This window comes from Acinetobacter sp. ACIN00229 (genome assembly GCF_016106645.1).
GTDB lineage: Bacteria > Pseudomonadota > Gammaproteobacteria > Pseudomonadales > Moraxellaceae > Acinetobacter > Acinetobacter oleivorans.
Map to the genome: position 1 here is coordinate 1 of NZ_JADWOM010000025.1, position 47,669 is coordinate 47,669.

Annotated in this window: 36 protein-coding genes and 1 pseudogene; 24 read left to right on the forward strand and 13 right to left on the reverse strand. The window is 39.0% G+C overall.

The genetic code is table 11. The features are described from left to right. Positions 1-61: 61 nt before the first annotated feature. From pgaA to pgaD, 4 genes are read left to right on the forward strand one after another with little or no spacing between them, the layout of a single operon-like run. Positions 62-2,500, forward strand: a complete 2,439-nt coding sequence (gene pgaA / locus I7H67_RS17715; RefSeq protein WP_198308457.1) for a poly-beta-1,6 N-acetyl-D-glucosamine export porin PgaA — start codon at positions 62-64, stop codon at positions 2,498-2,500. Beyond that, complete coding sequence (gene pgaB, locus I7H67_RS17720; RefSeq protein WP_198308458.1) at positions 2,500-4,326, forward strand: poly-beta-1,6-N-acetyl-D-glucosamine N-deacetylase PgaB; 1,827 nt, start codon at positions 2,500-2,502, stop codon at positions 4,324-4,326. The genes pgaA and pgaB overlap by 1 nt, the downstream gene beginning before the upstream one ends. Beyond that, positions 4,326-5,573 (forward strand): poly-beta-1,6-N-acetyl-D-glucosamine synthase, encoded by a 1,248-nt coding sequence (pgaC, locus tag I7H67_RS17725; RefSeq protein WP_004791476.1) that lies wholly within the window; start codon positions 4,326-4,328, stop codon positions 5,571-5,573. Before pgaB ends, pgaC begins: the two co-directional genes overlap by 1 nt. Then, entirely contained in the window at positions 5,570-6,028 is a 459-nt protein-coding gene (gene pgaD / locus I7H67_RS17730; protein WP_198308459.1) for a poly-beta-1,6-N-acetyl-D-glucosamine biosynthesis protein PgaD, read from the forward strand. The genes pgaC and pgaD overlap by 4 nt, the downstream gene beginning before the upstream one ends. 40 nt (positions 6,029-6,068) lie before the next feature. On the opposite strand, the gene I7H67_RS17735 is transcribed toward pgaD, so the two are convergent. From I7H67_RS17735 to I7H67_RS17755, 5 genes and pseudogenes are all read right to left on the reverse strand, one after another. Next, positions 6,069-6,632 (reverse strand): flavoprotein, encoded by a 564-nt coding sequence (locus I7H67_RS17735; protein WP_198308460.1) that lies wholly within the window; start codon positions 6,630-6,632, stop codon positions 6,069-6,071. Positions 6,633-6,780: 148 nt separating this feature from the next. Continuing rightward, on the reverse strand, positions 6,781-7,785 hold the full coding sequence (locus tag I7H67_RS17740) for an LLM class flavin-dependent oxidoreductase (RefSeq protein ID WP_198308461.1): 1,005 nt from the start codon (positions 7,783-7,785) through the stop codon (positions 6,781-6,783). Between the two features lie 133 nt (positions 7,786-7,918). After that, positions 7,919-8,434 carry a hypothetical protein gene (locus I7H67_RS17745; RefSeq protein ID WP_198308462.1) on the reverse strand — a complete coding sequence of 172 codons (516 nt, stop codon included), beginning with the start codon at positions 8,432-8,434 and terminating at the stop codon, positions 7,919-7,921. Between the two features lie 237 nt (positions 8,435-8,671). Then, positions 8,672-9,091, reverse strand: coding sequence for a glycine zipper domain-containing protein (locus I7H67_RS17750; protein WP_005306721.1), 420 nt, complete (start codon positions 9,089-9,091; stop codon positions 8,672-8,674). A gap of 196 nt (positions 9,092-9,287) precedes the next feature. After that, positions 9,288-9,392, reverse strand: a pseudogene (locus tag I7H67_RS17755) (LysR family transcriptional regulator); the annotation flags it as partial. 181 nt (positions 9,393-9,573) lie between these two features. Between I7H67_RS17755 and prfA the strand changes: the two are divergent. Together prfA and prmC are read left to right on the forward strand one after the other, a co-directional pair. Further along, complete coding sequence (gene prfA, locus I7H67_RS17760; protein ID WP_005306718.1) at positions 9,574-10,662, forward strand: peptide chain release factor 1; 1,089 nt, start codon at positions 9,574-9,576, stop codon at positions 10,660-10,662. Next, a complete protein-coding gene (gene prmC / locus I7H67_RS17765; protein WP_198308463.1) occupies positions 10,662-11,477 on the forward strand; it encodes a peptide chain release factor N(5)-glutamine methyltransferase in 816 nt (271 codons plus the stop codon). Before prfA ends, prmC begins: the two co-directional genes overlap by 1 nt. A gap of 2 nt (positions 11,478-11,479) precedes the next feature. On the opposite strand, the gene I7H67_RS17770 is transcribed toward prmC, so the two are convergent. The 3 genes from I7H67_RS17770 to I7H67_RS17780 all read right to left on the reverse strand — a co-directional run bounded on the left by I7H67_RS17770 (position 11,480) and on the right by I7H67_RS17780 (position 14,568). After that, complete coding sequence (locus tag I7H67_RS17770; protein WP_198308464.1) at positions 11,480-12,319, reverse strand: ABC transporter permease; 840 nt, start codon at positions 12,317-12,319, stop codon at positions 11,480-11,482. Positions 12,320-12,322: 3 nt separating this feature from the next. Then, positions 12,323-13,297 (reverse strand): aliphatic sulfonate ABC transporter substrate-binding protein, encoded by a 975-nt coding sequence (locus I7H67_RS17775; protein ID WP_198308465.1) that lies wholly within the window; start codon positions 13,295-13,297, stop codon positions 12,323-12,325. Between the two features lie 242 nt (positions 13,298-13,539). Beyond that, positions 13,540-14,568 (reverse strand): AraC family transcriptional regulator, encoded by a 1,029-nt coding sequence (locus tag I7H67_RS17780; protein ID WP_198308466.1) that lies wholly within the window; start codon positions 14,566-14,568, stop codon positions 13,540-13,542. Between the two features lie 169 nt (positions 14,569-14,737). On the opposite strand from I7H67_RS17780, the gene I7H67_RS17785 reads away from it, so the two are divergent. Together I7H67_RS17785 and I7H67_RS17790 are read left to right on the forward strand one after the other, a co-directional pair. Beyond that, complete coding sequence (locus tag I7H67_RS17785; protein ID WP_198308467.1) at positions 14,738-15,508, forward strand: 3-hydroxyacyl-CoA dehydrogenase; 771 nt, start codon at positions 14,738-14,740, stop codon at positions 15,506-15,508. A gap of 19 nt (positions 15,509-15,527) precedes the next feature. Beyond that, positions 15,528-16,664 (forward strand): acyl-CoA dehydrogenase family protein, encoded by a 1,137-nt coding sequence (locus tag I7H67_RS17790; protein WP_198308468.1) that lies wholly within the window; start codon positions 15,528-15,530, stop codon positions 16,662-16,664. Positions 16,665-16,797: 133 nt separating this feature from the next. Here I7H67_RS17790 and I7H67_RS17795 read toward each other — a convergent pair whose 3' ends face one another. Further along, positions 16,798-17,376 carry a flavin reductase family protein gene (locus I7H67_RS17795; RefSeq protein WP_191900061.1) on the reverse strand — a complete coding sequence of 193 codons (579 nt, stop codon included), beginning with the start codon at positions 17,374-17,376 and terminating at the stop codon, positions 16,798-16,800. Between the two features lie 173 nt (positions 17,377-17,549). Here I7H67_RS17795 and I7H67_RS17800 point away from each other — a divergent pair, with 173 nt between their 5' ends. From I7H67_RS17800 to I7H67_RS17840, 9 genes are all read left to right on the forward strand, one after another. Next, positions 17,550-18,326, forward strand: a complete 777-nt coding sequence (locus I7H67_RS17800; protein ID WP_198308469.1) for a HesA/MoeB/ThiF family protein — start codon at positions 17,550-17,552, stop codon at positions 18,324-18,326. A gap of 58 nt (positions 18,327-18,384) precedes the next feature. Continuing rightward, entirely contained in the window at positions 18,385-19,683 is a 1,299-nt protein-coding gene (locus I7H67_RS17805) for an ABC1 kinase family protein (protein ID WP_198308470.1), read from the forward strand. Positions 19,684-19,698: 15 nt separating this feature from the next. Beyond that, complete coding sequence (gene folB, locus I7H67_RS17810; RefSeq protein WP_198308471.1) at positions 19,699-20,079, forward strand: dihydroneopterin aldolase; 381 nt, start codon at positions 19,699-19,701, stop codon at positions 20,077-20,079. After that, positions 20,036-20,473: a 2-amino-4-hydroxy-6-hydroxymethyldihydropteridine diphosphokinase gene (locus tag I7H67_RS17815; RefSeq protein ID WP_198308472.1), complete on the forward strand. Its 438-nt coding sequence runs from the start codon at positions 20,036-20,038 to the stop codon at positions 20,471-20,473. Before folB ends, I7H67_RS17815 begins: the two co-directional genes overlap by 44 nt. Positions 20,474-20,731: 258 nt before the next feature. Then, positions 20,732-22,441 (forward strand): potassium-transporting ATPase subunit KdpA, encoded by a 1,710-nt coding sequence (gene kdpA / locus I7H67_RS17820; RefSeq protein ID WP_198308473.1) that lies wholly within the window; start codon positions 20,732-20,734, stop codon positions 22,439-22,441. Between the two features lie 8 nt (positions 22,442-22,449). Continuing rightward, the gene (kdpB, locus tag I7H67_RS17825) at positions 22,450-24,489 is read left to right on the forward strand and encodes a potassium-transporting ATPase subunit KdpB (protein ID WP_198308474.1); all 2,040 of its coding nucleotides are present in this window, start codon (positions 22,450-22,452) and stop codon (positions 24,487-24,489) included. Positions 24,490-24,502: 13 nt separating this feature from the next. Then, complete coding sequence (gene kdpC / locus I7H67_RS17830) at positions 24,503-25,108, forward strand: potassium-transporting ATPase subunit KdpC (RefSeq protein WP_198308475.1); 606 nt, start codon at positions 24,503-24,505, stop codon at positions 25,106-25,108. A 38-nt stretch (positions 25,109-25,146) separates the two neighbouring features. After that, positions 25,147-27,801, forward strand: a complete 2,655-nt coding sequence (locus tag I7H67_RS17835; protein WP_198308476.1) for an ATP-binding protein — start codon at positions 25,147-25,149, stop codon at positions 27,799-27,801. Positions 27,802-27,812: 11 nt separating this feature from the next. Further along, positions 27,813-28,529, forward strand: coding sequence for a response regulator (locus I7H67_RS17840; RefSeq protein ID WP_198308477.1), 717 nt, complete (start codon positions 27,813-27,815; stop codon positions 28,527-28,529). A gap of 72 nt (positions 28,530-28,601) precedes the next feature. Here I7H67_RS17840 and I7H67_RS17845 read toward each other — a convergent pair whose 3' ends face one another. Continuing rightward, positions 28,602-30,026, reverse strand: a complete 1,425-nt coding sequence (locus tag I7H67_RS17845) for a glutamine synthetase family protein (protein ID WP_198308478.1) — start codon at positions 30,024-30,026, stop codon at positions 28,602-28,604. A 407-nt stretch (positions 30,027-30,433) separates the two neighbouring features. Between I7H67_RS17845 and I7H67_RS17850 the strand changes: the two genes are divergently transcribed. Continuing rightward, positions 30,434-30,982, forward strand: a complete 549-nt coding sequence (locus tag I7H67_RS17850) for a DUF2799 domain-containing protein (RefSeq protein ID WP_004791516.1) — start codon at positions 30,434-30,436, stop codon at positions 30,980-30,982. Between the two features lie 44 nt (positions 30,983-31,026). Here I7H67_RS17850 and coq7 read toward each other — a convergent pair whose 3' ends face one another. Beyond that, positions 31,027-31,662: a 2-polyprenyl-3-methyl-6-methoxy-1,4-benzoquinone monooxygenase gene (gene coq7, locus I7H67_RS17855; protein WP_004791519.1), complete on the reverse strand. Its 636-nt coding sequence runs from the start codon at positions 31,660-31,662 to the stop codon at positions 31,027-31,029. A gap of 3 nt (positions 31,663-31,665) precedes the next feature. After that, complete coding sequence (locus I7H67_RS17860; protein WP_081402187.1) at positions 31,666-32,988, reverse strand: MFS transporter; 1,323 nt, start codon at positions 32,986-32,988, stop codon at positions 31,666-31,668. A 166-nt stretch (positions 32,989-33,154) separates the two neighbouring features. Here I7H67_RS17860 and I7H67_RS17865 point away from each other — a divergent pair, with 166 nt between their 5' ends. The 6 genes from I7H67_RS17865 to I7H67_RS17890 all read left to right on the forward strand — a co-directional run bounded on the left by I7H67_RS17865 (position 33,155) and on the right by I7H67_RS17890 (position 45,871). Next, positions 33,155-35,887 (forward strand): autotransporter assembly complex protein TamA, encoded by a 2,733-nt coding sequence (locus I7H67_RS17865; RefSeq protein WP_198308479.1) that lies wholly within the window; start codon positions 33,155-33,157, stop codon positions 35,885-35,887. Between the two features lie 26 nt (positions 35,888-35,913). Beyond that, a complete protein-coding gene (locus I7H67_RS17870; RefSeq protein ID WP_151988550.1) occupies positions 35,914-40,419 on the forward strand; it encodes a translocation/assembly module TamB domain-containing protein in 4,506 nt (1,501 codons plus the stop codon). Positions 40,420-40,738: 319 nt separating this feature from the next. After that, positions 40,739-41,974: a lactonase family protein gene (locus I7H67_RS17875; RefSeq protein ID WP_198308480.1), complete on the forward strand. Its 1,236-nt coding sequence runs from the start codon at positions 40,739-40,741 to the stop codon at positions 41,972-41,974. Between the two features lie 127 nt (positions 41,975-42,101). Continuing rightward, positions 42,102-42,464 (forward strand): hypothetical protein, encoded by a 363-nt coding sequence (locus I7H67_RS17880; protein ID WP_004791531.1) that lies wholly within the window; start codon positions 42,102-42,104, stop codon positions 42,462-42,464. 251 nt (positions 42,465-42,715) lie between these two features. Then, positions 42,716-45,355 carry a bifunctional aconitate hydratase 2/2-methylisocitrate dehydratase gene (locus I7H67_RS17885; protein ID WP_005306651.1) on the forward strand — a complete coding sequence of 880 codons (2,640 nt, stop codon included), beginning with the start codon at positions 42,716-42,718 and terminating at the stop codon, positions 45,353-45,355. A gap of 294 nt (positions 45,356-45,649) precedes the next feature. Next, a complete protein-coding gene (locus I7H67_RS17890) occupies positions 45,650-45,871 on the forward strand; it encodes a hypothetical protein (protein ID WP_198308481.1) in 222 nt (73 codons plus the stop codon). An 86-nt stretch (positions 45,872-45,957) separates the two neighbouring features. Here the strand turns inward: I7H67_RS17890 and I7H67_RS17895 are convergent, their stop codons facing one another. After that, positions 45,958-47,415, reverse strand: coding sequence for a DASS family sodium-coupled anion symporter (locus tag I7H67_RS17895; RefSeq protein WP_198308482.1), 1,458 nt, complete (start codon positions 47,413-47,415; stop codon positions 45,958-45,960). Positions 47,416-47,669 lie beyond the last annotated feature (254 nt).

The window sequence follows — 47,669 nt, forward strand, 5'->3', positions numbered from 1 at the left end:
GATTGATTTTTGATTTTAATTATACTTTCCCACCTCGATATGGGACTATCCGATTATCAAAATGCTAAAAAAATGTGTTTTTTCATTGGTATACATCTTGCCTCTCAATTTATATGCTGCTCAAGTGGATGAATTGAGAGAGCAGGCTATTCACACCTACAAAACTGGACAAACTCACCAAGCAATATTTCAACTGGATCAATTGCTAAAAACCTATCCGCATGATCAAAAATTGCTAGCTGATTATTTAGTTGTAATGTCAAATGAAAAAAAAGATCTAGTAACTTTTTCTCAGCATTTAGCGAATATTAATTTAGTTACTTTTCCAGAATATGGACAGCTACCTTTAATACGTAATTTTCGTGATTTTAAACACTTTAAAGATGCGATTGCTTGGTCAAATAAATTTAATATTCAAAAGACGCCTGATGGACAGATTTTGTTAGCAGTTTTATATGCTGAAGCTAAAGATGTTTTAAATGGCAAAGCACAGTTAGCCAAGATTAATACTAAAAATCTGAAGACTGATCAACTTGTACAAATCGCCTATGCATATCGACTCATCAATTCGCCTGTAGATGCTTTATCTGTAATCGAACAAGCACATAAGCAGCAGCCGAAGTCTTTTGCCGTTTTACAAGAATACAGTTATGACTTAGCGGCTGTAGGGGCGTATAACAAGGCTCAGCAGTTATTGCTTGCTAGCGATAAAAATGCACAAACAGAATCGTTACAACACTGGCTACAAGTGAGTGAATTTTCTCAACGTGTAAATAACGCAATTACTCGTTATAAATATTTGAATCGGGAAGGCATGGCGGATAGTGATGCTTTTGCTGAGCTTGATGCTGTGTTGAAGCAAGGCGAGCAAATGCAGTCTTTGATTCAACCGTCAGATCCTAATTATTTAAGATTCCATTATGACTATATATATGCGTTAGATTTCCGCGGGCGTAGCCGTACGGTATTAGATCAATTTACTAAATTAAATGTGCCTTTAGAAAAACTACCAGCCTATATTCGTCATGCGATCGCTGATAGTTATTTGACTGAAAGACAGCCGCAACAAGCTGAGCTTGCTTTTAAAAGCTTGCTTACTGAAAAAAACTATTCAGATATGACGGTATATACTGGACTGTATTACTCATATATTGAACAAGAAAAATATAAACAAGCTGAACAACTTTTAAGTGATGTTGATCGTCTAATTCCTACGTATAAATATAGTCAAGCGAAAGGAGTAGATAAATCAAGCCATCCTGATCGTGATGATTATATTGCTTTACAAGGTATGCATTTAGCCTATGCAAATCATTTGGATCAATCAGAAAAACACTTCCATAAACAAGTAGATCTTGCACCTGCCAACGAAGGTTTAATTAATAATTTGGCTCGTGTTGAGCGCTGGAGAGATAAACCTTTACAGTCCAAACAAACAATTGCTCGTTTAAATGGCTTAACACCAGTTGCTAAAGATACTCGAATTAACCAGATGCAAAATGCTCAGGCTTTAGGCGATATTCCGGAATGGCGCAAAAGCACAGAAAGTCTTTTGCAATATTATCCTGAAGATAGCGGCGTAGTTAAAAGTCGAAAAGAATTGGATGATCGTGATAGAGCAACCATCTCGCACTCAACGACTTGGGGGCAGAGTAAAGCAGAGAATAGCGATTCTGTGAGTGGGCAAAATGGTTTAAAAGACCGCGAAATGGAAACTCGTCTTAATAGCCCGTGGATTAAAGATAATTATCGTCTATTTGCTTGGCATCAAGACCGTTTCGGAGAATATCGTTTTGGTGATGTGCATGACCAACGTTATGGCGTAGGTGCTGAGTGGCAAGCGAACCGTAAGGCATTGTCGGCAATTTTGTCGCAAAGTACGGATGGTGGACAAGCAGGAGTTCGTCTTGATTGGTCGCAATGGTTAAATGACCACTGGCAATATCAATTGCAATATGACAGTCAAGCTAATATTCCATTGCAGGCAATTGACGCTGGTGAGGATGGGCAAGCTTACCGTGCCGCTTTGACCTGGCAAAAAGATGAGTCACGCCAAATTGGGGCGAGTTACGGTTTAACTGATATAAGCGACGGGAATAAACAACAAGAATTTTCTACTTTTTGGCGCGAGCGATTATTTGATGCGCCTCACCATGTTACCTACGGAACCGTTCGTGGATTTTATGGCAGCAATAGCCAAGATCAGACAGCTTACTTTAGCCCAAGCAATCACTACAGTGCTGAGTTGAATTTAAGCCATGATTGGGTCTCTTGGCGAGAATACGAACGCTCATTTAAACAGCATTTTGAAGCTGGAGTCGGGCTTTATAAACAAGCAGATTACTCAGCTCGACCAACATATTCTTTGCAATATCAACATCAATGGCAGCTCTCACGGACTTGGCAACTTAATTATGGAATTGGTTGGCAATACCATCCATACGATGGTCATGATGAACAACATACCTATGGTATTTTCGGATTTGAAGGGCGTTTTTAATGAATAATATGAAGTTAAAAATGTTGAGCTGTGTGTTTGCTTCAACATTATTACCCCTACAGTTTTCTCATGCCCGCATTGAAACTGAACTACCAAAAAATCATACGGTTTCTTTAACTTTTCATGATGTGCGAGATGACGTACTAAAGGAAGGCGACCGTGATGTTTATGCGATTCAGACCAATAATCTGGCGCAATTTCTTGATTGGCTCAGTCAGTCTGATTGGAAACCGATTCGTCTGAAAGATATTGAAGAGGCTCGTAAGCAAGGTAAAGAATTACCTCATAACTCTATTCTACTTACCTTCGATGATGGTGCTTTGAGTAGTTATAGCCGAGTATTTCCTTTACTTAAGCAATATAAAATTCCAGCAGTTTTTGCTCTTCCAACCAGTTGGTTAAATGGCAATACTCAGGCAGGTTATGAAGCTTATGGGCAGGGTAACTTGGTGAACTGGGCTCAAGTTCGTGAAATGCAAGTATCGGGCTTAGCCGAGTTTGCAAGCCATAGTGATGATTTACATCATGGTGTATTGGCAAATCCTCAAGGTAATGAGCAACCGGCTGCAACTTCTTATGCTTATTTAAAATCGCAATCACGTTATGAAACAGATGCAGAATATCAACAACGTATTTTGCAGGATTTGAAAAAATCTTACGCTGTTTTGAAAAAAGAAGTCGGTGTTAATCCGAAAGCAATTATTTGGCCTTATGGCGCTGTGAATGAGCAACTGGAAAAACTAGCGCAGCAAGCAGGCTTTGAGTTTTCTTTCAGTTTGGGTCGTGATGGTATGAATCGTGTGAATGATTCAACTTTCAAGCGTAGCTTGGTTATAGGTAATCCTACAGCTGAACAGCTCACCGAAGGCATGTTAAATATTTTGAACTTTGAAGAGTCAGATTTATTTAAGCAACCTCGTCATTTTGTGAGTATGGATTTAAAGCAGTTAGCAGCTCCACAAAATGCTCAGACCGATGAAAAACTAGGGCAGTTGTTATCAAAACTATATAGCCTAAAAAACAATGCTCTAATCTTAAAGCCTTTGGAAGATAAAAACGGAGATAGGCAATATGATGTTGCTTATTTCCCTACAAATAAAATGCCTGTTCGACAAGATATTTTAAACCGTAGTTTATGGCAGGCTCAAACTCGGGCAGGTCAATCGGTAATATTAGAGTTGCCAGCTTATCCTCAAAAAGATAAGCCATTTTTAACAGTAGATTTGGCTAAAGATATCGCACGCTTTAACAGTAATTTAAGCGGTGTTCAGCTCAATGTAGGAACAGCTTTAAACTGCGCAATGCAAAAAATAACAGTCCAAGAAAATAGTTGTATTGAGCAATCAAAACAGATCGCACAACTGAGTCAAATGACTAAAAAAGCGGTCAAACCTTATTTAAATATGAGTAATCAGGCGCAGTTTAGTTTATTACTTACACCTGATTTAGATCATGTGGAAAAGCTACCTGAGTTTATCAAAACGCTTTTATTACAACATGATTTAGTCAATTTGAAGTTCGATGTGATTGGCAAGAAAAAGCAATTTAATGAGTTGTTAATGCTTTTAAATACACTTGATGAAAATGATAAGCAAAGAATAATGCTGACTTTAGAATTACCAAAAAACTCGCAAAAAACTGCTTGGGAAGAAGTACAGCAAGGACTTTTTTCGATTCAGCGAGTAGGAATCCAGAAATTTGGTATCGATGGCTATGACTTTGAAAAATCAAAAGATGTTCATCAATATTTATATAATCCAATTAGTCTGAATGCTAGTCCTGTGATGTATCAGCCTTTTGCTGAATTGGTAGAGGGGAAAAAGTAATGAGAGTATTACTCGATATTCTATTTGCTTTTGCCTTTTTATATCCCTTACTGATGGCTTGGACATGGATGGTAGGAGGACTTTGGTTCTTCTTTAAAAGAGAATACCGTGAACAAGCACTTCCTGAACCGACCAGCGAAGGATGCAGTATCATCATTCCGTGTTTTAACGAAGAAGCCCAAGTACGCCAAACAATTCGTTATGCACTGCAAACCAAATATCCTAATTTTGAAGTGATCGCCGTTAATGATGGAAGTAGTGACAGGACAGCTGAAATTCTCGATGAATTGTCAGCGCAAGATTCACGACTTCGGGTTGTGCACTTAGCAGAGAATCAGGGTAAGGCCGTAGCTTTAAGATCGGGCGTATTAGTTAGTAAATACGAATATCTTGTTTGTATCGATGGTGATGCATTGTTACACCCACACGCCGTACTTTGGTTAATGCAGCCATTTATTAACTTCCCGCGAATTGGTGCTGTAACGGGGAACCCACGAATTTTAAACCGATCTAGTATTTTAGGAAAATTACAGGTTGGTGAGTTTTCTTCAATTATTGGTTTGATTAAACGTGCGCAGCGTACATATGGCCGTATTTTTACAGTGTCGGGTGTGATTGCGGCATTCCGTAAAACAGCTCTCGTTCGAGTCGGTTTTTGGTCAGACGATAAAATTACCGAAGATATTGATATTTCATGGAAGTTACAGCTCGACCACTGGGATATTCAGTATATTCCACAAGCGCTTTGTTATATCTATATGCCTGAGACATTTAAAGGGTTATGGAAGCAACGCCTTCGTTGGGCTCAAGGTGGGGTAGAGGTTCTTATAGAATATATTCCACAAATGTTCAAACTGCGTGTCCGCAGAATGTGGCCTGTCATGATCGAGGCGCTAGTCAGTATTATCTGGTCTTATGTGATGATTCTGATTTTTACGCTATTTTTTGTCGGATTGTTTATTGAGTTGCCTCAGCAATGGCAGATCAAAACGCTTATGCCACAGTGGTATGGTGTAATACTCGGCGGAACATGTTTAATCCAGTTTTTAGTGAGTTTATGGATTGATCAGCGCTATGACCGTAGTCGCTTTTTTAGAAATTATTTTTGGGTCATTTGGTATCCGTTATTTTTCTGGCTGCTGACTTTGTTCACAAGTGTCGTTGCGGTACCCAAGACTTTATTTAACACTAAAAAACGTGCCCGCTGGGTAAGCCCAGACCGAGGCTTCCGTGGAGATAACCCATGAAACCTGAGGAAAATAAAGATATCGAAACGTTAGATATCCCTGAATATATTGACCAGCCAGAATACGTCAAAAATAAAACGGCAAACTACACATTACAAACCATCGGTTGGTTTTGTTTGATGTGGTTGCTATTTCCCTTGGTTTCTCTGTTTTTATGGGTTTTTGAAGGACACTTAATTTATGATTATGTCTGGGTTGACCATATATCAGAAGTTAAGACCTTATTACACTTAGCATTACTCATCGGAATTAGCGCGCTCATTTTAATTTTATGGGCGAGTTATAACTGGATCAGGTTTAGTGGCGAGGACCGAAGAGCTAAGGCGCCTAATAGTTCTGTTGAACTGTTAGCAGCCCAATTTTCAGTTAGTTCCGAGATGTTAAGTGAGCTGCAAAAGAAACAACGTATCATTTTGCATTACGATGATCATGGGAATTTGCAAAAGTATGAGTAAATAAAAAAAAGCATGGCTTAAAAACCATGCTTTTTTATTTTTATGCGGTTGCTCTAATAATGATATCAACAGGTTGTTCTATGCCGTCCATACTATGAATTGACTTATGGTTGACTTTAACAATGGGCCAAGTTTGTAATTTACAGTTGGATTTTTGGAGTGCCGCATAATAACTATCAGATTTAAAAAATACCTTTTTAGCCGTTGCCATATTGGGGGTTAAAAGGCGCTTAAGCCATGTTTCACTCACCTGAGTATCAAGAAAACGTAAGGCCAAAAGACTTTTTACTCGATTGTTAAATAATCTCCGGTTTTTGATAATGAGAGGATGGGTAATTAACTTATTTGTGCCCATTTGAGTATGAGGCAAAATAAAGTGAGGTGTGATTTGAAATACGGTCACAAATTTTGCTTGTTGACAGATTTTTTCAAGATGGGTCACGGTATCTTGATTTGTACCAATAATCGCGACAGATGAATGTGTAAAATCAAATTCTTTAATTGAGGTTGACGGAATCACTTGACCAGTAAAGTCTTCAAAATCTTGAGAGGTATTTTGAAAAATTGCTGATTTTGAAGTGTTATTTTTAATATTAATACTCATTTTTCCAAAAGTCCTTTTGGTTTTTAAATCATGATGTTTTTATCGTTTTAATATAAATAACCAAGCAGGAAGTCGGGGTAAAGTCTTTTCAGATAGATGGTCATCCCATACTCGAAATTAATTCAAGTATGGGAATGCAAAGCGGAGTTTAAAGTTTTGTTTTTACGTTCATTAGTTGTGTAAAGCTTTCTAAACGTTTAGCTGTATCGTATATATCACATGTGAAAATAAATTCATCAACATCGTATGTCGCTAAAAGCTTTTGTAAACCCGAGCGAACTGTATCTACAGAACCAATTTGCGCCATTGCATAGAAGTTTTCAACAGAAAGCTGTTCTGCCGTATTCCATAATCCCTGCATTGATTCAACCGGTGGTTTAAGCTTTAAACTTTCGCCACGAATTAAACCTAATACACGTTGGTACGCACTCGTTGCTAAGAACTGAGCTTCCTCATCTGTATCTGCCACAACAACAGGCACACCCATAGAAACATAAGGTTTATCTAAATATTCAGAAGGCTCAAAGTTCTCTCGATAGAGCTGAATCGCTTGACCTAACATACGCGGTGCAAAATGAGAGGCAAATGAGTAGGGAAGTCCAAGTTTTGCCGCCAGTTGCGCACTAAAAAGACTAGACCCAAGTAACCAAACAGGAACATGCGTATTTTGGCCTGGCGTTGCAATAATCTTTTGTCCTGCCTGAGGGGCATCAAAATATTTTAGGATTTCGACAACATCTCTTGGAAACTGATCTTCTGTTTCTTGATGACCACGACGTAAAGCTCGCATAGTAAGTTGATCTGTACCAGGAGCACGTCCTAACCCAAGTTCAATACGATTTGGATATAACGTAGCAAGTGTTCCAAATTGTTCTGCGACAACTAAAGGAGCATGGTTAGGAAGCATAATGCCGCCGGAACCTAAACGAATATGCTGTGTATGTGCTGCAATAAAACCGAGTAAGACCGCTGTAGCAGAGCTCGCAATTCCATCCATGTTGTGATGTTCTGCTAGCCAGAAACGTTCAAAACCTAGTTTCTCTGCATGTTGTGCTAACTCTAATGCATGACGTAACGAAAATTCGATGGTTTTATCATTACGAATGGGAGCAAGTTCCAAAATTGAAAACTTGGTATCTTGAAGTGATCGCATGCGATATTCTCGAATAGGGGTATATCGAAATACTACGATATATGAGGGGTAATGTATATCGTTTTTTTTCGATATTAACTTTTACCATTCAATAAAAAAGCACCCGAAGGTGCTCTTTTGATTCATATGTGTATTAGCGATTTTTATACCAGCCGCGGTGTAAACCATTGTCATGACGGCGATGATGGCCACCTTTACTATAGTAACGACGGTCACCATCGTCATATCTACGATCATCTCGATCATAACGGCTACCACGATCATAGCGATCATCGTAGTTACGATCTTCAGAAACTTTACGACCTAGTGCTGAACCACCCGCAGCACCTACCGCAGCACCGATGTAACCACCGTTGGTACCGCCCATATTTTTACCGACGGTATAACCAGCACCACCACCTAAAGCACCACCAATAGCAGCTTCGGTACGGTTGCGACGGTCACTCGCTGCGGCTGCACCACCAGCACCACCTAAAGCAGCACCAATTGTTGCGCCTGTTGTGCCACCCATGCTTTTACCAATTGCTGTACCAACAACACTACCTAACGCAGATGTTGCAGCAACACGAGTACCATTATCTGCATGTGCACCTGTCACCATAGACGATGTTGCAATTAATGCGCTAGCTAACCAAATATTCATTTTCATCTTGCAGCTCCATGTCCTTTTTACTGAGAAGGACAGTATTTTTATCTTGAGATAAATGTAATAAAAAATTTCGTGATAATTATGGAGAACCCCAAAGGAGATACGTTAGTTTTGTGTCTGTTTGTATTGTTTCTATTAATTTGTGGATAAATCCTGAGCAAGTAAGAGGTTATGAATATTTGTTGATTCTAATAAAAAAGCACCCGAAGGTGCTTAGAGTCGTTTCATCAAATTTGATTAGTGATGACGACGGTGTTTTTTCTTCCAGTGTTTAGAAGATCGATCATAATCGCGGTCTTTAGAAATTTTATTACCTAAAGCAGAACCACCCGCAGCACCTAAAGCAGCACCGATGTATCCACCGTTTGTACCACCCATGCTTTTACCAACAGTATAGCCAGCACCACCACCTAAACCACCGCCAATTGCAGATTCTGTACGGTGACGACGGTCACTTGCAACTGCTGCACCACCAGCACCACCTAAAGCAGCACCAATTGTTGCGCCAGATGTACCACCCATGCTTTTACCAATTGCAGTACCAGCAACACTACCTAAAGCAGAAGCAGCTGCTACATGTGTTGTGTTGTCAGCATGCGCTACGGTAACCATAGAAGTTGCTAAAACAGCACTACATAACCAAGCATTTAATTTCATTTTCTACTCCGTGTCCTTAGCAGCAGGACGCTATATCTTTTGTTACGGCAAATGTAACAAAACACGTTTCTCAAAATATGGAGAACCATCAATTCATTATTGTAGTTTAGTGTCTGGTTTGTATGTTTTCTATTAAAATAGAATATTTAATACCCATATAAATAAATATGAGTCTCATTTAATTTTAATGAGTTAATTACTCGCGATATGAACAGAGAAAATTGATCAAAGCTCTTGTCGCAGAAGACATCTGTTTATGTTGTGCATACAGTAAAGAGAGGGGACGTGAGTGGCCTGCAAATCTCATCTGAAATCATTACATTGATAAGTCGCTATTTACAGTGAAAGTTGATGAATTGGTTGATTATATATGTCATTTAAGCGGCATAATCTGTAAACTATGCGCTATTTTTACGATTTTGCTTATCTTCTATTTACATAGCATTCGATAAGCTTTTTGGACTTTTGAGATATTTCCTCTTATGAAAGCGTCACTCCGTTTACGACTTGATCAACTCTGTGATCGACATGAAGAACTTACCGCGTTGCTTGCAGATGTGGAAGTCATCTCCGATAACAAACGTTTCCGTAAATTGTCTCGCGAACATAGTGATTTATCTGAAATTACCGAAGTTTGGGGCAAATACCGTCAAGCAGAAGAAGATATTGAAACTGCTGAAATGATGAAGTCTGATCCTGACTTTAAAGATATGGCAGAAGAAGAAATTCAAGCAAATAAAGATTTGCTTGTCGAGTTAGAAAGTCAGCTCAATATTTTGATGATTCCAAAAGATCCAAATGACTCTAATGCAGCTTATTTAGAAATTCGCGCTGGAACGGGTGGTGACGAGGCTGCAATTTTCTCTGGTGACTTATTCCGCATGTACAGTAAATATGCTGAGACACAAAATTGGCGTATAGAAGTACTTTCTGAAAATGAAGGTGAGCATGGTGGCTTTAAAGAGGTTATTTGCCGTGTAGATGGCGATGGTGTGTATGGTCGCTTGAAGTTTGAAAGTGGTGCGCATCGTGTGCAACGTGTTCCGGCGACTGAATCACAAGGGCGTGTTCATACTTCTGCTTGTACAGTTGCAATCTTGCCTGAAATTGATGTTGATACTAACGTTGAAATTAACCCGGCAGATTTGCGTATTGATACTTACCGTGCATCTGGTGCAGGTGGTCAGCACATTAACAAAACTGATTCGGCGGTACGTATTACCCACATTCCAACAGGTACGGTAGTTGAGTGCCAAGAAGAACGTTCACAGCATAAAAACAAAGCCAAAGCGATGGCTCTTTTGGTATCGCGTTTAGAAAATGCAAAACGTGCAGCAGCCGATGCAGCAACTTCTGAAATGCGCCGTGATTTAGTGGGTTCTGGTGACCGTTCTGAACGTATCCGTACGTATAACTATCCACAAGGTCGTATGACTGACCACCGTATTAACCTAACTTTATATAAGTTAGACGCGATTATGGAAGGTGATTTAACGGAATTGCTTGATAGCTTACATCGTGAATATCAGGCAGATCAGCTTGCGATGCTTGCACAGGAAAATGGCGGCTAATGAATATTGCTCAAGCGCTTGCAATTCGTGGTGAGCCTGACAGTTATGAACGACAAGAAAATGCTTGGTTACTTGAGCATTTTCTAAAAATCAATTCGCTTGAATTAAAGTTTAGACTTGAACAAGAGTTAACTGCCCAACAAGAGCAAGACTATGTAGCTGGGCTTGAACGTATTCAAAAAGGTGAACCTTTAGCTTATGTAACGGGTTCACAGCCATTTTGGACGCTCGATTTAAAAGTAACATCTGATACTTTAGTGCCACGACCTGATACTGAAATTTTAGTTGAAACCGTTTTAAATCTAAATTTGCCAAATAATGCAAATATTGTTGATTTAGGAACGGGGACAGGTGCAATTGCGCTTGCGTTAGCGAGTGAGCGTCCGGATTGGTTCGTCACAGCAACTGATATTTATGCACCTACTTTAGAAGTCGCAAAAGAAAATGCACTAGCTCATAATTTGCAACGTGTAAAATTCGCTTGTGGCGCTTGGTTTGAAGCACTAGAGCCACAAAAATTTGATTTAATTGTTTCTAATCCGCCGTATATCGATCCTGAAGATGAACACATGCAAGCTTTGGCAACAGAACCACGCCGTGCATTGGTTGCAGATCATCAGGGACTGGCTGATATTGAAATTATTATTGCTCAAGGGAAAAACTGGTTAAAACCGCAAGGCTGGATTGCACTAGAGCATGGTTATGATCAGGGGCAAGCTGTTCGAAATATATTTGCTGAGCATGGTTTTAGCCAAATTAAAACTATTCAAGACTATGGCCAAAATGATCGAGTCACTTTGGCATGCTGGATTTAAAATTACTTTTGAAGTGTATCCCGCCAACGTAATAACCAGTTTTCAATAAGTTTCATTAAGGTATCGGTTACTTTACCCAATAGGGCTAATAAAATAATTGCAATGATAACAATATCTGGGCGAGAGGTTTCTCGGCCATCACTGAGTAAATAGCCAATCCCTTGAGTAGCTGCAATCAGTTCAGCTGCAATCATGAACATCCAAGATAAGCTTAAGCTGTTGCGTAAACCCGTTAAAATGCCTGGAGAGGCTGCCGGTAAAATAATAGATATAATCCGCTGAAAAGCATTAAGCCGATAAACTTTTCCAACTTCAATGAGCTTTCTATCTACATTATGAATTGCTGCAACTGTATTGGTATAGGTTGGAAAAAATGCTCCAATTGCAATCAATGTAATTTTTGAACCCTCATCAATTCCTAACCAAAGTAATAGCAGTGGGATCCACGCAAGACTTGGAATTGATTTAATTGCTGAAAAAGTTGGTTCTAAATATGCTTCTGCCTCTTTACTTAATCCCACCCAAATCCCAAAAACTAAACCTAAACCGCCTCCTATAATAAAGCCGAATAGAACACGCCATGTACTAATATAAATATGGGCAAATAGGTCGCTATGAGCTAAATCTAAAAAAGATTGCCATAAACTAGACGGTGCAGGGAGTAGATAAGCATCGATATAGCCATTTCTGACTAAAAATTCACAAGCTCCCAAAAAGATGAGTGGAATGAGTAGCGCTTTAAACCAACGTGTAAATTTATTGTTTAAATGCTTTTTCTGAGATTTTAAAGTCTGCTGAGCTAAGAAATGATTTAGCTCAGCTTTGTTAAGTGAATCACTCATATACTATTTCACGACTTTTTGAGCAAAGCGAGGATCTAACAACTGATCAACCACTTGATTGACATTGGTACCTTTTCTAACCAAGTCTTCTTCTGTCAAAATTTTCCCAGAACGTTTTAGCGCTTGTGTTTGAGTTGCTGATGGAATGCTTTGATCAAAGTTGGTTCGACTCAGTTGTAGCTTAGCCACAGGTAGAGGGAGTTTTGATTCTTGAGCTAAAAGTGCTGCCACTTTATCTGGATTGGCTTTTGCCCATTTTCGGGCTTGTTCGTAGGCTTTAATAACGGCTTCAACCGCTTCAGGGCTTTGCTTTGCGAAGTCTTCTTTAACACTTAGTACGCTATAACTATTAAATGCTACATTACGATAAAGTAATTTCGCGCCCGATTGAATTTGAGCTGAAGCCATTAAAGGATCAAGTCCAGCCCAAGCATCTACTTGACCGCGTTCTAATGCAGTTTTTCCATCTGGGTGCTGTAAATGAACCAGCTGTACATCGTGTTTACTCAAGCCTACAGTGTCTAGCGCTTGTAGGGTAAATAAGAATGGATCGGTTCCTTTGGTGGCTGCAATTTTCTTACCTTTTAAGTCTTTTAGACTTTTAATTGGTGAGTCTTTTGCAACAACAAGAGCGGTCCATTCCGGTTGGCTTTGTACATACACAGTTTTAATTGGGCTACCATTTGCTCGGCTTAATACAGCTGCTAATCCAGCGGTAGAAGCAAAATCGATGCTGTTACTATTGAGGTATTCTAATGAGCGGTTGCTACCTTGACTGAAAACCCATTTAATTTGAGTATTTGGGAGTGCTTTCTCAAGAAGTTTTTGATCTTTGACGACTAAACTGGTTGGTGCGTAGTAAGCATAATCAAGTTTAAGTGTAGTCGGAATGGCTGCAAAAGCAGATGAAGCAAATACAAACCCCAATGTTGATGCCAACAAAGTCTTTGATAAAGAAAATTTTGATTTTAAAGACATGATAAAAATAGAACCGAAATGAAATAAGAGATTATCCTTTCACGCGTTTGATGGCTTACAAACTTAGTTATTTTGATTTATAAATCAGTTTGAAAGATAAAAGTTTAGAGAAAATCATAAGTTGATGTTTTATAGTGATTATTAAGTTTTAAGTAATACACTTATCTGAAATATTGAATTTAAAAGACATAAATATCATAAGCTTAGGGTTTTTATGTCTTAAGCTTCGTTGAGTATGGATTTTATTGCTTGTGTGCAGTTAAATTATCTCGATACGCACCTGGACTGACGCCAGTCCATTTTTTAAAGGCACGGTGAAAAGCGCTAGGGTCTTGGAAGCTTAAATTTTCACTAATATCTTGAATTGAATCATTCGTTTTACTTAAACGTTCAACCGCAATATCACAGCGGATTTCATTTTTAATTTGTTGATAACTGACTCCTTCATGTTTCAGACGGCGTTGAATGGTGGCTTCTGAAATATTGAGTTGTTTTGCAACATCTTTGAGTTCGGGCCATTGGGCGGGGTGCAGTTTCAATAAATGACGACGAATAAGAACGCTCAGGGCATTTTCATTTTTAAAACGGACTAAAAGATTTTGTGGAGTTTGTTCTAAAAAATCATAAAGCGCTTTTTTATCTTTTTTAATTTTAATATCTAAATAGTGGGCATCGAATTCAACTCGATTTATCTCGGCATTAAATTGAATATCTTCACCGAAACGTATGAGGTAATCCTGAATATCGCTCGGTTTAGGACAACGTACTCTAATACTATTTAAGCCAATTCGTTGGTCTACTAACCAGCACATAAGTCCGTGTACTAATATTAAAAAGGTTGCATAGGTAAACATGCGTTTAGGTTGTTCACGATCATGAATCACCAAATAAGCTTTTTCTTGATCTCGTATTAATTCTCCGCGCATGTCATCAAGCACAAAGTTAAAAAACTTCAAAATATCGTAGAGTGCTTTTTCTAAAGTTTCGGCCGTACTGACAAGTTTAGTCAATAACTTATAGCTGCCACGACGCATAGGATGACTATCCATACCAAAAAATTCATCGTTCATGGCGTTGGCAAGCTCTATCCATAATTGGGCATATGTCGTAACAGGCACACGAGCCTTTGGAGACATCAATAATTCAGCGGGAATGCCTGCTTTATTTAGAATTATTTGTGTATTTAGGCCTTTGGCATAAGCCGCACTCAGTGCTTCATGTACTAGTGCAATAGAAATTGTGCCTTTACTTAAAGAAGATTGGACAACCATGTCAAAGACTCATATTTTCTTCATATATTTCAAGTGAAATATTTCATATTTAAAATTTGGATTGATCAAAAGCTGCAAGCATTTTGAGGCTTTTTGAAATTGTATCGGAAAACAACAACTTTTACTCTCACAACTAAAGTTAAAGAACATTTCTATAGGATCGTAAATAATGAAAATTCAAGGGAAACATTTCGTGATTACAGGTGGTGGCTCTGGTTTAGGTGCTGCTACAGCTGAGTATTTGGTAAAGCAAGGTGCTTCAGTCACATTGGTCGACATGAATGTAGAAGCAGGCGAGCAGCAAGTAAAACAATTAGGGCCAAAAGCTGACTTCGTAAAACTTGATGTAACCGATGAAGCTGCTGCTGAACAGTTCTTTAAAGATGTGTTAGTAAAACATGGCAGCTTGCATGGTTTGGTTAACTGTGCGGGTATTGGTCCTTCTGCAAAAGTAGTTGGCCGTGAAGGCGTACATGATTTGGGGCTATTTTCAAAAACACTGCAAATTAATGTCACAGGCACATTTAACATGCTGCGTTTTGCAGCAGATGCAATGAGTAAAAATACGGTTGAAGCAGGTGAAGAAGATCGTGGAATCATTGTTAACACTGCTTCCGTTGCAGCATTCGACGGTCAAATCGGTCAGGCTGCCTATTCAGCATCTAAAGGCGCTATTGTTGCCATGACATTGCCAATTGCTCGTGAGCTTGCGCGACATGCCATTCGTATTATGACGATTGCGCCAGGAATTATGGAAACTCCAATGCTTAAGGGCATGCCACAAAATGTGCAAGATGCTTTGGGACAAATGGTGCCATATCCATCGCGTTTAGGAAAACCCGAAGAATTTGCTCGTTTAGTTGGGCATATTGCTGAAAACTCTTACTTAAATGGTGAAGTCATCCGTCTAGATGGTGCAATTCGTATGGCAGCAAAATAATAAAAATAAGGATATTTAAATGATCTTAAATGCTGAACAAAGTATGGTTCAGGAGATGATGCGTAATTACTCGCAAAATCAGTTAAAACCAACAGCTGCACATCGCGATAAAACTCATGAGTTTCCAGCTCAAGAGTTAAAAGATTTAGGTGCACTAGGTGCTATGGGCATGACCGTTCCTAATGAATGGGGCGGTGCGGGAATGGATTATGTCTCTTTGGTACTCGCAATTGAGGAAATTGCCGCAGGCGATGGTGCTATTTCGACAATCGTAAGCGTACAAAACTCTTTGATTTGCGGTATTACACTGGCATACGGTTCAGAGCAGCAAAAACAAACCTATTTGCCAAAATTTGCCTCTGGCGAATGGCTAGGGTGCTTTTGTTTAACTGAGCCACATGTCGGTTCCGATGCGAGCGCAATTCTATGTAAAGCCGAGCGAGATGGTGACCATTGGGTTTTAAATGGCGTAAAACAATTTATTACCAGCGGTAAAAACGCCCAAGTGGCTTTGGTATTTGCGGTCACAGATAAACAAGCTGGCAAAAAAGGCATTTCGTGCTTTCTTGTGCCGACCAATACACAAGGTTACTTGGTGACTCGAATTGAAGACAAAATGGGCCAACATGCTTCAGACACAGCAACCATTACTTTTGAGGACTGTCGAATTCCGTTAGAAAATTTGGTAGGGCAACAAGGTGAGGGTTATAAAATTGCACTTTCTAATTTAGCAGCTGGACGTATTGGGATTGCTGCTCAATCTGTTGGAATGGCAAGAGCGGCTTTTGATGCAGCCGTGCAATATGCAAATGAACGTAAGGCCTTTGGGGTGGAATTAGTTCAGCATCAGGCGGTTGGTTTTCGCTTAGCCGATATGGCAACTCAGATTGAAGCTGCACATCAGCTAGTTTTGCATGCTGCAACTTTAAAAGATGCGGGGCTACCTTGTTTAAAAGAAGCCTCAATGGCAAAGCTATTTGCATCAACAATGGCTGAGCGAGTTTGTTCAGATGCGATCCAGATTCATGGTGGCTATGGCTACGTGAGCGATTTCCCTGTAGAGAGAATTTATCGTGATGTTCGTGTAAGCCAGATTTATGAAGGGGCTTCGGATATTCAACGTTTGGTGATTGCTCGTGAAGTTGCTCAAGTTTAAATATGAAATTTTAAAAAATAGTCACTGACTGCAAAAGACCGCAATTGTTATGCGGTCTTTTGCCATTGAGCAGAAATTTTCTAGGTTGAATTCAATACACTTCAAAATTTAAATGAAACTCGCTTTTTGATGATTAAAGCTGAGCTTTGACTTCTTCACCAATCAAGTAAAACGTTCCACCTGCAATATAGTGCAGGCTTCGAAGTTCTTTCGGTGCATCTTGAAAGTGCCAGTGCCCATCTCTAAAAACACGGCTATCTGCCCATGCACCCACAACAGAACCAATAAATAAATCATGAGCCGACTGATTATGAGGTTCTGGAATAAGTTTACAGACAAGCCATGCAATGCAACCTGATACAAGCGGGCTAGTAAGACCTTCTTGATAAAATAGTTCAACACCACAATGCTCAAGTTTTTGTGGATCATCCAACTTACTAATGGTGCCAAGTTGATGAGTCAGATCAAGCTGTGCATAGCAAGGAACTTGTAGTGTGAAATAGCCACTTTGCTCAACGAGCTGTCGGGTTTTAGTACTTTTATCAAGAACCACGGACACTTTGGCTGGTTTGAACTCTAAGGCACATGCCCAAGCGGCAGCCATCACATTGCGGTCATCACCATGTTGTGCAGAAACAAGCACAGTTGGACCATGATTTAATAAACGATAAGCTTTTTCTAACTCTACAGGTGCAATATATGATTGCGTCATATTTAGCCTAAGTAATAAAGAAAATAGATATTTCTATTGTTGCAGAAAGCTTGATAGATGCAATGTTGGTAAATAAGGTTTATTAGAATAAAAAAGTTGTTTCTATTTTATAGCTTTCATAATGACGAACTTAGTCATAAAATCATTTCGCTTCTAAGTGAAAGGATTAACGCGTGACCGAGCTTCAAGATATCGATTTTGTAGAGTTAAGTGATGAAGAAATGCATCTCTATAGCCGTCAGATTTTACTTGATGGATGGGATATTGAAGCTCAAGAAAGACTCAAGCTTGCTAATGTGTTGATTGTGGGTGCTGGTGGAATAGGCTGCAGCAGTGCAGAACTACTTGCGCGAGCAGGGGTTGGGAAAATTACACTGATTGATGCAGATACGATTGAGATAAGTAATTTACAGCGTCAAATTGCATTTGGTCATGAAGATATCGGACGTTATAAAGCAGAAATTTTGGCTAAACGTTTACAGAAAATTAACCCTTATATCTGTGTTGAATACTATAACGAACGGTTAGACGAACATAACATTGATAGACTGGTTGAACACCAAGATGTGGTTTTAGATGGATGTGATAATTTTACAACCCGCTATTTGGTAAATGCAGCTTGTAAGAAGCATCAGGTCGCACTAATTAGTGCTTCAGCAATTGGTTTTCAGGCACAAATGTTTATGGTTGAAGGAGATTCAGCTTGTTATGAATGTCTTTTTCCGAAAGAACAACATAGTAATGAAGGACTGCGCTGTGCAGAATCAGGGGTGCTAGCGACTACTCCTATAATGATAGCGTCATTACAAGCACATCACACTTTGCTATATTTAGGGTTAAATCGTACACCTTTAAAGCAGAAACTATTATTGTGGGATGGTTTAAATATGACACAACGTATTGTTAGTTTTGATAAAGATGTAAATTGCCCACTTTGTCAGGCAAGCTAATCAGTAAATTAAACAAAATTTGCTACACTCAACCTGAATGATTTGGTTTTGAAGAAATATGAAAAAAAATATTTTGTTTGATGGGTTACGTTCCGTCGCCCGCATTGGTGAAACAGCAGTGGTTGCGGCCAAAGCTGGAATTAAATACGCAACTGAAAAACCAAGTAATGCCAAACTCATGCGAGAGACTTTTGAGTCACTTGGCTCAACTTATATTAAGCTTGGTCAGTTTATTGCGAGTACACCATCGCTTTTCCCGCGAGAATATGTAGAAGAATTTCAAGGTTGTTTAGACCAGACTCCAACACTTCCATTTAGTTATATTCAAGGTGTGCTTGCATCTGAGTTTGAAGGGCGTGATTTAAGCCAGATTTTTAGCTACATCGATGAAAAGCCATTAGCTTCTGCTTCAATTGCTCAGGTTCATGCAGCTAAGCTGACCACAGGTGAAGATGTTGTTATTAAAGTACAAAAGCCTGGCGTTGAAACCATTTTATATACAGACTTAAGTGTAGTGCATTGGGCTGCCAAGCTACTTGAACGTGCAGTACCAAAAATCAAATTTGCTGCTCTTTCAGAAATTGTTGATGAAATTAAAAGCCGTATGGTTCGTGAAGTCGATTTCATTGAAGAAGCACAAAACTTAGATGACTTTATTGAATATCTGAATATTTCGCAAAACAAAGCTGCGACTGCACCTAAGGTTTATCATCAGTTTTCTACACGTCGTGTATTAACTATGCAACGCCTATACGGTGTGTCTTTGACGGACTTTAGTGTTGTAAAACAATATGCTAAAGATCCATCGCAAATACTGATTACTGCCATGAATACATGGTTCGGTAGCCTCATGCTATGTAAGAGTTTTCATGCGGATTTACATGCTGGGAACCTAATGTTGCTTGAAGATGGTCGAATTGGTTTTATCGATTTCGGTATTGTGGGTCAGTTAAAGCCTGAAGTTTGGACAGCATGTATGGCCTTTATGGATGCCTTACAAAAAACTGATTATCAGGCAATGGCTGAAAACATGCTGAAAATGGGTATGACTCATAATAAAGTTGATGTTGATGTATTAGCACAAGATTTAGAGCGCTTATTTAACGGCGTATTAATGTCTGACCCTCAACAGATTCTCGCTTCAAATCCAGCCGATTTAAACGACATTATGATGGATATGGTAGGAGTTGGTGAGCGCCACGGTATTAAATTCCCACGTGATTTTGCCTTGTTATTTAAGCAAATGCTTTATTTCGATCGTTTTATGCGCGTACTCGCACCATATACTGATATTTATGCAGACCAACGTTTGAAAATGGTTCAAAATATGGAACCTGCTTCGTTGTTAAAGCACTAAGGTCAGTTTAAATTTATGGATGCCATTATTATTGAAGGCTTGAAGGTTGAGACAGTGATTGGCTGTTTCAACTGGGAAAGACAAATCATTCAACCTTTAATGTTGGATTTAACCATCCATAATGATTTGAGCCGAGCTGCAGCGTCTGACAAGCTTGAGGACACACTCAACTATGCGCAGATTTGTGAGTTATCGGCTCAAACTATTCAACAAGCTAAACCTGAATTAATTGAACATGCAGCACATCTTGTTTTGAAATGTTTGTTTGAAACCTTTCCAACAATTGAAAAAATTACCATAACCATCCGTAAGCCCGCCATCATTGCAGAAGCTAATGCTGTAGGAATTCGTCTTGAACGCACCAGAAACAATTTTTGCGCTCGCCCTAGCGAGTAATTTAGACGCAGATCAGCACTTTACTTTTGCGTATACGCAATTAGCAACTTTGGGGAAAGTGCAGTTTTCATCTGTTTATCAAATTCCATGCCGAGATGGTATTGGAGATGATTATTGGAATTCAGCATGTCTATTAAATAGCACTTTATCGTGTGACCAAATTGAATCTTTTTTAAAGCAACTTGAGTCAGATTCTGGGCGTGTTCGTCCATCGCATCATATCTCATTAGATGTAGATTTGATTGCATGGGGAAGTGATCTGGACCATATGCAATTTAATTCTAAAAAATTACCTTTGGCACTTGATGTAAAAATTCCTTTATATGAACTTTGGCCTTGTGAAACCTTAAAGGCTGATAGCATGCTTTATCCAGTCGTTAATTTTAAAGTTTAAAGGCTTTCACACAAGATTTTACGCAAACTTTACGCGGTCTTTAATTTCCTCAATAGAGAATTTACGGACATTTTATCCATACTGAAATTCACTAAATTAGTGTTATTTCAGGACAATAAAGATGCTTATAAATTCTCAAATGTGCATCTTGCATCAGTCTGGCATTGTCTTATGCGGACTTAAAACAAATGATATTTCTTCATCTCTCCTTATTTCCAGTTTGGCAAATCAAGCCAAGGGGTATAGAGGAGAATAGCCATGTTAGAACTTATCCTTGTTTTATTTATTGCTATTTTTCTAGCATGGTGCCTCGGTAAATATCTATCCAAAGTGATGACAAATCAGCCGATGGCGGGCGATGGATTATTTCGCTGGATTGAAAATCCTGTTTATCGCTTGTTAAGTATATCTCCACAACAACAAATGAACTGGAAACAATATTCTCTAGCATTTGTTGTGAGCTGTGTTTTTCTAGCTATAGCCGTTTTTGCTATTTTTATGACACAAGCATGGCTACCATTAAATCCAAATCATGCACCAAATATGAGTTGGGATTTAGCATTACACACGGTTATTTCATTTTTAACTAATACCAATCAACAGCATTATTCTGGGCAAGCTCAATTATCTTATTTGTCGCAAATGACAGGTATTGTGGGCTTGCAAGTCATTACTCCAATGATGGGGCTGGCTTTGGTGGTCGCAACTTTAAGAGCGTTCTTTTATCAGAGCCCAAGCTATATTGCAGCCGATGTTGCCGAGCAGCCAGATCAAATTTTAATTGGTAACTATTGGGCAGATGTAATTCGCCCTACAGTACGCTTTTTGCTTCCACTCTGTTTTGTCTGGTCATTATTGCTCAATAGCCAAGGTGTCCCAGCAACTTTCCAAGGCGGGCCAGAAGTACAACTTATTGATAAAGCCAACACTGTAGAAACTCAAAAAATTCCTTTGGGACCAGTTGCACCGATGGTGGCTATTAAGCAATTGGGTAGTAACGGTGGTGGATGGTACGGTCCAAATAGTTCTGTGCCTTTAGAAAATCCAACACCACTGTCTAATTTATTAGAAATGATTGCGATTTTACTCATTCCAATCACAGTAATTTTTATGGTTGGGCATTTTACTCATCGTAAAAAGTTTGCTTACTTTGTGTTTGGTAGCATGCTTTTTATGTCGATTATTTCAGGTGCAGCAGCCGTCTGGTCTGAAAGTATGTCATCGACAGCATCTCAACTTGCCGTAATGGAAGGTAAAGAACAACGTTTTGGACCAGCCGCATCAGCAGTTTGGGCAGCGATCACTACGCAGGTGAATAACGGTTCGGTCAATATGATGCATGATTCTTCTGCGCCGCTTACTGGTTTAGTCGAACTCATCAATATGTTGATTAATGCGATTTGGGGCGGTGTGGGCTGTGGTCTGCAACAGTTTATGATTTATCTATTACTTGCAGTATTTATTGCAGGTTTAATGACAGGTCGTACCCCTGAATTGTTTGGGCGCAAGATTGAAGCAGCAGAAATTAAATTGCTCGCGATTATTATCTTGATTCAACCTTTAGTCATTCTTGCATTTACCGCATTAAGCCTCAGCATTCCAGGCATATCTGGAATTAGTAATCCGGGACCACATGGTATCAGCCAAGTGTTCTATGAATATGTCTCTGCATTTGCCAACAATGGTTCAGGTTTTGAAGGTCTTGGAGACAACACTGTATGGTGGAATGTCACTTGTAGTATCGCTCTACTGTTAGGACGTTTTCCGACATTAATTTTGCCATTAATGATTGCGACACGTTTAGCAGCAAAAAGAAAAGCACCCGAAACAGCAGGTAGTCTTCAAGTTGAAACTCCAACCTTTGCTTTAACGCTGATTACGATTGTTGTGTTGCTTACCTTATTACAATTTATGCCAGTTCTTGTCCTTGGGCCAATTGCCGATCAACTTTTGTTGGTTAAAGGCTAAGGAGGCGAGTGAAAATGAATACACAAACTCATGTAAATAGCCATAAACAAACCATGGCAGTGCCAAATTTTGAAGTTTGGAAAAATGCATTTGTGAAACTGCTACCGCAGCATGCAATTAAAAATCCTGTGATGGCAATTGTATGGCTTGGAACAGTAGTTACAGGCATTAGTACAATCTTGGGTTACACCACGCTGTTATTTGGTTTAGTGGTTACAGCAATTCTGTTTATTACCATTTTATTTGCTAACTATGCTGAAGCAGTTGCAGAGGCCAGAGGTCGTGGACAGGCATCTTCATTACGTGCAGCAAGAGAAAATTTAACGGCTCGAAGACTCAACTCTTTGACAGACCGTCAAACCACTCAAATTGCAGCTACTGAACTTCATTTAAATGATTTTATTGAAGTACATGCAGGTGAGCTTGTTCCTGCCGACGGTGAGATTGTAGAAGGCTTTGCCACTATTAATGAATCAGCTGTTACAGGTGAGTCAGCACCTGTGCTACGTGAAGCTGGAACAGACCGTTCAGGTGTTATTGGCGGAACCAAAGTTCTTACAGATCGTATTGTTGTGCAAGTGACTGCTGAATCTGGTCAAAGTTTCTTAGACCGTATGATTGCTTTGGTTGAAGGTTCAAATCGCCAAAAAACACCGAATGAGATTGCGCTTGGCTTCTTATTAATGGTGATGACAATCACGTTTTTAATTGTTGTGATTAGCTTGCCATTTATTGCCAAGTATTTGCATATTGAACTTGATCCAGTTGTGCTCGTGGCGTTATTGGTCTGCTTGATTCCTACAACCATTGGTGGCTTGTTACCTGCGATTGGTATTGCGGGGATGAACCGTGCACTCAAAGCGAATGTTTTGACAAAATCAGGTAAAGCGGTAGAAGTTGCGGGTGACATTGATGTGCTTTTACTCGATAAAACAGGAACCATTACTTATGGTGACCGTCAAGCGACTTCTTTTTATCCTTTAACTTCGGTAACCGAGTCTGAGTTGAGAGCTGCTGCTTGGGTAAGTTCACTTGCTGACCCAACACCAGAAGGGAAATCGATTGTTAAGTTAGCAAAAGAGCAAGGTTTAAAACAGCAAGAACCTGAACAAGCCGAATTTATCTCTTTTAGTGCTTCGACTCGAATTTCTGGTGTGAATTTACCGAATGGTGATCAAATTCGTAAAGGTGCGTTAGATGCCATTTTGAAATTTGTCGATGAAGATTATTCTCAAGATTTAGAGTTAAAAGCACGTGTTGAACAAGTCGCTAAAAAAGGTGCAACACCATTGGTTGTGGCAAATCAACATCATGTATTGGGCGTGATTGAACTCTCAGATGTGATTAAACACGGCATTAAAGAACGTTTTGCTCGTTTAAGAGAAATGGGTATCAAAACCGTAATGGTGACGGGTGATAACCCATTAACTGCTGCTGCGATTGCTGCTGAAGCTGGTGTAGATGACTATATTGCCGAAGCAAAACCTGAAGACAAACTGGCTTGTATTCGCACTGAACAACAACAAGGTCGTTTAATTGCGATGGTCGGTGATGGAACCAACGATGCACCTGCATTAGCTCAGGCAGATATTGGCTTAGCCATGAATTCTGGTACGCAAGCTGCGAAAGAAGCAGGCAATATGGTCGATTTAGACTCAGACCCGACCAAACTACTTGCGGTGGTTGAAATTGGTAAACAGCAGTTGATTACTCGTGGTGCTTTAACAACGTTTTCTTTAGCAAATGATGTGTCTAAATACTTTGCAATTTTGCCTGCATTATTCGCTGCAGCGATTCCGCAAATGCAGGTTTTAAATGTGATGCATCTGGCGAGCCCAAGTAGCGCGATTTTATCAGCATTAATCTTTAACGCGATTATTATCCCGTTATTAATTCCAATTGCTCTCCGAGGTGTGAAATTTAAACCTTCAACTGCAACTCAATTATTACGTCGAAATATGTTGATTTATGGTGTGGGTGGTGTGGTCCTACCATTTATTGCCATTAAAGCGATCGATGTGGTGATTGTTCAATTATTTGGTTTGTAATCTGGAGTTTGAAATGAAAACTTATGTACAAAATTCAGAAGCAAATTTGGGTCAGACCTTAAGAGCATCTTTAGGATTATTAATTTTTACTCTAGTAGGGTGCGGTGCTGTTTACAGTACTATCGCTACTGGCGCTGGGCAGGTTTTATTTAACAATCAAGCGAATGGTAGTTTGGTCGAAATAGATCACAAAGTTGTTGGGTCAACTTTAGTAGCTCAGCCATTTGTCGGGAATGAATATTTTCATCCACGTCCTTCGGCAGCAAATTATGACCCAATGGCAATGGCGGGTACAAACTTAGCTCGTACTAATCCTGAGTTACAAAAGCAAATCGACGCTCAGATACTCGCGGTGAAAAAGCAAGATCACACAAGCAATACACCTATTCCAAGTGATTTGGTGACTAAATCTGGCAGCGGTATCGATCCGCATATTAGTCCCGAAGCCGCTCAGTTACAGGTGGCTCGAGTGGCTCAAGCGCGCCATTTAGATCTTAAAGTTGTGGAAGGGCTATTGCAAAAGCATATTGAACCGATGCAGTTTGGTGTATTAGGACAAGCTCGTGTTAATGTATTAGAGCTCAATATTGCTTTAGATCAATTACAATCTACACATTAACTTAAAAATAAAGTTGTTAGTTTACCGGATGATATCAAGTGCAAAGCAATCGCGAAAATCAGGCTGAGGCCTTATTAAATCATGTCAACAGATATCAAGCCGGTCGACTAACGGTCTTTCTCGGTGCGGCGCCTGGTGTTGGAAAAACCTATGCCATGCTTGCTCGTGCCAAAGAGTTGTTTCAACAAGGTACAGACGTTGTTGTAGGTGTTGTCGAAACCCATGGAAGAACAGAAACTCTAAAAATTTTGGAAGGGTTGCCTCAGATTGCTAGAAAGGAAATGCAGTATCAGGGGCATAGTTTAGAAGAAATGGACTTGGATGCTATTTTACTTAGGCATCCCGAAATCGTTTTAGTTGATGAGTTAGCTCATCGCAATATACCCAATAGTCGCCATGAACGACGTTGGCAAGATGTCAATGAATTGCTAGATGCAGGTATTGACGTATTCACCACCATGAATATTCAGCATTTAGAAAGCCTAAATGATGTGGTGTACCAGATTACGGGCATTAGGGTAAGTGAAACTGTACCAGATAGAGTGTTTGATCGTATTCGAGACATTCGCTTAATTGATTTGCCAGTCAGTGAACTCATTGAAAGGCTCCATCAAGGAAAAGTCTATGTGCCCGATCAAGCGAATCTGGCACTACAAGGCTTTTTTAGCATTTCAAACTTAACTGCATTACGTGAATTGGCAATGCAATGCGTTGCGGAACATGTCGATTCAGATTTAAAAGAGAGTTATGCCTCTAAAGGTTTGAAATCTATATCGTTGCAAAACGAATTAATGATTGCGATAGATGGGCAAGGTTCTTCTGAATATTTAGTACGGGCAGGTTGTCGTTTAGCAGAACGTTATGGGGCTACGTGGACTGTAGTAAACGTTGCTAAAAGCTTGGACTTTGGGCAGAGTTCAGGAAATTCATATAAAAAAGAATATATTGAGATTGATCGTGCATTTGAACTGGCTCGGCAACTTGGTGGTCGCACAGAAGTAATATATGGCCATCAGGTTGCATCTGTTTTAATGGATGCTGCTGTGGATAGGGGAATCTCAAATCTGGTCATTGGCAAAAGTATTTCGCCGTGGTGGTTAAAGTTATTTAAGAAAAATTTAGCTCAACAATTATTGAATCAAGAAAACTCAATTGCTTTAACCATTTTGCATCCAGAACAGGGCACCAAAAAGACAACTCAGCTTGAAAAGCCATCATTTTTATCACTAAAAGAAAGTATTTTTGTTTTAGCCGTTACCTGTGCCAGTATTTTTATAGCGCACTTTGCTGAAGTTTTATTAGGGATTGAAGACTTTTCTGTCATTTTCATTATTTCAGTTTTAATTGTAGCAACGAAAACTAGAATGCTTGCTGCGGTAGTAGCCGCACTTATTTGTTTCTTGGCTTATAACTTTTTCTTTATTGCGCCACGTTTTACGTTTCAAATTTCAGCACACCAAGGGGTGGTTACCGTTGTTGCTTTTTTTGCGGCAGCTTTAATCGCTGGGCGTTTGGCTTCTCAGTTACGTCAGCAGGTTTTGTCTTTAAAAGCTGCCAATGCCTACACCACAGTAATGCAAGACTTGGCACGTAAGCTTTCTAGTGCGGTGAACCTTGAAGAAGTCATGCAAACAGGACGTATGACTTTAGAAACCCAACTTCAAACGAAGGTGTGGATTTCTATCCAAGATAGAGTTATTTCATCTGACATAGAACTAAATGATAAAGAAAAAGTAGCTGCAGAATGGTGTTTGAAACATCAACAGCCGTGTGGACGTTTTACCGATACCCTTAGTCAATCGAACTGGTGGTTTTTACCACTTTTAGAGCAAAAAAATAGCCTAGGTATAGTGGGAATTTACTTTAAGGATGACGTGGTTTCTCTAAATTTTGAGCAGAAAAAACTAACTGAAAGTGTAATTGAGTATATTGCACAGGCAGCACTTCGAACCCAATTGGTCAATGAACTTGAACAAGCAAAAGTCACCAGTGAAACAGAGCGATTACGTTCTGCTTTATTATCTTCGGTATCGCATGATTTACGTTCACCGCTTGCTTCTATTATTGGTGCAGCAGACACACTTGCCCATTTTAAAGCTGATATGTCAGAACAAGACCAACAGGATTTACTCGAAACCATTCATTTAGAAGGCGAACGCTTAGATCGTTATATTCAAAACCTACTTGATATGACACGTTTGGGGCATGAAGGTCTATCTTTAAAAAGAGACTGGATTGGTGTGGATGAATTAATTGGTTCTGCAACCCGCCGTTTAAAGCGCTATAAACCAGATACGCAAGTGTCGGTTGAGTTACCTGAACAAGCGATTAGTTTATATGTACACCCAGCACTGGTAGAGCAAGCCATTTTTAATGTTTTAGAAAATGCGGCAAACTTTTCACCTCCAGATGAATCTGTCATGATTCGTGCTCAACTTTCATCAGAAGATGAAGTAAAAATAGAAATTGAAGATAAAGGTGCAGGAATTCCTGAAGACGAAAGAAACCGCATTTTTGATATGTTTTACACTATGGAGCGTGGAGACCGTGGAAAATTTGGTACAGGTTTAGGGCTAACGATTGTTAAGGCAATTATTGGTGCTCATATGGGTACAATAGAAGCATTTTCAGGACGCCAAAATAAAGGTACTTTAATTCAAATCAGATTACCCATTCATCCAGTAAAAGAATAAGTTGTAAAGTCATGATAACTTCAGAAACATCGCCTGTAGAAACACGTATTGTGATTATTGATGATGAGCCTCAAATCCGTAAATTTTTAGACATCGCTTTAAGAACACAAAAATACAAAACCACGCTCTGTGAGACTGGTTACAAAGGCCTAGAAATTTTGGCGACCCAAGGTGCTGATTTGGTTATTCTTGACCTAGGTTTACCTGATTTAGATGGTAAAGAAGTACTCCAAGAATTACGTAGCTGGTCGAATGTGCCTGTTATTGTGTTATCTGTACGTGCCGATGAATATGAAAAAGTTGCTTTGCTCGATGCTGGCGCAAATGATTACATGACCAAACCTTTTAGTGTGCAAGAGCTTTTGGCGCGCATTCGTGTCATTTTAAGAAATCAACCGATTCAGCAAGAAGCACATGTGTATGATGATGGTTACCTTAAAGTCGATGTCACGCAACGTTTAGTTTGGGTTGAGCAACAGCCAATTACTTTAACTCGAAAAGAATTTCAACTTTTGACACTATTAATGCGCTATCAAGGACAGCTTTTAACACAGCCACAGCTTTTAAAAGAACTTTGGGGGCCAACCCATCAGGAAGATACTCACTATTTACGTATTTTGGTGGGTAAGTTACGTAGTAAACTGAGGGATAACGCGATTCAACCACGCTATATTGCTACTGAACCTGGTGTTGGATTACGTTTTTTAGCTCAACAGAAAAATCATTAGATATAAAAAAACCTTAGGGTATTTCTCCCTAAGGGTTTGCAAAGTGATTTATAGTTTTTTTGCTTTTTTTATTTATATATCCCAATGTTGTTCTGCTTCAGTCATTTGGCTGTAAATATTTTGATATTCAGCCTGTTTCACTGTGTACCAATGTTCGACAAAGTCTGCTCCTAAATATCCTTTTAAAATAAGACTTCCTTTAAATATTTTTAAGGCTTCTGGTTGGTTGTTGGCTAATAAAATATGCTCGTCTTGAAATTTTAAAAGATGTGCAGGTTTTGGCAGCGGTAACTTATGAGATAAGCCATAAGACACGCCAGCTAAAATAGTCGCTGCAACCAGATAGGGGTTACAGTCGGCTCCAGCAACCCGATATTCTAAACGTTGATTTTGTACATCTGAGCATGGAATGCGAATTGCGACATTACGATTATTGGTATCCCAATTGGCTTCTAATGGCACATGATGACCAATTTTAAAACGTCTATAAGAATTAATATTAGGCGCTAAAATCGCCATGGATGCAGGCATTAACTCAATGAGTCCACTAATCGCGTTTAGTAATTTGACGGAAAGCTCATCTTTTTCTACTTCTGAGCTAAATATATTTTCATGGTATTGATTAAGCAGACTCATATGAAAATGCATGCCGCTTCCAGCCTTTGCTAAGTTGGGCTTTGCCATGAAACAGGCAGTTAAGTCATGCTTTCTTGCAACTTGCTTTACAATTCTTTTTAAGGCATTAATTTGATCACAAAGTTTTAAAATATCATGGCTGTGTTGAAGATTTAATTCATATTGACCTGGTGATGACTCTGCAACAATAGCGGTAATTTCAATAGATTGAAGTAGGGCTGCTTTCTCAACTTCATCTAGGACTTGCTGATAGTTATTTGGCGCATCTATATCGAAACATTGGTTTTCTATGCAGGTTTCAGACTGATGCTGAGGTGAGAAAAGATAAAACTCTAGTTCGGCAGCCATGACAGGAAAATAATTGGTAACCTGTAACTGATTTAATAATTTTTTTAATATATTGCGTGGTTCATAGTGACAATCTGAACCATCTTCTTCTTGCATGGATAGGTAAAGCTGAGCATTCAATTCAGGAGATAATGCACTGGGTTGCAAGCTGCCTAAAATGGGCAAGCAAAGTTTGTCTGGTTCACCAATATATTTTCCTAAACCTGTCTCTTCAATCACTTTTCCATCAAGGCTCATAGCGTACACAGAAAGTGGAAAATAACATCCATTAGAGAGATTCTTTAAACTTTTAACATCAATCCGTTTCCCTCGAATATGTCCGTTTAAGTCGTGCAGACAAATATCAATGTGTTGGGTATGAGGATATAAATTTAAATAATCATCAACCTCTTTTAAAAAAAGCTCGGAATTGAAAATATGAGGTTGTGTTGGAGGAATAAAATCATCTGATATTTTAAATGCCTTAAAGTGAGGATTTTGTAAGTTTAAACTTGGGTAAATATGCGTACTCATTATAAAAAACCTTGGTGGTTATTTAGCTAAAATCCTACCTTAGCCTTGGAAGTTAATCGCGTAAAAAAAGAGTAAAATGATTAAAGAATAATTTATGATTGGTTTTAGTTTTTTATTTTAATAATCATAAACTTGTAATTAGTTTTTGAGGTAATAATTTTAAGTAAAATTAGTGTATAAAGGTCGTTTAAGAGCGAGCAAATTTCTACGAATTTGATTTTTTTAATTAAATAATATTAAGAATTATGACCTTTCAATTTGGTGAGAGGGTCAAACTGATTTAAACTTAAGACTTATCCAGTGAGGCACTTATTTTTGAAGTCTTGAATAGAGCAGGACCTTTTAGGGTGTTTACTGGAATTTTATTTTTGCGTTTTTTTTAATTTATTTTTTTGAGTTCTCTTAATATGAAAAATATCGGTTTAGCCATTCTAGCAATCAGCCTTTCAGGTTGTGCAGCAATGAGCGTAGAAGAATGTAAGACTGCGAATTGGTCATTAGTGGGTGAGAAAGATGGTTCAAAAGGTTCGTCGCCACGTTTAGATCAATATTACAAAGCATGTGGAAAAGCCAATATTGTTCCAGATCAAAAGTCATATGAACGTGGGTATAAAGAAGGTTTAGGGTATTATTGTCAGCCAACAAATATTTTTTATAGTGCTTTAGAAGGTAGTGGCAATATCAATGTGTGCCCAGTTGAGCAGCGTAATCGTTTAAGACCTTATTATCAGGCAGCTTCCGACTACTATAATGCAAAAAATGAATATGATCGTTATGACGAAAAGTTTAAGCAATATTCTGACAGTGCTTATAACGAAAAATTAAAGCCAGAAGAGCGTGAACGTTATCGTAAGCTTTTAAGAGAATTACAAAATGATCGTGATCGTATTAATCGAAACTATTGGAACTCAATTCGAGATATTGAACGTTTCAAATATGATCACGGCTTAAAATAATATTTAAAAAGGATTGATCCGAATTAGATCAATCCTTTGTTTTTTTAAAGATAATAACTCGTTTTTGTCATTAGCTTTGAAATAGCAGTCATCGTAATTTTTACTGCATATGGTAATTCAACACCACCTGCCTCAAGAGCTGTATGGCGATGATGTAATTCATCTTCATTCATTTGCTCTAAAATTTTACGAGAACGATCATCTTGAGCAGGTAACTGGTTTAAATGATCTTGTAAATGAAGGCTGACTTGACGTTCAGTTTCGGCCACAAAACCTAAGCTATATTTGTCACCCGCAATACCAGCAAGTGCGCCCATGCCATATGAAAGCCCATACCAAATTGGGTTTAATAAACTGGTATGACTATTTAGCTCTTTTAAACGAACTTCACACCACGCTAAATGATCTTGTTCTTCAATTGCTGCTTGTTGCATTTCTTTGCGTACATTTGGTAATTTCGCCGTTAATGCTTGTCCATGATAAAGGGCTTGTGCGCACACTTCACCACTATGGTTAACACGCATTAAGCCTGCAACATGACGAGCATCTTCTACACCTAGTTTTGCTTCAACCGATTCGGCCGGATTTTGGCGCTGTGCTGCTGTTGCACCCGGAACAAGACTACGTAATGCTTGATCAAAAGAGTTAATGAGCTGATCAATTCCAGTATAGTGGCGCATAAATTAGTCCTCCAAAGAAAGATGTGCTGTGGCAAGCATTGGTTTTAGACGTGCTAGAAGCCAAATACTAAAGATTGCACTAAGTACAGCTGTAATAATAAATAGTATTTTAATATCAATTTTTAAAACACTTAAGATTAAGATTGAAAAAATTGCAGATGAAACCATAAAAACGGCATTTAAAATGTTGTTTGCTGCTACAACACGAGCACGATGTGAACGTGGTGAATAAGCCTGCATCATGGCATATAAAGGAACAATATAAAAACCACCGCTAATTCCCAGTAAAGTCACCGCTAACATGACGTGATAGTAAACCCAACCTTGGGTAAAAATATCTTTTAACGTGAGTAATGCGCCAGTTCTTTCAGGTACAAAAGCTAAACTGGCAGCAAGGTAAAGCGCAAAAAGGGTAAGGCCAATCGCACCAATTGGTACCATTTTAATATTAATTTCTGAGCCACCAATTTTACGGCAAAGAAGAGACCCGACGCCAATACCGACTGAAAAGAAAGTCAGCAGAAGGCTAACGACATTTTCTGATGCATGCAGATTTTGTTGGGTAAGCTGTGGAATTTGCGTTAAATAAGTAGCGCCATAAAACCAGTACCACGAGTTACCTAACAAAATGGTGAACACTAACGGTAAGCTTTTAGCATATTTAATCGTTTGAAAACTTGTGCGAAGAAAATTCCAATCAATCTTTAAATCGGGAGCAGCAACTTTCTGTGGCAAGATGAAGCGACTACATAAATAGCCAATGCAAGCAATAATTACAACAGTAAGACTAATCCACAATAAGTTCCCATGCGATGATGCAATTACAGCACCACCTAAAATCATCCCGAATAAAATTGCCATTGATGTGCCTGACTGAAACAGAGCATTACCAGACATTAATTCTTGTGGTTTTAAAATTTCAGGCAAAATTGCGTACTTGATAGGACCAAAGAACGTTGAATGTGTCCCCATCAAAAATAAGGCAAAAAGAAGTAACCATAAGTGCCCCAACAGGAAACCCGCAGTACCGATGAGCATAATAATAATTTCTAAAATTTTTATGCCACGGACGAGTTGAGAGCGCTCATATTTATCTGCAATTTGTCCAGCAGTGGCCGAAAAAAAGAAATAGGGCAAAATAAACAAGAGAGCTGCTAAATTATTGAGAGTACTTACAGGGGCAGATTGCTGTTGAATCAAGCCATAAGTAATCACTAATAATAAAGCTTGCTTAAAAACGTTATCATTTAATGCGCCAAAAAACTGGGTAAAAAACATCGGTACGAACCGACGTGATGTCATCAGGTGCTCATCTTGTTTCATCATGTGCAAACTTCATTGTGTTTTATAAAAAAATGTGACCGATTGTTAATTTGCATCGAAAACCATGTATGATATTTTTAACGCTTGATTAAATGAAAAATCAATGGTTTTGAGTGAGTTTTACACTTACCTTGGTGCGTTTTATTAAAAAATAAGTCTAGAGTTTTCTATGCCTTCTAAAATTAAGTTTAAACAGTCAACTCTCTCTCATTCTATGCATTTAATTTTAAAAATGCAGGGGATTCCTAAACTTATTTGTAGCAGCTTGTTGTTCACGGTTTGTGTAACACAAAGTTTTGCTCAAACTTCAGTTGATAGTGACACTTCAACTTTAAATCAAACGGTGCCTGATGCGTCAACTGAACAATCAGTTCCAGTGAGTCAGCAAACAACTGCTCCAATAACAGATATTGCTACACTTGTGACTCAAGCGCAGCAACAACAAGATAGCTTGGCTATATTGCAACAACAAGAACAATTTCCAAATCAAATTGATGAATTTAAGCCAATTACGCTTGATAATCTTGATGATTTACCGGACATGCCTGTTGATCAAAACATGGCAAACGAAATTTATAAAGTCGCTGAAGAAGCTAAAAGTGAGGCGCAAAACTTCCAAAATGGTACTCAGAAGCTACCCGAAGTTACAGTCAGTGATGCAACTCAGTCTGAGTTAAATCAGATTAATCAAGCGCCTGTAAATATTGATCAGCTTATGCAAGAGATTAAATCTGACAGTCAGATTGTAGTCGAAGCCAATGAAACTGGAAAAACTTTACCTGAGTTAACTCCGGAGGCTGAGCAGCCACCTGAGCAAGCTGGTTTCTTTAAACGTATTTTAAATAAAGTGCGCCCACCACGTGCAATTCCGATGGAACAAGTGCCGCGTATTAGTGCAGATGTAGACGGTGCTCCAGATGCGCTGGCCAAAAATATTAAAGGGAAATTATCAACATTTACCCAAGAATCATTTGAAGATTTTAATGCGGCTTTACCTCAGCTCAGAACATTAAGTAATCAGGCAGCTCAAGCAGTTGGTTATTATAATGCTGAGTTTAAATTTGAAAAATTAAGTCCGAGCCGAGTTCGCGTTAAGGTTACCCCAAATGAACCAGTGCGAATTAATGAGCAAAATATCGAATTTACTGGTGCTGGTGAAAAACGCCCTCAGTTTCAGGTTATTCGCTTAATTCCTGATCAGGATGTTGGGGATATCTTTAATCATGGTTTATATGAAACCACCAAAACCCGAATTGTTAACGCAGCCACTGATAACGGTTATTTTGATGCTTATTGGCGACTGCACGATGTGAAAGTGAGTCAGCCAGAAAACAAGGCTGATATCAATTTGCGCTATGAAACAGGTGAGCGCTATAAATTAGATAAGGTTGAGTTTCGCATGAGCGATCCATCGAAACCCTTACCTTTGAACCAAAATATTTTAGAAAGTATGGCGCCTTGGAAAGAAGGTGATGACTATGCATTTTGGCGTGTAAATACTTTAGCAAATAACTTAACCAACTCTCGTTATTTTAACTACACCTTAGTTGACAGCATTAAACCCGATCCAATTGAAAAACCACTTGAACTACCACCAGATTTGCAAGCTTTAGTCGATGAGCAAAATATCGATGTGGATGAATCTAATTTACTTTCACCTGAAGAAAGACAACTTGCTAAAGCACGTCAATTAGCCACATCTAATAAAGAAGTTACACAAAACGTAGTAGATGAAAAACAGTTTGCTGGAACACAAAAAGTAAAAGAGGGAGAACCTCAAACAGCAATGTTGCAAAGTGCTCCAAGTCAGCAAGATGATAAAGAAACTGAACAAGATCGTTTACAAGCTCAAGCACGTGAAACGAAAAGAATTCCAGTTATTGTGACTTTAAATGCAGATAAGCTAAATAGTTTAGAAACGGGTATTGGTTATGGGACCGATACAGGTGCACGTTTACGTAGTCAGTATCGCCGCTCTATTGTGAACAAATATGGTCATTCTTTTGATGCCAACTTAGAAGTCTCACAAATTCGTCAATCTATTGATGGCCGATACAGTATTCCCTATAAGCATCCGTTAAATGACTATTTTAACATCGTGGGCGGTTATGAGCGTGAAACTCGTGATGACATTGGTCCAGATGTAAGTTTGCTTACTGAATCCGCTGTTGTTGGTGGTGAGCGAATCATTAAGCGTCCACTAGGGAACTGGCAACATACTTTTGGTGTCCGCTACCGTTTAGACCGTTTAACCCAACAGGGTAATGTTGATATTTCTGAGCTACCAGATGCATTTAAAACTGCGGCATCAGAGCAAGAAGCATTATTATTTAGTTATGAAACCTCAAAAACTTCGAGTAATACGCGGTTAAACCCAACGAAAGCTTTTAAACAAACCTATAAATTAGAATTAGGTAGTGAGAGTTTACTGTCCGATGCCAATATGGCTATCGCAAGTGCAGGTTGGAGATTTATTTATTCTCTTGGTGAAAATGATGATCATCAATTCGTTGGAAGATCTGACCTTAGCTACATTTTTACCGACGATTTTGACAAAGTTCCGTACAATCTTCGATTCTTTACTGGTGGTGATCAAACAATTCGTGGTTTTGACTATAAGAGTCTTTCTCCAGAAGTAGATGGATATAAAATTGGGGGACAAGCTTTGGCTGTAGGTTCTTTAGAATATAACTATCAGTTTAAGGACGGTTGGCGAGCCGCTGTTTTCTCAGACTTTGGTAATGCCTATGATAAAGACTTTAATAATCCAGCAGCTTATAGCGTTGGGGTTGGAATTCGCTGGAAGTCTCCAATCGGACCAATCCGTTTAGATGTCGCTTCGGGTATTTCAGATGAAAACCATCCGATTCGTTTACATTTCTTTATAGGCCCACAACTTTAAAAATAAAATTTTATTAGGTTTATTTTATGGCGGATGTAGAACAGCAGCCAACTTCGGCACCTCGCTCACCTAAGAAGCGGCGCATTTTGCGTAGTTTCCTGCTGACGATATTGATCATATTTTTATTATTAGCGTCTTCGTTAGTCATCATGATGTCAACAGATCGTGGAAGTCGTTTTTTATTAGATCGGGTTTTAGAAGCTCAGAAAATAATTAAATATGAATACGAAGGCGGAAACTTACTGCGCGGAATTATTCTTAAGAATGTTTTGGTGCAATTAACCGAAGTTGATGTTTCATTAGACAGAGCTGACGTAGGCTTAGGTTGGCGCTCTTTATTATTAGAAAAAGAAGTGCATTTAAGCCATGCAGATGTGCGTAATTTACGTATTATTAATAAAACACCGCCGTCTGGTAAGGCATTCGAATTTAAGCCAATTAAATTACCATTTGTTCTACGCGTCGATGAAGCTGATGTTGATCATTTAGAAATTAAGCTAGCAACCTCAGATGTAAATTTCCATGATGTTCACTTGCAAGATGCACTTTGGTCAGAGACTAAACTGGAATTTGAAAAATCCAGTATGGATATGGGGTATCTTTCAGTCCACAATGCCACAGGAAAAATGGATTTCAGTGGTAAATATCCATTAGATGCTACAGCAGATTTAAGAATCCCATCTTTAAAAAGTTTAAATATTCAAAATATTAAAGTCGTTGCACGCGGAAGTTTAGATACTTTAAAAGCTGGGGTTGCAACAACAACTCCTGATTTGTTAACGGGTTGGGTGGTATTGCATCCTGTTCGTGATGAAGTTCCAATGCAAGGTGAGTTACTACTAAAAAATTATCACTTACCTTTATTAGTTGAACAAAAATTATTTGCAAAAAATGGTGTAATCAAGTTTCAAGGTGATATTAAACAACTTAATTTGGCCGTTGATACAGATTTAAAAGGTGAGAATTTACCTGAAGGTCAATACAACGCTTTAATGAATACTGATTTGGTTCATCAGTTAAATATCACTGATTTTAATGGCCAAGTCATGAAAGGCGCTGTTAACCTGAAAGGTTTAGTCAGCTGGAAAGATCATGTTACTTGGGATATCAAAGGCCGTTTAGACCATATTAATCCGAAGGACAAAGCCATTCCTCAGGTTGTACAAGACTTTTTACCGCCAAGTTTAGATGCTGCTGTTGCCTCAACCGGTTCTTTGGAAAAAGGTACAGAAGTATTTGCTAATGTTGATTTCGACCGTTATGAGTCTTGGAAGCTTAAGTTTAATCAGGCTCCTGAAAAAAATAATAAACCTCAACCAATGCTCATGAATGTAGCTTGGACGAAAATAGATCGTGCAATGCCTTATATTGGGTGGTTAAGTAGTGACAGTGGTCAGGTCGATTTAACGTTACGTGATGGTCAGCAAGATATTAAAGTTGCAACAAAAGTATATCAGCATGAAAAAACTTTATTGCCAGCAGGACAATATCTAGCGAATTTGAATGTTAAAGATAATATTTTAAATGTTCCTAATTTTAGTTTTGCTGCTGAAAAAGGTAGCTTAACTGGTCAGGCTAAAGTATTTCTTCCGACTGAAAAACGTCAGTTGGTTTGGAATGCATTATTAAATGCAAAAGATTTTAATCCACAGAGTATATATGCGGCAGCACCTGTCAATCTTTTAAATGGTTCGATTAAAGCAAATGGTTTTGCTAAACCAAATCAGCAAATCATTCAATTTGAGAAAATTGATTTAACTGGTCGACTGGCTCAAGCCGGTCAAGAGACTGTTAGTTTGGGTGGGAAAAGTACCGCAGCACTATTATTCCATGATGTAAAAGCTGGTGGTGGCTTTAAAGGTTTTGCAGTTAATTATGATGGATCTTTAAAAGCCCTAAAACAGGCAAATGGTTTATTGAAGTTTTCTATAGCGGGCACACCAGATTTTATTCGAATTAACCAGCTACAGCATGATGGTGTTGCTGGGAAAATCTATGCAACAGGTTCTGTAAATTTGAAAGATCGCATTGCATGGGATATTAATAGTTCATTGGTCCGCTTTAAACCTCAATATTTTACCTCAGCTGTAAAAGGTGAAATTTCAGGTAATCTGAAAACCCAAGGGGTTTGGGCAGATCATTTAAAACGAATTAATATTCAACAACTGAATCTTGCTGGCTTTATAAATAATAAACCTGTTCGAGGTAAGGGTAATCTATCTTTATTGATGGACTCTAACCAAAACGGCTTTTTACCTCAGCAATTTGAAGCAAATAATTTATTTTTAGTCTATGGGCAGAATCAGCTACAAGCGACAGGTAATGCTCAAAATCTAAAAATCAAGCTCAATGCACCAGCACTTTACGAGTTATACCCAGGATTACGCGGTCGAGCTTATGGTGATCTGAATGTACAATCACAACCACGTTTAAAAGCAACAGCAAATATCGCCGTAGATGATTTTGCTTTTAATACTTTAGTGAGTGTGAAGAGATTGAGTATTCAGGGTGAACTTCCGACATCGGAAACAACGCCAACTCAATTAACCGCAAAATTAGATAATTTGCGTAGTGGAAATAGACAAATTCAGTCTGCTGAAGTGAATTTAACAGGAACGAGAAAAGCGCATTTATTGAAAGTACTTGGCAATAATAGTATTTCTAAGTTCTATGTTCAGTTAGCAGGTGGATTTAACCAGAACAATGATTGGTTAGGACAAATCCAAAAAGGAAGTTTTGATTCAAGACGCATTCGTCTTGCACAAAATCAAAATGCTCCGGTGATTTATTCTTCTGCAAGATCTGAGCTATATGTAGGTCAACATTGTTGGCAAAGTGCGAATAGCCAGCTCTGTTTTGATCAGCCAGTACGAGTAAGTAAGGCTCGCGGTAATATTTCGTTTGTAACTCAAAACATGGATTTAAGTGACTTCGCGGCATTTATGCCCGAAGGCTTGGCGATGACTGGGCAACTAAATGGTTATGCCAAGGCAGCGTGGGTAAATGGTGGACATCCAAAACTTGATGCACGTTTAATTACACGTAAAGGTGAAATTGGTTTAGCTGCTGAAGATCCACAAGACCCTGCAACGACTTTGGCTTATGACGAATTAGGAGTGATTGCAAAAAGTGTATCTGAAGGACTGTTATTCCGTGTTGATGTGAAAACACCTGATATTGGTACGGGTTATGCGAACGTCATTATCAATCCATTCCAGCCATCAATGCCAATGCATGGTGAAGTCGCATTTAATGATGTGCAATTAAAAGTCCTAAAACCATTTATTCAAGATGTCCGCAAACTTAGTGGAACCTTAGCCTTAGCTGGTAAAGTCAACGGTACATTAACTCAGCCACAATTTACTGGTGAAATGCGTTTGAAAAATGGCGCAATCAGTATGATTTCGCTTCCAGTTAATTTAACGAATGTTCAGGTTTACTCATCAATTCGCCAGGACATTGCAACAATTGATGGCGCGTTTAACAGTGGTCAAGGCGTAGGGCTTTTAAAAGGTAGTTTTGAATGGAAAGATTCGCCGCGTCTTCAATTAAACCTTAAAGGTGATAATTTACTTGTACGTCAGGCTCCATTAATTACTGCAATTGCTAATCCAAACCTTACACTTGATATGTATCCTTTCGATAAGCGTTTAAGCTTAAAAGGATCGGTAGATGTTCCTCGTGCACGTATTTCAATGCCAGAAACAACTGCTCCAGTCATTAACACCTCATCAGATGTCCGCATAGTTCGACAAGGCCAAGATCCGCTTGCAATTTTACGAGCTGCTAAACCTTGGGATATTCGAGCTGATATTGCTGTTAATATTGGAAACCAAGTCATATTCCAAGGCTTCAACAGTAATATTCCTTTAGTTGGTCGTTTAAATTTAAGCCAACGTGGCTACGAGACTGCAATGAGAGCGAATGGAGCAATTGGTGTCAGTCAAAAAGTGAAAATCGAAGCCTACGGACAAAGTCTAGATTTGAATCGAGCAATTGCGCGTTTTAATGGTCCACTGGCTAATCCGACTTTAGATATCGATGCAAACAAAAATGTTCAGGGCAGTATGGTTGGGGTACGTGTTACAGGTACTGCAACATCGCCAAACATTCAGGTTTACAATGATGCTGGACTATCTGAGCAAGAAGCATTGAACGCGCTCGTTACGGGTCGTATTAATGAAGGTTCAAGTGGTTTAAGTAATGCAGAAGGATTTAAGTCCGATGTAAATAACACCATTGCTGCCGCAGGGATTAGTATGGGATTGGGTGGTACACGTGCTTTAACGAATCAGATTGGACGTACTTTCGGTTTGAGTGGCTTAGCTCTAGATGCACAAGGTACGGGTGAAGATACGCAAGTGAGCTTAACGGGCTATATCACACCTGATCTATTTATTCGTTATGGTGTTGGCGTATTCACCCCAGTGAACAAGCTGACTTTACGTTATCAAATGAATCGACGTTTATACTTAGAAGCAAGTCAGTCTTTAGAAAGAGCGATCGATTTATTCTATAACTGGCGCTTCTAGTAGACGGAAATTAAACATTAGAAAGTACCTTTGTACCTATAATGATTTGATTAGTCTCAAGTAATAACGAAATAACAGCTCACTTCTTAGTGGGCTTTTATTTTAAACACTTCTATAGGATTTAAAAAATTGAATATTTATCGATATAGAGTATCGATTCTCTTAAAAAGAACTAAAGCTTGAACAGGCTTTTAATTAAAGAAAACTCACTTGAAAATTACTATTTTATAAATTAGTTTTCAGAATCATTAAATGAAACTAAATTGATAATACCTTGTTGATAAGTGCAAATAAGGTGGTTTTTTCCAAGGATATAGCAGTGAAAATAGATACTTCTGTTGAAATTAAATATGACAAGGAAAACGATACAAATACTAAATATCGTGGGCTAATTCAAAAACTAACAGCAACATTGTCGATGACGCTTTTGTCATTTGGATGGGGCTCTACCGTAAATGCTGCACAACAACAAATTGCTTTGGTAGGAACATGGACATCGATTCCTAACGCACCACTTGCGCAAAAACCAAAACAAGCCAGTGAAGGTTTGTATCAGCTTAAAGTGAATAGAGATGGAACCTTAACTCCTGTTAATGTCTTGAAAATGAAAAGTCCTTCATGGATTGTGAAATCGAAAGATGGCCGCTTTGCCTATACTACCAATGAAGAAAATGAAGGGGCGGTGACTGCATTATCAATTCAAAATGGAAAGGTGGAAGTGTTAAACACAGTGGATAGCCATGGTGGACATCCAACACACGCATCCATCAGTTTAGATGGCAAATTCCTATTTGTGTCGAACTATTCGGCATTTGATAAAGGTCGTGGTGGGGTAGCTGTTTTTCCAATTTTGCCAAACGGTCATTTAGGTGAAAAAGTACAAAATATTGTTTTTAGCGAAGGTTCTGGTCACGTCAAAGGTCGTCAGGACAGTGGTCATGCGCATTCGACTACATTTAGCCCAGATGGTAAGTATCTATATGCAAGCGATCTTGGAAATGACAAAGTCTATACTTTTCACTATAAGCCGAATAAACCTCAACCACTCGAAGCAGACAATAGCCGAGATGTGACTTTTAGGCATGGTTCTGGCCCGCGTCATATGGTCTTTTCACCAAATGGCAAACATGCGTACGTTACCGCAGAAATGCGAAGCGAAATTGTGACATTTAATGTGCAAGATGGTCATTTGAAAAAAGTGGCTGAGCTAAAATTAATTCACGAAGACAAAACACCTGAATTTAAAAGCGCGAGTGGAATTATCCTCAGTCCAAATGGCAAATATGTGATTGCTGCTAACAGAGGGGCAGACAATAAACTTTTGGTATTTAAAATTCAGCAGAATGGATTGCTAGCTAAACCAGTAGTTTATAAAGCTAATGGTATTGAACCACGTGCTTTCTCATTCGATGCATCGGGTAAATATCTCTATGTAACGAATGTTTATAGTAATAACATTAGCTTGTTCCGTTTTGATGCCAACAAAGGCACCTTAAAACCCGCTGGTGATGCAGCAAAAATATCAACACCGACTGATATCAAATTTTTTAATTAACTCAAACTAGCATTTCTAATGCTTGATATAAAAAAAGCCGAGGGGAAATCATCTCGGTTTTTTTGACTGTTTTTGCAAAAATGATGATTTTCCGTATGATATGGGCAGCAATAATTAGTGTAGTGAAATGATGAAAAAGATTTTATTGATTGCAGTGAGTTTATTTTTTGTTGGTTGTTCAGAAAAGAAGCCATTAACACCTGAAGAGCAATGGCATGGCTTTTGTACTAGCGTAGGAAATGCGGCTAGAAGCATTGTTTTTGATCGCCAGCAAGCAATTGAAAAAACTCAGGCCGTTGAGCATGCAAATAAAATTGAAGATGACATTACCAAAAAGTTCATTCTTAATATTATTGATAAAGTCTATGCGATTCCAAAAGAAGAACTAACTCAAGATTCTCAAGCACTCCAAGAAAAAGTTAGAAAGCAAGCGATGGATGAATGTTTGATAACGCCTCATGACAAAATGCCAAAATATAAATCGTTCTAATTGTGTAAGGTTATTGAATTTCCTCTCTTGAGGGGTGTTTTTGCTCAAAAACAATCCAAATTTGGCTAATTTGTTCGTTATTTATACATGGGTATTTAGATACAAAATAATGGGCATCACGGAGAAACACCCCGTTTTCATTAACTTTTACCTTGAACTCTAGTAAACTTTTGTAGTCCATATTACTTGTGAAGCTTTTTAAGAAAGCTGGAATTTGCAAGTAATTTTTCAAAAAAAGAGGAATGAACACCGTGCTAGAAGCTTACCGCCAACACGTTGAAGAACGTGCCGCACTCGGAGTCCCACCGAAGCCACTTGATGATGCTCAAACAGCTCAGCTTGTTGAACTATTAAAAAATCCACCAGCAGGCGAAGAAGCGTTCTTGGTTGATTTGCTTGAAAACCGTGTTCCTGCAGGTGTTGACCAAGCAGCTTACGTAAAGGCAGCGTTCTTGGCAGCGATTGCAAAAGGCGAAGCAACTTCACCACTCGTTTCTAAAGAACGTGCAGTTTACTTACTTGGCACAATGCTTGGTGGTTATAACGTAGCACCACTTGTTGAGCTTCTTGACGATGCTGAACTTGCAAACCTAGCTGCTGAAGCATTAAAGAAAACACTTCTTGTATTTGATGCATTCCATGACGTAGCAGATAAAGCAAAAGCTGGTAACGCTGCGGCTAAAGCTGTTTTACAATCTTGGGCAGAAGCAGAATGGTTCACTAGCCGTCCTGATGTTCCAGAAGAAATCAAAATCACTGTGTTCAAAGTAACTGGTGAAACAAATACTGATGACTTGTCTCCAGCTCAAGATGCTTGGAGCCGTCCAGATATCCCATTACATGCAAATGCAATGTTGAAAAACGAGCGTGATGGTATCAATCCTGAAAAACCAGGTGAAGTTGGTCCATTAAGCCAAATCAAAGAACTCATCGCGAAAGGCAACCAAGTTGCTTATGTTGGTGACGTTGTTGGTACAGGTTCTTCTCGTAAATCTGCAACTAACTCTGTACTTTGGTTCTTCGGTGACGAACTTCCACACATTCCAAACAAAAAAGATGGTGGTGTGTGCTTAGGTTCTAAAATCGCTCCAATTTTCTTTAATACAATGGAAGACGCGGGTGCATTACCTGTAGAAATCGACGTTGCTAACATGAACATGGGCGACGAAGTTGTATTGAAAATTGACCACGCTGCTGCAAAAGTTACTGCTTTTAAAGATGGCGTACAAATTTCAGAAGCAGAACTTAAAACTCCAGTACTTTTAGACGAAGTACGTGCTGGTGGTCGTATTAATTTGATCATTGGTCGTGGTTTAACAGCTAAAGCACGTGAAGAATTAGGTCTTGCACCTTCTACATTGTTCCGTACACCTGTACAACCTGCTGACACTGGCAAAGGCTTCACGCAAGCTCAGAAAATGGTTGGTCGTGCATGTGGTTTAGCTGAAGGTCAAGGTATCCGTCCGGGTACTTACTGTGAACCTAAGATGACTACAGTTGGTTCTCAAGATACAACTGGTCCTATGACTCGTGACGAGTTAAAAGACTTAGCTTGCTTGGGCTTCTCTGCTGACTTGGTAATGCAGTCTTTCTGTCACACTGCTGCGTATCCAAAACCAGTTGACGTAACAACTCACCATACATTACCTGACTTCATCATGAACCGTGGTGGTGTATCTTTACGTCCAGGTGACGGTATTATCCACTCTTGGTTAAACCGTATGTTACTTCCAGATACAGTAGGTACTGGTGGTGACTCACATACACGTTTCCCAATCGGTATTTCTTTCCCTGCGGGTTCTGGTCTTGTTGCGTTCGCAGCTGCAACTGGTGTTATGCCACTTGATATGCCAGAGTCTGTACTTGTTAAGTTCAAAGGTAAAATGCAACCTGGTATCACTTTACGTGACCTTGTACATGCAATTCCTTACTACGCAATTCAAGCGGGTGACTTAACTGTAGAGAAGAAAGGTAAGAAAAACATCTTCTCTGGTCGTATCCTTGAGATCGATTTGTCAGAAATGGAAAATGACTTGACTGTTGAGCAAGCATTCGAACTTTCTGATGCTTCTGCTGAACGTTCTGCTGCTGGCTGTTCAATCACACTTTCTGAAGAGAAAGTTGCTGAATACTTACGTTCTAACATCACCATGTTGAAGTGGATGATCGCAGAAGGTTATGGCGATGCTCGTACAATGGCGCGCCGTGCTGAAAACATGCAGAAGTGGTTAGACAACCCAAGCTTGTTAAAAGCTGATGCTGATGCAGAATACTTAAAAGTTTACGAAATCGATCTTGCTGACATCAAAGAACCAATTCTTTGCTGCCCGAACGATCCAGACGACGCGAAACTTCTTTCTGACGTTCAAGGCGACAAAATTGATGAAGTATTCATCGGTTCTTGTATGACGAACATCGGTCACTTCCGTGCAGCTGGTCAGTTACTAGATAAAGTACCTGGTGGTTCATTGTCTACTCGTTTATGGTTGGCTCCACCAACTCGTATGGACGAGCACCAATTAATGGAAGAAGGCTTGTATAACATCTATGGTCGTGCTGGTGCACGTACAGAGATGCCAGGCTGTTCATTATGTATGGGTAACCAAGCACGTGTAGCACCGAACACAACATGTGTATCGACTTCTACTCGTAACTTCCCGAACCGTTTAGGTCAAGGTGCAAACGTTTACTTAGCTTCTGCTGAGCTTGCATCTGTAGCTGCGGTTCTTGGTAAATTACCAAGCCCAGAAGAATATCAACAGTACGCGTCGCAAATCGACAGCGCTTCTGCTGACATCTACAAATACTTAAACTTCGACAAGATGAGCGAATATACTAAAGAAGCTGATCAAGTTGATACTAAGAAAATCCAAGCTGCTCAATTGACTTAATGAGCTAGTATCAAGAAAAGCCGAAAGGCTTTTCCCTAGCGCAAGAGCAGGTCTATGATTTACTTGAGCAAAAGCTAAAAATAAGGGCTGATTAATCAGCCCTTATTTTTTGAAATAATTTCTAATTAATCTAAAATTTGATACCCAGCTTTAAATCAAAAAATTGTAGTGATTTCTGTACTATGCATATCTAATAATTTTAATGGGTATAGTCCAGTAATTTGGTCTTTACAATTCAATCAATCCATTATTTAATTATTGAAAATGAGTGACTTAAAAAGTTGATTCAACTAAATGGCTAAACAATCGCGTTTCTTATGTATTGGTGGATTCCTTAACGGTTCAGCAGTTAAAGACCAAGGGGATAGCTTTGTTTGTGTTGAAAATGATAAACGCGTCACCTATTACAAAAAGGAAATTTTCCATCAAGACTCGTGGGATCAAGATTACTACGTCTGCGAAACTACAACAGACCAACAAGCACGAAATTGGGTTTATGATATCAAGCCCGATTAATTCAGCAGATATAATTTAGTACTTCTTAAAATAAATATATGAAAAAGCCCCATCATAAGGGGGCTTTTTTTAAAACTAAAACAATTCTACCAATAACCCAACACTTTCCACCAAAGTCCGCCAATCAGCACAAAGATGATGATATTCACCACGCTCATGACAAAGCCAGCTTTCCACCATTCACCAAGTGTGGTGTAACCCGAACCGAACACTACAGGGGAAGTGCCAGTCGCATAATGGGTTAATGTCATCATAATGCTAGAAGCTGCTGCCATCATTAAAGCAAAGAGCATTGGCGGTGCACCGAGTGCAAGTCCTGCCGTATAAAAGGCTGCAAACATGGCGGTAATATGCGCCGTGGTGCTAGCAAACATATAATGTGCATACAGATAAGCAAGCATTAATAATAGACAAGCAGGCATCCAGCTTAGACCTAAATGACCAATACTGGTTTCTAAAACACTCGAGAACCACGTGATTAAACCGAGCTTATTTAAATAAGTTGCCATCATCACCAATGCTGCGAACCAAGTAATCGTATCCCATGCGTTCTTTTGCGTAAGAATATCATCCCAAGTGAGTTCACCTGTAAGTAGCAATAATCCTAAACCAATAAAGGCAGTCGTCGTTGGATCAACAGCCCAAGCAGAGCCAAAAATCATGGCGGGAATCCCTGCCCATAGCATCAATAAAATACCGAATACACCAAGCATGATGATTTCATTTTTACTAACTGGACCCATTTCTTTTAATTTACTTTTAGCAAACTGAGCTGCATTAGGCGTTTCTTTGACTTCGGGTGGATACATCAAATACATAATCAAAGGCATAATAATTAAAGCAATCAAACCAGGCAGTAACATCGCCAATGCCCAAGTGCTCCAACTTAATGAAATTTCACTATTGGTCGCCTTTGCCACTAAATCAACGACTAATGGGTTAGGGGCAGTTGCCGTAATAAACATTGCAGAGGTAATGGGGTTGGCTTGGTAGTTAACCAATGACAGATATTTTCCCATCCGACCTTCGGTGCCTTTGGCAGGATCAGAATCATAACTAGTAGAAATTGCCAGTACAATCGGATGAATTATTCCGCCACCACGAGCTGTATTACTTGGCGTTACAGGGGCGAGAATGAGTTCTGAAAGTACCATGCTATAGCCAATCCCAATGGTTTTCTTCCCCCAAACTGCGATAAATAAATACCCTAACCGTGCACCCAATCCAGTTTTTTGCAAACCTTTAGAGATCATGATGGAGATACCAATCAACCAGATGAGTGGGTTAGCAAAGCTACTAAGGGCATCTTGAATTGCACCGCTTGGGCTCGTGTTAGTCACGCCAGTGATAGCGACTAAAGTTATTGCAATAATGGCAATGGCACCAATTGGCATCGCTTTACCGATGATTGCGGCAATTACACCGACAAACATCGCTAACAAATGCCAAGCATCAGGATCAACACCATTTGGTACAGGAATCACGAACCAGATTAACAATGTAATAAATAAAGAAATAAGTGTAGGGAGGGCTTTAAATCCCATGTAATTTCCCCTTGTTTTCATATGATTAAAAATTAAAGTTCTTTATGAGTAAATCGCTAAAGACATAAGTATTAAAGTTCTATTATCGATTAAATGATTCAAGAATTCAAAAAATCACAAGCGATAAGTACTAACTTTCATTTCTATGAAAAACTTCATTCTTTTAAGTTAAATATTTCTTAATTTAAACCTAAGTTGTTAAGTTTTTCTGAATTTTTAATTCTGAAATGGATGTCAGAATGATAAATTCTCTG

Bases quoted from the DNA above. Each gene is read 5' to 3' on its own strand.
- pgaA (WP_198308457.1), top strand. From the start codon at position 62: ATGCTAAAAAAATGTGTTTTTTCATTGGTATACATCTTGCCTCTCAAT.
- pgaB (WP_198308458.1), top strand. From the start codon at position 2,500: ATGAATAATATGAAGTTAAAAATGTTGAGCTGTGTGTTTGCTTCAACA.
- pgaC (WP_004791476.1), top strand. From the start codon at position 4,326: ATGAGAGTATTACTCGATATTCTATTTGCTTTTGCCTTTTTATATCCC.
- pgaD (WP_198308459.1), top strand. From the start codon at position 5,570: ATGAAACCTGAGGAAAATAAAGATATCGAAACGTTAGATATCCCTGAA.
- I7H67_RS17735 (WP_198308460.1), bottom strand. From the start codon at position 6,632: ATGAGTATTAATATTAAAAATAACACTTCAAAATCAGCAATTTTTCAA.
- I7H67_RS17740 (WP_198308461.1), bottom strand. From the start codon at position 7,785: ATGCGATCACTTCAAGATACCAAGTTTTCAATTTTGGAACTTGCTCCC.
- I7H67_RS17745 (WP_198308462.1), bottom strand. From the start codon at position 8,434: ATGAAAATGAATATTTGGTTAGCTAGCGCATTAATTGCAACATCGTCT.
- I7H67_RS17750 (WP_005306721.1), bottom strand. From the start codon at position 9,091: ATGAAATTAAATGCTTGGTTATGTAGTGCTGTTTTAGCAACTTCTATG.
- prfA (WP_005306718.1), top strand. From the start codon at position 9,574: ATGAAAGCGTCACTCCGTTTACGACTTGATCAACTCTGTGATCGACAT.
- prmC (WP_198308463.1), top strand. From the start codon at position 10,662: ATGAATATTGCTCAAGCGCTTGCAATTCGTGGTGAGCCTGACAGTTAT.
- I7H67_RS17770 (WP_198308464.1), bottom strand. From the start codon at position 12,319: ATGAGTGATTCACTTAACAAAGCTGAGCTAAATCATTTCTTAGCTCAG.
- I7H67_RS17775 (WP_198308465.1), bottom strand. From the start codon at position 13,297: ATGTCTTTAAAATCAAAATTTTCTTTATCAAAGACTTTGTTGGCATCA.
- I7H67_RS17780 (WP_198308466.1), bottom strand. From the start codon at position 14,568: ATGGTTGTCCAATCTTCTTTAAGTAAAGGCACAATTTCTATTGCACTA.
- I7H67_RS17785 (WP_198308467.1), top strand. From the start codon at position 14,738: ATGAAAATTCAAGGGAAACATTTCGTGATTACAGGTGGTGGCTCTGGT.
- I7H67_RS17790 (WP_198308468.1), top strand. From the start codon at position 15,528: ATGATCTTAAATGCTGAACAAAGTATGGTTCAGGAGATGATGCGTAAT.
- I7H67_RS17795 (WP_191900061.1), bottom strand. From the start codon at position 17,376: ATGACGCAATCATATATTGCACCTGTAGAGTTAGAAAAAGCTTATCGT.
- I7H67_RS17805 (WP_198308470.1), top strand. From the start codon at position 18,385: ATGAAAAAAAATATTTTGTTTGATGGGTTACGTTCCGTCGCCCGCATT.
- folB (WP_198308471.1), top strand. From the start codon at position 19,699: ATGGATGCCATTATTATTGAAGGCTTGAAGGTTGAGACAGTGATTGGC.
- kdpA (WP_198308473.1), top strand. From the start codon at position 20,732: ATGTTAGAACTTATCCTTGTTTTATTTATTGCTATTTTTCTAGCATGG.
- kdpC (WP_198308475.1), top strand. From the start codon at position 24,503: ATGAAAACTTATGTACAAAATTCAGAAGCAAATTTGGGTCAGACCTTA.
- I7H67_RS17840 (WP_198308477.1), top strand. From the start codon at position 27,813: ATGATAACTTCAGAAACATCGCCTGTAGAAACACGTATTGTGATTATT.
- I7H67_RS17845 (WP_198308478.1), bottom strand. From the start codon at position 30,026: ATGAGTACGCATATTTACCCAAGTTTAAACTTACAAAATCCTCACTTT.
- I7H67_RS17850 (WP_004791516.1), top strand. From the start codon at position 30,434: ATGAAAAATATCGGTTTAGCCATTCTAGCAATCAGCCTTTCAGGTTGT.
- coq7 (WP_004791519.1), bottom strand. From the start codon at position 31,662: ATGCGCCACTATACTGGAATTGATCAGCTCATTAACTCTTTTGATCAA.
- I7H67_RS17860 (WP_081402187.1), bottom strand. From the start codon at position 32,988: ATGATGAAACAAGATGAGCACCTGATGACATCACGTCGGTTCGTACCG.
- I7H67_RS17865 (WP_198308479.1), top strand. From the start codon at position 33,155: ATGCCTTCTAAAATTAAGTTTAAACAGTCAACTCTCTCTCATTCTATG.
- I7H67_RS17870 (WP_151988550.1), top strand. From the start codon at position 35,914: ATGGCGGATGTAGAACAGCAGCCAACTTCGGCACCTCGCTCACCTAAG.
- I7H67_RS17880 (WP_004791531.1), top strand. From the start codon at position 42,102: ATGATGAAAAAGATTTTATTGATTGCAGTGAGTTTATTTTTTGTTGGT.
- I7H67_RS17890 (WP_198308481.1), top strand. From the start codon at position 45,650: ATGGCTAAACAATCGCGTTTCTTATGTATTGGTGGATTCCTTAACGGT.
- I7H67_RS17895 (WP_198308482.1), bottom strand. From the start codon at position 47,415: ATGGGATTTAAAGCCCTCCCTACACTTATTTCTTTATTTATTACATTG.